Source organism: Nitrosospira sp. Nl5 (genome assembly GCF_900102495.1).
Classification (GTDB): domain Bacteria; phylum Pseudomonadota; class Gammaproteobacteria; order Burkholderiales; family Nitrosomonadaceae; genus Nitrosospira.
Genome location: NZ_FMVQ01000002.1, coordinates 172,582 through 229,218, shown reverse-complemented (window position 1 = coordinate 229,218; position 56,637 = coordinate 172,582). Strand labels below are relative to the sequence as shown.

The 56,637-nt window shown below is 57.4% G+C and carries 59 protein-coding genes (1 of these 59 only partly in view); 12 read left to right on the top strand and 47 right to left on the bottom strand.

Annotation, left to right across the window (positions count from 1 at the left end; genetic code table 11):
- Nucleotides 1–652: 652 nt before the first annotated feature.
- A complete protein-coding gene (locus BLP45_RS03440; RefSeq protein WP_090369793.1) occupies nt 653–1,135 on the top strand; it encodes an outer membrane protein assembly factor BamD in 483 nt (160 codons plus the stop codon).
- Between the two features lie 23 nt (nt 1,136–1,158).
- On the opposite strand, the gene BLP45_RS03435 is transcribed toward BLP45_RS03440, so the two are convergent.
- Complete coding sequence (locus tag BLP45_RS03435) at nt 1,159–1,383, bottom strand: hypothetical protein (protein ID WP_143002380.1); 225 nt, start codon at nt 1,381–1,383, stop codon at nt 1,159–1,161.
- Between the two features lie 173 nt (nt 1,384–1,556).
- On the opposite strand from BLP45_RS03435, the gene BLP45_RS03430 reads away from it, so the two are divergent.
- Complete coding sequence (locus BLP45_RS03430) at nt 1,557–1,904, top strand: NrfJ-related protein (protein WP_256327657.1); 348 nt, start codon at nt 1,557–1,559, stop codon at nt 1,902–1,904.
- A gap of 55 nt (nt 1,905–1,959) precedes the next feature.
- Here the strand turns inward: BLP45_RS03430 and uvrB are convergent, their stop codons facing one another.
- On the bottom strand, nt 1,960–4,038 hold the full coding sequence (gene uvrB, locus BLP45_RS03425; RefSeq protein WP_090369788.1) for an excinuclease ABC subunit UvrB: 2,079 nt from the start codon (nt 4,036–4,038) through the stop codon (nt 1,960–1,962).
- A gap of 124 nt (nt 4,039–4,162) precedes the next feature.
- Here uvrB and BLP45_RS03420 point away from each other — a divergent pair, with 124 nt between their 5' ends.
- The gene (locus BLP45_RS03420) at nt 4,163–5,356 is read left to right on the top strand and encodes a pyridoxal phosphate-dependent aminotransferase (protein ID WP_090369786.1); all 1,194 of its coding nucleotides are present in this window, start codon (nt 4,163–4,165) and stop codon (nt 5,354–5,356) included.
- A 34-nt stretch (nt 5,357–5,390) separates the two neighbouring features.
- Here the strand turns inward: BLP45_RS03420 and BLP45_RS03415 are convergent, their stop codons facing one another.
- Nucleotides 5,391–6,479, bottom strand: a complete 1,089-nt coding sequence (locus BLP45_RS03415) for a hypothetical protein (RefSeq protein WP_090369784.1) — start codon at nt 6,477–6,479, stop codon at nt 5,391–5,393.
- 494 nt (nt 6,480–6,973) lie between these two features.
- Between BLP45_RS03415 and BLP45_RS03410 the strand changes: the two genes are divergently transcribed.
- Nucleotides 6,974–7,768, top strand: coding sequence for a PEP-CTERM sorting domain-containing protein (locus tag BLP45_RS03410; protein WP_218117936.1), 795 nt, complete (start codon nt 6,974–6,976; stop codon nt 7,766–7,768).
- Between the two features lie 165 nt (nt 7,769–7,933).
- On the opposite strand, the gene fliR is transcribed toward BLP45_RS03410, so the two are convergent.
- The 13 genes from fliR to fliF form a co-directional block, all read right to left on the bottom strand.
- Nucleotides 7,934–8,749, bottom strand: coding sequence for a flagellar biosynthetic protein FliR (fliR, locus tag BLP45_RS03405; RefSeq protein WP_090369779.1), 816 nt, complete (start codon nt 8,747–8,749; stop codon nt 7,934–7,936).
- A gap of 26 nt (nt 8,750–8,775) precedes the next feature.
- Nucleotides 8,776–9,045 carry a flagellar biosynthesis protein FliQ gene (gene fliQ, locus BLP45_RS03400; protein WP_090369778.1) on the bottom strand — a complete coding sequence of 90 codons (270 nt, stop codon included), beginning with the start codon at nt 9,043–9,045 and terminating at the stop codon, nt 8,776–8,778.
- Between the two features lie 70 nt (nt 9,046–9,115).
- Nucleotides 9,116–9,910, bottom strand: a complete 795-nt coding sequence (gene fliP, locus BLP45_RS03395; RefSeq protein ID WP_090369776.1) for a flagellar type III secretion system pore protein FliP — start codon at nt 9,908–9,910, stop codon at nt 9,116–9,118.
- Nucleotides 9,900–10,412 (bottom strand): flagellar biosynthetic protein FliO, encoded by a 513-nt coding sequence (fliO, locus tag BLP45_RS14870; RefSeq protein ID WP_256327656.1) that lies wholly within the window; start codon nt 10,410–10,412, stop codon nt 9,900–9,902. Before fliO ends, fliP begins: the two co-directional genes overlap by 11 nt.
- 62 nt (nt 10,413–10,474) lie before the next feature.
- Nucleotides 10,475–10,870 (bottom strand): flagellar motor switch protein FliN, encoded by a 396-nt coding sequence (fliN, locus tag BLP45_RS03385; protein ID WP_090370044.1) that lies wholly within the window; start codon nt 10,868–10,870, stop codon nt 10,475–10,477.
- Nucleotides 10,871–11,053: 183 nt separating this feature from the next.
- The gene (gene fliM, locus BLP45_RS03380; RefSeq protein ID WP_090369774.1) at nt 11,054–12,028 is read right to left on the bottom strand and encodes a flagellar motor switch protein FliM; all 975 of its coding nucleotides are present in this window, start codon (nt 12,026–12,028) and stop codon (nt 11,054–11,056) included.
- Between the two features lie 4 nt (nt 12,029–12,032).
- The gene (gene fliL / locus BLP45_RS03375) at nt 12,033–12,536 is read right to left on the bottom strand and encodes a flagellar basal body-associated protein FliL (protein WP_090369772.1); all 504 of its coding nucleotides are present in this window, start codon (nt 12,534–12,536) and stop codon (nt 12,033–12,035) included.
- 284 nt (nt 12,537–12,820) lie between these two features.
- Nucleotides 12,821–14,392 carry a flagellar hook-length control protein FliK gene (locus tag BLP45_RS03370; protein WP_090369770.1) on the bottom strand — a complete coding sequence of 524 codons (1,572 nt, stop codon included), beginning with the start codon at nt 14,390–14,392 and terminating at the stop codon, nt 12,821–12,823.
- Nucleotides 14,393–14,474: 82 nt separating this feature from the next.
- Entirely contained in the window at nt 14,475–14,924 is a 450-nt protein-coding gene (fliJ, locus tag BLP45_RS03365; RefSeq protein WP_090369768.1) for a flagellar export protein FliJ, read from the bottom strand.
- Between the two features lie 25 nt (nt 14,925–14,949).
- Complete coding sequence (gene fliI, locus BLP45_RS03360; RefSeq protein ID WP_090369766.1) at nt 14,950–16,380, bottom strand: flagellar protein export ATPase FliI; 1,431 nt, start codon at nt 16,378–16,380, stop codon at nt 14,950–14,952.
- A gap of 35 nt (nt 16,381–16,415) precedes the next feature.
- Nucleotides 16,416–17,138 carry a flagellar assembly protein FliH gene (locus BLP45_RS03355; RefSeq protein WP_090370042.1) on the bottom strand — a complete coding sequence of 241 codons (723 nt, stop codon included), beginning with the start codon at nt 17,136–17,138 and terminating at the stop codon, nt 16,416–16,418.
- 54 nt (nt 17,139–17,192) lie between these two features.
- Nucleotides 17,193–18,191 (bottom strand): flagellar motor switch protein FliG, encoded by a 999-nt coding sequence (gene fliG, locus BLP45_RS03350; RefSeq protein WP_090369764.1) that lies wholly within the window; start codon nt 18,189–18,191, stop codon nt 17,193–17,195.
- Nucleotides 18,184–19,899, bottom strand: a complete 1,716-nt coding sequence (gene fliF / locus BLP45_RS03345) for a flagellar basal-body MS-ring/collar protein FliF (RefSeq protein ID WP_090369762.1) — start codon at nt 19,897–19,899, stop codon at nt 18,184–18,186. Before fliF ends, fliG begins: the two co-directional genes overlap by 8 nt.
- A 221-nt stretch (nt 19,900–20,120) precedes the next feature.
- Here fliF and fliE point away from each other — a divergent pair, with 221 nt between their 5' ends.
- Complete coding sequence (gene fliE, locus BLP45_RS03340) at nt 20,121–20,465, top strand: flagellar hook-basal body complex protein FliE (RefSeq protein WP_090369760.1); 345 nt, start codon at nt 20,121–20,123, stop codon at nt 20,463–20,465.
- A gap of 276 nt (nt 20,466–20,741) precedes the next feature.
- On the opposite strand, the gene BLP45_RS15060 is transcribed toward fliE, so the two are convergent.
- The 15 genes from BLP45_RS15060 to BLP45_RS03265 form a co-directional block, all read right to left on the bottom strand.
- Nucleotides 20,742–21,149, bottom strand: a complete 408-nt coding sequence (locus BLP45_RS15060; protein ID WP_090369758.1) for an EscU/YscU/HrcU family type III secretion system export apparatus switch protein — start codon at nt 21,147–21,149, stop codon at nt 20,742–20,744.
- A complete protein-coding gene (locus BLP45_RS03330; protein ID WP_090369754.1) occupies nt 21,136–22,206 on the bottom strand; it encodes a flagellar hook-length control protein FliK in 1,071 nt (356 codons plus the stop codon). The genes BLP45_RS15060 and BLP45_RS03330 overlap by 14 nt, the downstream gene beginning before the upstream one ends.
- A 168-nt stretch (nt 22,207–22,374) precedes the next feature.
- On the bottom strand, nt 22,375–22,725 hold the full coding sequence (locus BLP45_RS03325) for a flagellar protein FliT (protein WP_090369752.1): 351 nt from the start codon (nt 22,723–22,725) through the stop codon (nt 22,375–22,377).
- A gap of 4 nt (nt 22,726–22,729) precedes the next feature.
- The gene (gene fliS, locus BLP45_RS03320) at nt 22,730–23,191 is read right to left on the bottom strand and encodes a flagellar export chaperone FliS (RefSeq protein ID WP_090369750.1); all 462 of its coding nucleotides are present in this window, start codon (nt 23,189–23,191) and stop codon (nt 22,730–22,732) included.
- Nucleotides 23,192–23,201: 10 nt separating this feature from the next.
- Nucleotides 23,202–25,214, bottom strand: a complete 2,013-nt coding sequence (gene fliD, locus BLP45_RS03315; protein WP_090369748.1) for a flagellar filament capping protein FliD — start codon at nt 25,212–25,214, stop codon at nt 23,202–23,204.
- Between the two features lie 120 nt (nt 25,215–25,334).
- On the bottom strand, nt 25,335–25,661 hold the full coding sequence (locus tag BLP45_RS03310) for a flagellar protein FlaG (protein WP_090369746.1): 327 nt from the start codon (nt 25,659–25,661) through the stop codon (nt 25,335–25,337).
- 116 nt (nt 25,662–25,777) lie between these two features.
- On the bottom strand, nt 25,778–26,950 hold the full coding sequence (locus tag BLP45_RS03305) for a flagellin (protein ID WP_090369744.1): 1,173 nt from the start codon (nt 26,948–26,950) through the stop codon (nt 25,778–25,780).
- A 370-nt stretch (nt 26,951–27,320) separates the two neighbouring features.
- Nucleotides 27,321–28,445, bottom strand: coding sequence for a protein-glutamate methylesterase/protein-glutamine glutaminase (locus tag BLP45_RS03300; protein WP_090369743.1), 1,125 nt, complete (start codon nt 28,443–28,445; stop codon nt 27,321–27,323).
- Nucleotides 28,446–28,454: 9 nt separating this feature from the next.
- Nucleotides 28,455–29,066, bottom strand: a complete 612-nt coding sequence (gene cheD / locus BLP45_RS03295) for a chemoreceptor glutamine deamidase CheD (RefSeq protein WP_090369741.1) — start codon at nt 29,064–29,066, stop codon at nt 28,455–28,457.
- Nucleotides 29,059–29,931: a CheR family methyltransferase gene (locus BLP45_RS03290; protein ID WP_090369739.1), complete on the bottom strand. Its 873-nt coding sequence runs from the start codon at nt 29,929–29,931 to the stop codon at nt 29,059–29,061. The genes cheD and BLP45_RS03290 overlap by 8 nt, the downstream gene beginning before the upstream one ends.
- 32 nt (nt 29,932–29,963) lie before the next feature.
- Nucleotides 29,964–32,219 (bottom strand): methyl-accepting chemotaxis protein, encoded by a 2,256-nt coding sequence (locus BLP45_RS03285; RefSeq protein WP_090369738.1) that lies wholly within the window; start codon nt 32,217–32,219, stop codon nt 29,964–29,966.
- A gap of 33 nt (nt 32,220–32,252) precedes the next feature.
- Nucleotides 32,253–32,762, bottom strand: coding sequence for a chemotaxis protein CheW (locus BLP45_RS03280; RefSeq protein WP_090369736.1), 510 nt, complete (start codon nt 32,760–32,762; stop codon nt 32,253–32,255).
- Between the two features lie 69 nt (nt 32,763–32,831).
- Nucleotides 32,832–34,817 carry a chemotaxis protein CheW gene (locus BLP45_RS03275; RefSeq protein WP_256327655.1) on the bottom strand — a complete coding sequence of 662 codons (1,986 nt, stop codon included), beginning with the start codon at nt 34,815–34,817 and terminating at the stop codon, nt 32,832–32,834.
- A gap of 5 nt (nt 34,818–34,822) precedes the next feature.
- Entirely contained in the window at nt 34,823–35,188 is a 366-nt protein-coding gene (locus BLP45_RS03270; protein WP_090369732.1) for a response regulator, read from the bottom strand.
- Between the two features lie 19 nt (nt 35,189–35,207).
- A complete protein-coding gene (locus BLP45_RS03265; RefSeq protein WP_090369731.1) occupies nt 35,208–35,744 on the bottom strand; it encodes a hypothetical protein in 537 nt (178 codons plus the stop codon).
- A 512-nt stretch (nt 35,745–36,256) separates the two neighbouring features.
- Here BLP45_RS03265 and BLP45_RS03260 point away from each other — a divergent pair.
- The 4 genes from BLP45_RS03260 (at nt 36,257) to BLP45_RS03250 (ending at nt 38,870) form a co-directional block, all read left to right on the top strand.
- Complete coding sequence (locus BLP45_RS03260) at nt 36,257–36,619, top strand: response regulator (RefSeq protein ID WP_090369729.1); 363 nt, start codon at nt 36,257–36,259, stop codon at nt 36,617–36,619.
- A 55-nt stretch (nt 36,620–36,674) separates the two neighbouring features.
- Nucleotides 36,675–37,181, top strand: a complete 507-nt coding sequence (locus BLP45_RS03255; RefSeq protein WP_090369727.1) for a hypothetical protein — start codon at nt 36,675–36,677, stop codon at nt 37,179–37,181.
- Nucleotides 37,182–37,324: 143 nt separating this feature from the next.
- On the top strand, nt 37,325–37,495 hold the full coding sequence (locus BLP45_RS14540) for a hypothetical protein (RefSeq protein ID WP_176754641.1): 171 nt from the start codon (nt 37,325–37,327) through the stop codon (nt 37,493–37,495).
- Between the two features lie 223 nt (nt 37,496–37,718).
- Complete coding sequence (locus tag BLP45_RS03250; protein ID WP_090369725.1) at nt 37,719–38,870, top strand: HAF repeat-containing PEP-CTERM protein; 1,152 nt, start codon at nt 37,719–37,721, stop codon at nt 38,868–38,870.
- A gap of 128 nt (nt 38,871–38,998) precedes the next feature.
- Here the strand turns inward: BLP45_RS03250 and BLP45_RS03245 are convergent, their stop codons facing one another.
- From BLP45_RS03245 to flgB, 13 genes are all read right to left on the bottom strand, one after another.
- On the bottom strand, nt 38,999–39,625 hold the full coding sequence (locus BLP45_RS03245; RefSeq protein ID WP_090369724.1) for a response regulator: 627 nt from the start codon (nt 39,623–39,625) through the stop codon (nt 38,999–39,001).
- Nucleotides 39,622–41,169, bottom strand: a complete 1,548-nt coding sequence (locus BLP45_RS03240) for a PAS domain-containing sensor histidine kinase (protein ID WP_090369722.1) — start codon at nt 41,167–41,169, stop codon at nt 39,622–39,624. The genes BLP45_RS03245 and BLP45_RS03240 overlap by 4 nt, the downstream gene beginning before the upstream one ends.
- A gap of 423 nt (nt 41,170–41,592) precedes the next feature.
- Nucleotides 41,593–42,528, bottom strand: coding sequence for a flagellar hook-associated protein FlgL (flgL, locus tag BLP45_RS03235; RefSeq protein WP_090369721.1), 936 nt, complete (start codon nt 42,526–42,528; stop codon nt 41,593–41,595).
- A gap of 175 nt (nt 42,529–42,703) precedes the next feature.
- Complete coding sequence (gene flgK, locus BLP45_RS03230) at nt 42,704–44,614, bottom strand: flagellar hook-associated protein FlgK (protein ID WP_090369719.1); 1,911 nt, start codon at nt 44,612–44,614, stop codon at nt 42,704–42,706.
- 146 nt (nt 44,615–44,760) lie between these two features.
- Entirely contained in the window at nt 44,761–45,756 is a 996-nt protein-coding gene (gene flgJ, locus BLP45_RS03225; protein ID WP_090369717.1) for a flagellar assembly peptidoglycan hydrolase FlgJ, read from the bottom strand.
- 118 nt (nt 45,757–45,874) lie between these two features.
- A complete protein-coding gene (locus BLP45_RS03220) occupies nt 45,875–46,999 on the bottom strand; it encodes a flagellar basal body P-ring protein FlgI (RefSeq protein ID WP_090369715.1) in 1,125 nt (374 codons plus the stop codon).
- A 20-nt stretch (nt 47,000–47,019) separates the two neighbouring features.
- Complete coding sequence (locus BLP45_RS03215) at nt 47,020–47,700, bottom strand: flagellar basal body L-ring protein FlgH (RefSeq protein WP_090369713.1); 681 nt, start codon at nt 47,698–47,700, stop codon at nt 47,020–47,022.
- Between the two features lie 99 nt (nt 47,701–47,799).
- Nucleotides 47,800–48,582 (bottom strand): flagellar basal-body rod protein FlgG, encoded by a 783-nt coding sequence (gene flgG / locus BLP45_RS03210; RefSeq protein WP_090369711.1) that lies wholly within the window; start codon nt 48,580–48,582, stop codon nt 47,800–47,802.
- A gap of 192 nt (nt 48,583–48,774) precedes the next feature.
- A complete protein-coding gene (flgF, locus tag BLP45_RS03205; RefSeq protein ID WP_090369709.1) occupies nt 48,775–49,524 on the bottom strand; it encodes a flagellar basal-body rod protein FlgF in 750 nt (249 codons plus the stop codon).
- 70 nt (nt 49,525–49,594) lie between these two features.
- On the bottom strand, nt 49,595–50,818 hold the full coding sequence (gene flgE, locus BLP45_RS03200; RefSeq protein WP_090369707.1) for a flagellar hook protein FlgE: 1,224 nt from the start codon (nt 50,816–50,818) through the stop codon (nt 49,595–49,597).
- A 71-nt stretch (nt 50,819–50,889) separates the two neighbouring features.
- A complete protein-coding gene (gene flgD / locus BLP45_RS03195) occupies nt 50,890–51,558 on the bottom strand; it encodes a flagellar hook assembly protein FlgD (RefSeq protein WP_090369704.1) in 669 nt (222 codons plus the stop codon).
- A 10-nt stretch (nt 51,559–51,568) separates the two neighbouring features.
- A complete protein-coding gene (gene flgC / locus BLP45_RS03190) occupies nt 51,569–51,994 on the bottom strand; it encodes a flagellar basal body rod protein FlgC (protein WP_090369702.1) in 426 nt (141 codons plus the stop codon).
- A gap of 13 nt (nt 51,995–52,007) precedes the next feature.
- Complete coding sequence (gene flgB / locus BLP45_RS03185; protein WP_090369700.1) at nt 52,008–52,406, bottom strand: flagellar basal body rod protein FlgB; 399 nt, start codon at nt 52,404–52,406, stop codon at nt 52,008–52,010.
- 345 nt (nt 52,407–52,751) lie between these two features.
- Here flgB and flgA point away from each other — a divergent pair, with 345 nt between their 5' ends.
- The 3 genes from flgA to BLP45_RS03170 all read left to right on the top strand — a co-directional run bounded on the left by flgA (nt 52,752) and on the right by BLP45_RS03170 (nt 54,484).
- The gene (gene flgA, locus BLP45_RS03180; RefSeq protein ID WP_090369698.1) at nt 52,752–53,474 is read left to right on the top strand and encodes a flagellar basal body P-ring formation chaperone FlgA; all 723 of its coding nucleotides are present in this window, start codon (nt 52,752–52,754) and stop codon (nt 53,472–53,474) included.
- 220 nt (nt 53,475–53,694) lie between these two features.
- Nucleotides 53,695–53,997, top strand: a complete 303-nt coding sequence (gene flgM / locus BLP45_RS03175; protein ID WP_143002379.1) for a flagellar biosynthesis anti-sigma factor FlgM — start codon at nt 53,695–53,697, stop codon at nt 53,995–53,997.
- Nucleotides 53,990–54,484 carry a flagella synthesis protein FlgN gene (locus tag BLP45_RS03170; protein WP_256327654.1) on the top strand — a complete coding sequence of 165 codons (495 nt, stop codon included), beginning with the start codon at nt 53,990–53,992 and terminating at the stop codon, nt 54,482–54,484. The genes flgM and BLP45_RS03170 overlap by 8 nt, the downstream gene beginning before the upstream one ends.
- 187 nt (nt 54,485–54,671) lie before the next feature.
- On the opposite strand, the gene motD is transcribed toward BLP45_RS03170, so the two are convergent.
- From motD to BLP45_RS03160, 3 genes are all read right to left on the bottom strand, one after another.
- A complete protein-coding gene (gene motD, locus BLP45_RS03165) occupies nt 54,672–55,601 on the bottom strand; it encodes a flagellar motor protein MotD (protein WP_256327653.1) in 930 nt (309 codons plus the stop codon).
- Nucleotides 55,602–55,641: 40 nt separating this feature from the next.
- The gene (locus BLP45_RS14300) at nt 55,642–55,872 is read right to left on the bottom strand and encodes a hypothetical protein (RefSeq protein ID WP_143002378.1); all 231 of its coding nucleotides are present in this window, start codon (nt 55,870–55,872) and stop codon (nt 55,642–55,644) included.
- A gap of 116 nt (nt 55,873–55,988) precedes the next feature.
- A protein-coding gene (locus BLP45_RS03160) for a flagellar motor protein (RefSeq protein WP_090369696.1) crosses the window boundary here: on the bottom strand, nt 55,989–56,637 show its 3' portion. Its footprint extends 92 nt past the window's final position; only the last 649 of its 741 coding nucleotides appear in the window; the start codon falls outside the window, past its right edge; it ends in the stop codon at nt 55,989–55,991.

Sequence of the window (56,637 nt, the reverse complement as noted above, 5' to 3'; positions counted from 1 at the left end):
GGGTTATCGCATTTGCAAAGTGGCCGGCATTCGCGCCAGAGAAGACAGAATATGTGCAAAAAGAGGAATGACTCAAATTTCGTTTGCTTTACCAATCCATCTGATTCTATTCCAAGCATCTTACGGGTTATGGCTTTTATTCAGACACGCCGGTTTCTTCACGATTTAACATAATATACATTATGAGCAATAAAAGAGCCTGTACTATTCGGGATCATTCCAATTCCGGGACGGGTAAGACTTTTGTCTTTTCCTGCGAAGCTGGCTTCCACTTCAAATTACATTAAGGAATTAAATCTGATTCTATGTGCGGACGCGTACAGAGATTTGAAATCGGCTCGAAGATAATATGTTCTGGTGTCTACTTTTTCTCCCTCTTGTAGTAGATGCCACTGGCCCGGCACTGGCCGACTACTCCTTGCCGGGCCTTTTTACGCCCAGGCTCAAGAGTTGTTCAGGAACATTTAATGTTTCAAGGCCTCCAACAGCGGTATTTGTGCAATGCCCAACCTAGCACGCGTAGAATACCTTTTGGTATCACAAACGCCTGCAAGTGGAAAATAATAGATACTCGATATTTGGGGAATAGCGCCTACTCGATAGAAATGAACAGCGCTATGCGATTTCTAAAACTGAATAGAAAGGAGAAGACGTGAAATTCATCATTCCGGCTATCTTCGCAATACTGTTTGCGACCGTCGCACCAGCCGAAGAAACCAATCCGATTTATCGGACCCCGGATGCAGAAAGCAAATTCAAGGAGGCACAACTGCGCGTGAGGGAGTTAATGAAAGCGGGTCAATACGAGGAAGCGGCCAAGTTCATGCCCGTCTATCAAACACTGGCGTGCGAAGCTGCGGAGCAAAAAGCAGGAACAAGCGCAGAACAAGGAGCTGCCATCTGCGCGGGTAAAAACAATCAGGCCGGTATCAGCACCGGCGTCCTCAAACAGCAACCGGCGCACTCTGCGGCGGAATCGCCGCTGGTTCCAGGCGTCACCGTACTGCAACCTACGATACCGGGCTCGTCCACGCTGCTTGATGGCTCGGCACCGTCCATTTTCGTTTTTGATCCCCGGACTGCTCCTGCTCCCCGTACTGATTCCCGGGGTGATCCCTGGACTGGAAACCCTTAATTCTTTTCCCTCGTAAGCAAGCGCTACGGCCGGTTTTTTTCTTCCGCTCCCAGGCTTAGCACAGCCGCCTCCACGGCTTTCTTCGCTTCTTCCACGCTCTTTACGCGCGAAAGATCCACGGCCGGGTTGGGATAGCTATGCCAAAACGAGAAACCAGCCGCCGTAATCCATAGCAGGCCTCTAACGTGCTTATCTATAAATAACTCGTGATGATGCTCGTCGATCACTTTCCATTCAAAATCCATCATTCGCCTCCATGGCTATTACATTAATTTATCAATACCGAATGGTAGCAGCCTGCGGGACGTAAAGGGAAACCAGCTGTACGGCGCCTGTCCGAGGCGGTAGCTCAGGTTGGAACTTCAAGGAATTGAGGTGTATCATGCCCGTTTTGCAAATATACCCAATATCGGAGGCAGTTTTGAAAATATCTTATTTAGCGGCAGTTTTCTCGGTCGGCCTTGCGCTATTAAGCCCATTGCATGCGGTTGCCGCGGAAAACAAGGGTGCGAATACCGCCACCGCGGCAGCGGGAATGCCAGCCAATGAAGGCAAGGTACTTTCCACCCTGGATGCACCCGGCTACACCTACATGGAATTGGCGAATACTGAAAAGCGCTTCTGGATTGCGGCCCCCACTACCCGGGTAAAGGTGGGCGACCGTGTCCGTTTTGAGCAAAGTATGGTAATGAAAAATTTCAATAGTAAAACATTGAATCGCACCTTCGACCAGGTCATTTTTGTCAACTCCGCGACGGTGCTAAATTAAATGTTGCATTACTTTAACTATATTCCGTAATTACCTGATCTAATTGATGTTTAATCTATTTTCTTAATTGTTTTGGCTGAATGCCATTCTCATGATTTATCCCATATTCAGGTTCAACAAAACCTACAAAGAGCTTGTTTTTTAATTTTTTTAGCTCATCCCTGTGTTGTGCCGCCTGTTCGAATTCCAGATTTTTTGCGGCATCCAGCATTTTCTTTTCCAGCAGCTTGATTTCTTTCGCCAACTGTATCTCGCTCATGGAATCATAACGCGCCTGCACCTGCGCAGCCTTTAGGTGCTGCTGAGCGGTTTCGATGTTGTACACGCCGTCAATCAAGTCCTTCACGCGTTTGTGCACGCTTCGCGGGGTAATACCATGTTCCTGGTTAAACAGGATTTGCTTATTACGCCGGCGCTCGGTTTCATCCATTGCCCGACGCATGGAATCGGTAATTCTGTCGGCGTAAAGGAGCGCGGTGCCGTTTATATGGCGCGCCGCGCGGCCTATCGTCTGGATCAGTGAGCGCTCCGATCGCAGGAAACCTTCCTTGTCGGCGTCCAGTATCGCAACCAGCGATACTTCCGGAATATCCAGGCCTTCCCGCAGTAGATTGATCCCTACCAGCACGTCGAATTTACCCAGTCGCAGGTCCCGGATAATTTCCACGCGCTCCACCGTATCGATGTCGGAATGGAGATAGCGCACCTTGATGCCGTGATCGGAGAAGTAGTCGGTCAAATCCTCGGCCATGCGCTTGGTCAGCGTGGTGACGAGCACCCGCTCTCCCTTGCGGGTACGCAGGCTGACTTCCGACATCAGGTTGTCAACCTGGGTGCTTGCGGGACGGATCTCGATTTGCGGGTCCACCAGGCCGGTGGGACGTACCACCTGCTCCACCACCTGACCGCTGTGGACACGCTCGAACTCCGCCGGGGTGGCGGAAACAAACACCGTTTGCGGCATCATTTTCCTGAATTCATCGAACCTGAGCGGGCGATTGTCCAAGGCGGAAGGCAGACGAAAACCAAAATCCACCAGGTTTTCCTTGCGAGAACGATCTCCCTTGTACATTCCGCCCACCTGCGGGATGGTGACATGGCTCTCATCGATCACCATCAGCGAATTAGGGCGCAGATAATCAATTAAGGTTGGCGGAGGCTGCCCCGGCATCTTCCCGGAAAGATGCCGGGAATAATTCTCGATGCCCTTGCAGAAACCGAGTTCATTAAGCATTTCGAGATCAAAACGGGTGCGCTGTTCAAGGCGCTGCAACTCCACCAGCTTGTTATTCTGCTGAAAAAAATTGATGCGCTCGACCAGCTCGGCCTTGATGGTATCGATTGCCCGAAGAGTGGTGCTTCTGGGGGTGACATAGTGACTGGACGGATAAACGGTGTAGCGCGACACCTTTTTCAAAGTGCGCCCGGTGAGCGGATCAAACAGCGTCATGCTTTCCACTTCATCGTCAAACAGCGATACGCGTACCGCGGTTTCGGAGCTCTCCGCCGGAAATATGTCAAGTACGTCTCCCCTCACCCTGAAGGTCCCACGGCTGAACTCGATTTCATTACGCTCGTATTGCATTTCAATCAGGCGCTGTATCGCCTCGCGCTGTGTGATTTTCTCGTTTTCGCGCAAATGCAAAATCATGCCGTGGTAATCCACGGGATCGCCGATCCCGTATATGCACGAGACGGTGGCAACGATGATGGCATCATCCCGCTCCAGCAGCGCCTTGGTCGCGGACAGGCGCATCTGTTCGATGTGCTCGTTAATGCTTGAGTCCTTTTCGATGAACAGGTCGCGCGAAGGAACGTAAGCTTCCGGCTGATAGTAGTCGTAATAGGAAACAAAGTACTCGATGGCGTTTTCCGGAAAGAATTCCCGCATCTCGGCATAGAGCTGGGCTGCCAGCGTTTTGTTTGGCGCCATGATTATCGCGGGGCGTCCAAGCCGCGCGATGACGTGAGCCATGGTGAAAGTCTTGCCGGAACCGGTTACGCCCAGCAGTGTCTGGAATGCAAGGCCGTCCTCTATCCCTTCCACCAGCTTGTCGATGGCTTCCGGCTGGTCGCCGGCTGGCGTAAACGATTGATGCAGCTTGTAAGGACTATTGGGGAAGGTAGCGATCACAGGTATAATTTCCAGCTTGCTCAGCTTGGTTAGGGGCCTAATTTATTTCCTGATTATTTCTTAACTGTTTCATCTGGCTAATTTTATCATACGGGCGCAACCCCATCAGCGTAAGGACATTATCGTGGAACTCTCAAAGCGCGTTCAGGCCATCAAGCCCTCCCCTACCCTTGCCGTCACCGCCCGCGCGGCCCAACTCAAGGCGGAAGGAAAGGACATCATCGGACTTGGCGCCGGCGAGCCGGACTTCGATACCCCGCAGCATATCAAGGATGCGGCGATTATCGCCATCAACAAGGGTTTCACCAAATACACGGCGGTGGGCGGTACCCCCGGCCTGAAAAACGCGATCATCGCCAAATTCAAACGCGACAATGGTTTCGACTATACCGCGAAGCAAATCCTGGTTTCGTGCGGGGGCAAGCAAAGCTTTTTCAATCTGACACTCTCCGTCATCAACCCCGGCGACGAGGTCATCATTCCTGCCCCATACTGGGTTTCCTATCCCGATATCGTTCTCATCGCCGAAGGAAAGCCGGTCATCGTTGAAGCCGGCATCGAACAGGATTTCAAAATAACCGCGGCGCAGCTGGAACAGGCGATTACACCCAAAACCAGGATGTTTGTCATCAACAGCCCCAGCAACCCTTCAGGGGGAGTCTACACGGTGGAAGAGCTGAAAGCCCTGGGCGAGGTCCTGCGCAAGCATCCGGATATCCTGATCGCCACCGATGACATGTACGAGCATATCCTGCTTTCCGACAGCAAATTCGTGAATATCGTCAATGCCTGTCCTGACCTGTATGCGCGTACCGTCGTGCTCAACGGCGTATCCAAGGCCTACGCCATGACCGGCTGGCGCATCGGCTATTGCGGCGGGCCGGCACATATCATTACCGCCATGGAAAACATCCAGTCCCAGAGCACCTCAAACCCAACTTCCATTTCGCAAGTCGCCGCGGAAACCGCGCTGAATGGCGATCAGTCCTGCATTGTACCCATGGTGATGGCATTCAAGGAACGCAACCAGTTTGTGACGGATGCACTCAACGCCATGCCGGGCGTCAAGTGCCTGCTGTCGGGAGGAGCGTTCTATGCCTTCGCCGACACGCGCGAGGCAATCGGGCGATTGCATGCCAAAGGGGTACTGGAAGACAGCAGCGATATCGCCTTTAGCGAATATCTGCTGGAACATGGCGGCGTAGCGGTGGTGCCTGGCTCGGCGTTCGGGAGCGAAGGGTATATTCGTCTTTCCTTCGCCACTACGATGACCAACCTGGAAAATGCACTGCAGCGCATTGCGAAGGCTTTGGTTTAAGCGCGCAAGCTGAACGCCCGCCCCCAGGGAATTTTTACCAGTACCCCGGCGGCACCATGTAAAGCCCCGTGTCCCATTTCCATTCACGGACTGGATTTTCAGTCATGGCGTTCTTGTCGTCCGGCTGCGCGGTCCAGTGAAAATCGCAGACGTTTCCGTTGTGCCCCACAAAAGTGTGTATCCCGCCGTTGGCAACACCGACAAAAAATGGTGCGTTTTCCAGCTTCTCCAGCAGGGCTTCGGTATTGCTGTCCGGCGTCACATCGCGGTAACCGCTGATGAGTGCGTCGCAGCGCACACCGCTCGAATCAGGAACCGGCGACTTCCACACGCGTGAACCGGCCTTCGCCATGTTCAGGGCGCCCAGTTTCTCGCGCTCACCCGAATTGGCAAGGTCCTCAGCGGTTCGCGGCGAATAAAACACCGCCGCCCATCCGTCCTTCTGCAATTCTTCGCACAGAACGGTTCCGCGCAGATCGGCGTCCTTCACCTTGCGGTTGATTTCGGTAAAACGCGCGCCATAGCCCGCGCCCTCATAGGCCGCCTTGACATTCTGCATTACCCACCCGATGCATGAACTTTCCTGAAGACGAGCAGCCTGACCTGACGTGTTTTTGATCGCGACGGACCCAGGCTCAACTGCCACCATCCGCCAATTTCCCGCGCTCATGGCATCCAGCTGCGTTTGCAGGGCCGGAAGATTTCCCCTGAGAATATCGTCATGGAAAGGCGAGTGGTCGCCGTAATAGAGGCCCACCCCGGTATTGTCGATTGCGGACTTATGCGCGTTACTATTATCGGTAATGCTCTTGTCACCGAGCTCCGCGACTTTCTTCCAATTCACCGCGCCGCCCGCTGCAGGCGCAGGACTAACCGCCTTGGCGAACAGCCACTCCGCAATGGATAAGGCGGGGGAATCGGATATGGTGTTGACGTTGCCGTCATGGTCATAACTATCGATGGTTTCCCACAATTTCTCAAGATTTTGTGTGGTGCCTTCGATAACATCGTGATCGGCAACATTCGCCACGTTCAAGTCGGGATAAACACTCCTCAATTGGGCGACGTCGATGGATTTTCCCTTGAGGCGGTCAATGAAGGTAGCGTGGTCGAGTTTGGGCATCCTGCGGTTCCCTTGCGGTTACGATAAAGAAAAGCGATGTGGCAACAGAGGCCGTGCGCGTTTGCTTGCATCTCCCCTCGCCTGTTGCCGATCGCATATTAACTTTAGCATCAATTTGGGAAAGTTCAACGTCAACATACGAGATACGAGGCGATCTATCCCGTCCCGAGAGAGCCGGTCATTGCATTCAAGACCTGGCGGATAAGATATTCCTGCGCTTTATTCAGGTCAAAATGGTGAAACTGGAGAACTGCCGCTATGCTGTAATACACGTACTTCCCTAGGAAAACCGCATTCAAGGGGGTGCGAAAAGCCGTGGTGCACCCTCGCAAAAAGTAGCGTTATTTGTTGATATATTTATTATTATTCAGTTGACGCAGACGCGTTCGCCAGTATAAGATTTGCGCGGGCGAGTCGACATCTTTCCGGAAGACTCCCAAAGCGGAACATATCGAGTAATTGACATTGCCATCATGCTTTATGGGGGAATTAACATGAAAATAGCGGGTTTGAATTTCGTGAAGCATAACGTGGCCTCTGTCCTGCTGACTGCGTCAGCTATCGTGTCGGTCACCGCCGCAACGGAGGCGATGAGCGTCCCCTTCACAGTCAATGCAATCATCCATGAGGAAACGGGTCCGGGGAGACCGGGTTGCAGCACGCCGTTCGGATTTGGAGGTACGATTACCGGCACTGGAACAAGCTCTCTGTTTGGAAGGGTATCGGTTGAAGGTAATGATTGCATTACTCCCCAGGAAAAGGGCTTTTCGTTTGAAGGAAAGATGACATTTACCGTGTTAGGCGGAGATCAGATCTTTGCCGACTATGAAGGCATGTTCACGCCGACAGGCATTCAATCCATATTCGCATTTACGGGTTCCACTTTCGATATCACCGGCGGCACGGGAAATTTCCTGCACGCGGACGGTTACGGAAGATTACAGGGAGGTGAAGACATTTCCACCGGGTGGGGAGTGTTGCGGGCAACGGGCACGATAACCGATTTCATAAGAGACCAGGATCACAAGGGAAAGAACAAGGACCACAAGGACAATGACCGCAAGGACAGCGGCCCCGGGCGTAACAATGTCTCTGTGACTGACGGCCTCGATAGCAGCCTGTTCCCCAGCGGGCAGCAAACTCTTGGTGACTATTTTTATCAGGATCAAAATGGACGGCTGCTCGCGATAAATGCGCTGCCGGAATCCGGCTCCCTCGCCTTGCTGGGAATCGGATTGGCCGGTCTAATGGCGATACGCCGGCGCAAGCCGGCCAACTCAGCCTACTGAAAAATACGGATTGCGGTAGAAGGGTCTACTTCCGCTCGGGATGATTCAAGCCTCGCATGCAGATTGTAGTCAAGTTCAACCCGAAAATAGAGGCCGTGGTCTGCCCGACTTAAAGAAAGCGGGATCCAAAAATTCCCATTCTTCAAGCCCACCGTACTATCAGCGTCATGGCGAGGCGCCAGAAGAGCTGGACAAGCTCCTGTTAGCGCCGCGGGCGACATCCATCATGATCTGTAGCGTGTCCGCAACCAGTTGCTCGACCACCGGAACAAAGTAAGGAAGTGACAGCATCAACGCGACCATCCCCACCATTAGCGTGATCGGGAAGCCCACCGCGAAAATATTCAGCTGAGGGGCAGCCCGGGTTAAAATGCCGAGCGCCAGGTTTACGATCAATAGTGCCGTTACCACCGGCAACGCAAGTCCCAAGCCGGCTTCAAAGATTTTGCCGCCCCAATCCGCGAGTATCCTCCAGCCGCCGGCCGAGAATGGCTCGGCGGAAATCGGAAATACGGTGAAGCTTTCCGCCAGCACCGACAGCATCAGCAGATGGCCGTTAACGGAAAGAAATACGAGCGTCGCCAGCAGGCCGAGGAATTTGCCCACCACCAGCGTACTGCCCTCGCTCTGGGGACTGAAAAAGGTGGCGAATCCCAGCCCCATTTGCAGGCCGGCTATTTCGCCTGCCATCTCCACCGCACTGAACACGATGCGCATCGCAAAGCCCATCGCCAGGCCGATGATGATCTGTTGGCCGAGAATCAGGAGCCCTTCGGGAGAAACCGGTTCGACCCCCGGCAATGGGCCGAGAGCGGGTGCGACGACCAGCGTGATGAACACCCCCAGCCCGATCTTCACGCGTTTTGGAATTGCCGTATTTCCAAGCACCGGCGCCGCCGCAAGAAGCGCCAGGATACGCGCCAGCGGCCACAGGAAGGAGACCAGCCAGGCGTTGAGCTCAGCGGAGCTGAGGGTAATCATGGACGGCGGCTTCTATGACAGGATTGCTATCCCACCATCGCCGGAATTTCCTCCAGTATCTGCCGCATGTAATCGACCATGACAGAGAGCATCCAGGGTCCGGCCACCACCAGGGTCGCGAACAGGGCCACCAGCTTGGGGATGAATGATAAAGTCATTTCATTGATCTGTGTGGCGGCCTGAAAAATGCTTACCAGCAAGCCGGTCGCCAGCGCTACCAGCAACAGGGGTGCCGAAACCATCAGGGTCACTTCCATGGCCTTCTGGCCCAGAGTCATTACGCTTTCAGGGGTCATCGTTTCCTCCTCGGTCAATCTATGAAGGATGGCTTGAGTAAAGGTTTTTCACCCTCGCCATGCTACCAAGCTAGTAAAAACTCTCCGCCAGCGAACCAATCAGCATATGCCACCCGTCCACCAGTACGAACAGCATGATCTTGAACGGTAGCGCCACCAGGGCGGGTGATACCATCATCATACCCATCGACATAAGCACCGAAGCCACCACCATGTCAATGATTAGAAATGGAATGAACACTGCGAAGCCAATCTGGAATGCGGTTTTCAGTTCGCTGGTGGCAAAGGCGGGAACCAGTACCCGCAACGGCACGTCCTCCGGGCCAGTCAGTTGCGGACCGCCGGAGAGCTTGACGAATAACGCCAGATCAGCTTCGCGGGTCTGCTTCATCATGAAAGCCTTGAGCGGAGCCGCGCTTCTCTCCAATGCCTGGGCCTGGGTTATCTTGTTATGGGTAAAGGGCTCGTAGGCGTCGGTATAGATCCTGTCGAACACAGGGCCCATGACGAAAAAGGTAAGAAACAGCGCAAGCCCGACGAGTACCTGGTTGGGCGGTGAGGACTGGGTTCCCAGTGCCATGCGCAGCAGCGAAAACACGATGATGATGCGGGTAAAGCCAGTCATCATCAGCAGCGCTGCAGGCAGGAATGAGAGCGCCGTCAATAGCAGCAGCGTTTGCAGGCTCAGCGTATAATTCTGTCCGCCGCCGGGAAGTGGGGTGCTGGTGAACGCGGGTAAGCCGGGAGCCTGGGCCTGGGCTAGCGCCAGCAACGGCGTGGCAAGCAGTGCGATGGCCAGTGCAGCCCGCGATGCCACGGGTACCGTGGGCGGAAGGCTGTCATTTCCCAGGCCGTTATTTTTCATTCCGCCTCTCCATCACCCGCCTGAACCATGCGGAAAAGCCCGCGTCACCAACCTTATCGGCGACCTGTTCGCCGAGAGCCGCGTTCCCCCCCTCCCCCTTGGCCATGGTATGCAACGCGGTTATGTGACCAGGCGCGACGCCGATGACCAGCCAGGTGTCGGCAATTTCCACCAGCACCACCCGCTCACGCTGACCGACAGCCGACCCGCCAATAACTTTGATCGCGCTGGCAGGACTTCGCGATATGCCGCCGAAACGCCTGAGTAGCCATGCGGAGCAGGCGATCACCGCGAGCACCAGCCCCAGGCCAAGCATGACCTGGAACAGGCCTCCATCGGAAACCGGGGAACTGGCTGCTGGCGCCGCAGTTGCGGCATTGGCCGGCAATACTGAACAACCCAATAATACGATGGTGAAAAAAGGCCACAGTCCCGCAAAGTTCTTCCGTTGCAGGGCGCTAGCGCGACGAAATGAATCCCTGGCGATTGCATTCTTACTCAAGATGGCCGCCAGGAATGCGTTGATGTACCGTGATTCATCTATTTTATGCCCGGGGATTCAACTTACCGGTTTAATTTACGGATTCGCTCGCTGGGCGTGATGATATCGGTCAGACGAATGCCAAATTTTTCGTTGACCACCACAACTTCCCCCTGGGCAATCAAACAACCATTGACCAGCACGTCCATCGGTTCGCCAGCCAGGCCATCCAGTTCCACCACCGAGCCTTGCGCCAATTGCAGCAGATTCTTGATGGCAATTTTGGTGCGTCCCAACTGCACGGTAAGCTGGACCGGTATGTCCATTATCATTTCGATGTCGTTATGGATTTCGGCCTTCGGCGTACCGGCGAATTGCTCGAAAATCTGTGCGGGGGCGACATCCGCCGCTGCGGCGGGCTTGGCCATGGTCGCTTCCTGCTCTGTTATACGGGCGGAATTGGCTTTCTTAGCGGGCATGTTCGGTTCCTCTGGTTGATTCGTAAAGGGTCGGGCGGAAAGATTGCGGCGTTCGACGGGCATTATTCACAATCCGCTAGTTGTAGCGAACCCGCGATAAGGTGAGGCAAATAATATTTGTGCATCATGGCGCCGAACTGAGAAGTGAGTAAAAAATGAGCAGCCAATTATCGGAGTTGGAATTTATTCGTTGCTGATGGAACCAAGCATTTTTTCCATGCGTAAAGCATACTGGCCATTGGATATGCCGTAGCGGCATTCCATCACCGGCACCCCATCCACGCTGGCAGTCACAAATTCAGGGATATCCAGGGAAATGACGTCACCCACCTGCATATTGAGTATCTGATCGAGAGTGACCTGCGCATAGGCCAGGTCGACCAGCATGATTACCTCGGCCGCCTGCACCTGTTTCGACAACCGGCCGACCCATCGTTTGTCCACCTCCAGCGACTCACCCTGCATGCTGCTGGAAAGCAGATCGCGGATCGGTTCGAGAATGGAGTACGGAATGCAGATGTGCATTTCTCCCACTGCCGAACCGAAGCTGACCTCGAAAGTGGTGGCGATCACCACTTCATTGGGCGTCGCCACGTTGGCGAACTGAGTGTTCGTTTCCGCCCGCACATACTCGAATTCGATGGGATAGACCGGCTGCCAGGACTTGCCGTAGCTGTCAAACACCAGGTTGAGCAAGCGCTGGATAATGCGCTGCTCGGTCTGGGTGAAATCCCGGCTTTCTGCCTGGGGTTGACACCGCCCGTCTCCACCGAACAGATTGTCCACCACCAGGAACACCAGCGTCGGATCGAACACGAACAGGGACGTACCACGCAACGGCTTGACGTGCACCAGGTTCAGATTGCTCGGCACTACCAGGGTACGCACGAACTCGCTGAATTTGATTGCTCGTACCGGGCCGACCGTGACGTTTGCGCTACGGCGCATGAAATTGAACAAACCCAAGCGCAAAAGCCGCGCGAAACGCTCATTGATGATTTCAAGCGTCGGCATGCGCCCGCGCACGATGCGCTCCTGCGTCGCAAGATTGTAGGGCCGAAAGCCGGAGCGTGGATTGACGTTCCTGCCTGACTCGGTCTCGGCAACCCCCTTAAGCAGGGCGTCCACTTCTTCCTGTGAAAGAAAATCGTTGCTCATGTCTCTACTGGATCACGAATGAAGTAAAAAGTACACTTTGCACCGCATGCTCCGGGGCGTTCTCGCTAAATGGCTGCCTTATCTCCGCGAGCAGCTCGGAAGCAAGTTTCTTCTTGCCGTCAACGGCAGCGACCTGTGAAGCCGCCTTACTGGAAAGCAGCAACAGGACGCGGTTCCGCACTTCCGGCATATGCAATTTGATCAGCTCCGCCGCTTCGGCGTCCGCCATCTTCAAGGTCAGGTTGGTCTGTAAATGCTGGTCGCCGTGTTCCGATTGAAGGTTCACGGTGAACGTCTCCAAGCTCAAAAAAGCCGGTGACTTCTGTTTTACCCCATCCTGCGTCTGGCCCAGATACCAGGCCGTACCCCCGCCTCCGGCCCCGAGCAACAGCATGGCGGAAATGATTATCAGCGTCAGCTTCCCGCCCCGCGATTTCTGATCGGCTGCCCCTGCAATATTGGATACCTTATTTTCCCTATTACCTTGCATATTTGCCTTGCTTGCCATGACGTATCCTGTTAGGAAGTATTGATGCGAATTATCAAGCCGATTGGAAGCTGATGATGCCGCAAACAGAGGGGGAAAAAGTGGCTATCTCGGAACTTGAGCCGGGGCATGACGCCATCCGTGCGAAAGGAATTGGAGAGCAGGCGAAACGCCGCAAACGATCGCAATTGACCCATCGTTGCCTATTGCGGATAAAAACTGATTTTGCCTGTTGCCGGTCGGCGGGCTGGTTGCCCGGCAATGGCCGCTACTTTTCAGGTGAATTGAACGGGCTGGGTGACCGCTCAGGCAAATGTATCCACCAGCCTGCTTCTGCCGGTATCGATATAACCCATGCCGATAGTGGTGCTTTTGGTACTTTTGATCTCTGACGCCCCGATTGCGTCTCCGCCGCTGCGCCGGGGCGTGTCCGCATGGTGTTGCCGCTCGAACCCCCCCTGCTGTTGAGGCGTATCGGCGCTGACAGTCGTGTTGCCCAAACTGATTCCACTCTCCGCCATCATTTCCTTGAGCCGCGGCAGCGCAGCTTCCAATGCCTGACGCACGTCGGCATGCTGCGACACAAATGTCGCGCTGGCCTGATCATCCGTGATGGACAGAATCACTTGCAAGGGCCCCAGATCAGGCGGGTCGAGGTTCAGCTCGGCCACCTGCTGCTGATTGGAAACCATCCACAGGATTTTCTGACCCAGGGCATTATCCCACCCGGCAGCGCCGATACGGGGCTCCAGCCATAGCGCGGTATGGACGGGTGCGCCGGCGGCGGCAGGTACGGCACCTTGCTCCGGTGCGAAAACTGCCAGAGCTGCGGACACATTGACGAGACCCGGGATGTGTACCTCCTTGGGCGTCGCCAGTTCCAGCAAGGATTTTTCGCATTTCTCGCCTTGTCCCGGCACGCTGAAATCCGGCGAACTGAATTCCACCTGTCGCGCCGCGCTCTGCGTGGCACTCAACGTCAGCTTGGTCGCTGTCTCATCCTGGATATCCTTGGTAACGGCAGCGTGCTTCCCTCGCATTGGCGCAACCGCGGCAGCTGCCAAAGTGGCCGCAGTCCGGGACTTCAGATCGCCGGCTAACGCGGGTGTTATCGCCCCCTGAGCGCCAGTTCCGGCTTTGCCTGCGAGTGCACTAACCAGGCCGGACTGTATGACCGCGATGGCGGCTTGCTGGCCAGCGGCAGTGGCCGATTCCGCCTGTGGCACATCTGCTCTGGCATCTACTCCGGCATCAGCCAGGGCATTGCGAGAGACATCCACTCCGGCAGCGGCAGGAATATTCCTTCCGACATCAATACGGGCCTCGGCTCCGGGCTCGGGCGGGACTCCAATCCGCTCTTCCGCCGAGGTCTCCGTTGGGTTCCCGGCTGCGATCCTGATTGAGGGATGATGCGCCACGCTCAGCCCGGGGAGCATGCCCGTAAGTTCCGTGAGCTGGGGCGTAGTGGCAATTATGGTAATGGTGGCGATATCGGATTTCGTTTCCGCTTTTTCCTGCGTCTCCGTGCCCTTCACATCCACCAAATTCTCCAGCTCCTCTAATCCCGCCAAATCCATATCCTTCAAATCTATGGAATCTTTCAAGCCTCCCGAATCTTTCAAATCCTTCAGATCCTCGACGGTAGCTCCCGTATTTTCCGGGAGTTTACTTGGCGCTGTATTTGACGTAGCGCCCGTATTCGCCGGTGTGGCCTCGGCCGCCTCGTACCTGCCATTCATTTCGTCCGCCAACACTTTGTCGAAGCTGGCATTGCCGCGTTGTACGTCTCCGTCGGCATCACCGCTGGATATGGTGTGTTTGATTGGGGAGGGCGAAAAATTGTTTGACGGATTTTGTAACAAGGGGATATTTTGCATGATTGTCTCAGTGCTCGGCTTGGTGTTCAGCGGTGGTCAGCTTAGTGATCAGTTGTGCCAGGTTTATGATGGATAGACACTCTTAGCGTGAGGGATCCTGGCGCGCGGCCGTATTCCCCACATGCTCGTCCGTTTCTTTCTGTTCGCGCCTTGCCAGGTGCAGCAAATCCGCACGCATGTGGCGTTGTGCCAAAGTATCATAGGACTTGAGGGTGCGTCTGGCCGACTGCCATGCAACCTGGCCAGCTTCGACACGACGCCGTGTGGAAGCCAAGACCTCGCGTTGCTGGACGATGGCTGCATCGAGCTTATTGAGGAATTCCTGATAATTACGCCAGTCGGACGCAGTCAGCCCACGCTGCATCGAGGCCTGGAAGCGATCGCAATACTCGTGCCAATACTGGACCAGCAAGGCGAGCCTGGCTTCCATATCCAGGCCTTGCGCATTCAGCGCGCCCAGGCGTTTTGCCGCATCGTCGGTTCGCGTTTGCGCCACTTCGAGCAGCGTGTCCAGAGCAGAGTTTTTTGTCATTTTTTTAGGTCTCGTCAGATTCCAGCTATATCGTGAGAGCCAGCAGCGCACCCAACTTCGCGGCGCTGTCCGCATGGCCGGCGCGCTCGAACATCCCCTGCTGGAGAAACTCCTCCAATCGGGGGTGCAACACGATCGCCCGATCCAGCAGCGGATCGCTCCCGTGCGAGTAGGCGCCGACGCTGATCAGATCGCGCGAGCGCTGATAGCGTGAATAGAGCTGCTTGAAGCCGCGCACCTGCTCAAAGTATTCAGGCGAGATCAGGCCGGACATGGCACGGCTGATGGATGCTTCAATGTCGATAGCCGGGTAATGGCCGCTTTCCGCGAGCTGGCGCGACAACACGACGTGGCCATCAAGGATGGCGCGCGCCGAGTCCGCGATCGGGTCCTGCTGGTCGTCCCCTTCGGTCAGGACCGTGTAGAACGCGGTGATCGAGCCGCCGCCCTTGACGCCATTTCCGGCGCGCTCCACCAGCTGCGGCAGCTTGGCGAACACCGAGGGCGGATACCCCTTGGTGGCGGGCGGCTCTCCGATAGCCAGTGCGATTTCTCGCTGCGCCATGGCGTAGCGCGTCAGCGAATCCATGATCAGCAAAACGTTTTTTCCCCGGTCGCGAAAATACTCGGCGATGGAAGTAGCGTAGGAAGCGCCCTGCAATCGCATCAGGGGCCATGTATCGGCTGGGGCGGCGACCACCACCGAGCGCGCCATTCCTTCCGGGCCCAGGATCTGTTCGATGAATTCCTTGACCTCGCGGCCCCGCTCGCCAATTAGTCCGACCACGATCACATCGGCGCTGGTATAGCGCGCCATCATGCCGAGCAGGACGCTCTTCCCTACCCCGGAGCCGGCAAACAGGCCCATGCGTTGACCACGTCCTACAGTCAGCAGCGCATTGATGGCGCGAACTCCGACATCCAGTATCTGATTGATTGGTTCCCGATCGAGCGGATTGAATGACTGGTTCACAAGTGGCGCGTCGCGCTCGACATTCAGCGGCCCGAGCCCGTCCAGCGGGCGGCCCACACCGTCAAGCACCCGCCCCAGCAGCTCCTCTCCCACCGGAAAATGCCTGACCCGGTCCGACGCGCGGCGGCGGCGCGAGCCTTTGCCGGATACAACCGGCGCGGAGTTGGCGGTGTGCTCCCATGGAATCACCTTGGCACCCGGAGTCAGGCCAAATACGTCATTGGTTGGCATCAGGTAAAGCCGGTCCCCGTGAAAACCCACCACCTCTGCCTCCACCCTGTTGCCATTGGGCATCAGCACGGTGCAGCCGCTGCCTACCGCAAGCTTGAGCCCCACGGCTTCCATCACCAGTCCCGTAACGCGAGTAAGGCTTCCCGAATGCTGAAAAGGATCACCCGCAGCGGCCACAGCGCCACAATCTTTGAGAAAACCCCGCCACTGGCCCAAATGGGAGTTGGTATCGGTATGAGCAGGAGCCTGCATCGTGTTCATCCTGAAATGTGCTGAAAGATAAGTGGTCAGCTGCCGGGTTCGGAATCGTCCAGCCAGCGGCTATTCTGCCCGAACGCCTGGCCGATGCGCTGCCAGCGCGTCGCGAGGCTGGCATCGACCTGGCTGCTGCCTACCTTGACGCGGCAGCCGCCGCGCTCCAGGTGGGGATCAGTACGAATCGTGCAGTCGTTGAGTTCGTGGTTCAAATGTTCTCGTACCAGGGCAGCATCTTCCGGGTGCAGGGTCAATTGTGGCGGCTGGCTGAATGTGGACTCGCACCGGATACTTTCGCGCACCACCGCGAGCACGAGTTCTGGCTTCACGCGTAACGCCTCGCGTACCATTTGCCTGGCGAGATCAAGAGCCAGGGCAAGCAGATCGTTACCGATCGCCTGGTCCGCGTCTGCCAGGGCCCGCTGAAAACCGCTGACCAAGTCTTGCAATTTCGCGGAGGCTGCCGCGCCGCGTTCCTGGCCGGCCTTGCAGCCAGCCTCCTGCCCAGCCGCATGCCCAGCCTCGTAGCCGGCTGCGTATCCGGCCTCGTATCCCGCGGCTTGGCCCTCCTGGTGGGCCTCCTGATGTATTCGCTCGATTTGCTCGACGGTCGGTAGAATGACGGCGGTGGCGGCCTCATCCTCATCGCCCTTGCGCGGCTTGGACCCATGCATCTTGCCGGCTTGTTCGAAAGCACCCATCTCCCAACGGTGATAGGTGGCGAGACGCGCTCTGGGAATAATCTGACTAGTCATGTTTTCCTGTGTCATTTCGCATCCCGGAGGGAGCGAAAGGTTGGGGGATCGTCGTTAAACGTAACTTTCTTCGCCTTTGCCGCGGAACGCGATGGCACCCTCGTCGGAGAGCCGCCGGACGACCTGCAATATCTGCTTCTGCTGGACCTCCACCTCGCTCACCCTCACTGGGCCCATCGCCTCCAGATCTTCGCGCAACATTTCCGACGCCCGGCTCGACATGTTTTTGAATATTTTTTCTCGTACTTCTTCCGCAGCCCCTTTCAATGCCACGATAAGCGAATCCGACTGGACTTCGCGCAGCACCAGCTGAATGCCGCGGTCGTCGATATCCATCAGGTTTTCGAATACGATCATCTGGTCCATTATTTTCTGTGCAAGCTCCGGATCGAATTCGCGCAAGTTGTCAAGTACGGAAGTTTCGGCCGAGCTGCCCATGAAATTAATGATTTCCGCCGCCGTCCGGATACCGCCCACCGGGCTTTTGTTGATATTTTCGCTACCCGACAACAGGTCGGTCAGCACATCGTTGAGTTCCCGCAAGGCCGAGGGCTGGATCCCCTCAAGCGTGGCAATACGCAGCAGTACGTCGTTGCGCAGTTGCTCGGGGAGCTGTCCGAGAATGTCGCTTGCCTGATCGCGGTCAAGATAAACCAGGATGGTGGCGATGATCTGCGGATGCTCACTTTTGATCAGCTCCGCCACCGAGGGCGAATCGATCCATTTGAGTCCCTCGATGCCGCTGGTGTCGCTGCCTTCCAGAATACGGCTGATAATATCTGCGGACTTGTCCTCGCCCAGGGCTTTATGCAGCACCGAACGCGCATAACTCTCCGCATCAATGGCAAGGGCGGTAGTCTTGTCTTTGGGCTGGCTCCAGAACTCGCTGATTACGCTATTGACCTGCTCCTGGCTCAGGTTCTTGAGCTTTGCCATGGCTGTGCCGATCTTCTGCACTTCTCGGGGGGTGAGATGCCTGAGCACCCGCACCGCCTCATCCTCACCCAACGACAGGAGCAGAATTGCACTCTTGTTGATGCCTAGTTCATTCATGGCTGACCCATTGCTTGATCACGCTTGCCACCATTTTGGGATCGTCCCGTGCCAATTGCCGGGCCAGCGCAAGCCTCTGATCATAATTATGATCATGCTCGGGAAGCTGCGGCGTTTGCTGCGGTGCGGGTATTGGCTGCAAGGATTGATCCTCGCTGTTTCCCGCCAGCAACGATGAACTCTCGGGCGGCTGATTCATGCGCTTCAGCATTGGGCGCAGGACGCCCAACACCAGGTACAGAATCAGGGCGCCGACCAGCAATGTTTTTGCAATCTGCTTGGCAAGCTCGATCACTTCCGGTTGCCGCCACAGGGGCAGATCCGGCACGGCTTCTCTCTCCATATCCGTGAACGGGCTGTTGACCACGTTCAATGAATCGCCGCGCTCCCGATTGAAACCCATGGCCTCTTTTACCAGGTCCGTGATCTGGGCTCTTTCCGTTTCGCCCAGCGGCTGAGTGCTGACCACCCCATTCGCATCGGTTACCTTGCGGTGGTTGACCACTACCGCCACCGACAGCCGCTTGACTCCACCCACCGGCCTGCGCACATGTTGAATGGTTTTGTCGACCTCATAGTTGATGGTAGCGTCCTTGCGCGTATTGGTGGGCGGCTTCGCCGGTATGGCAGGCTCCGCGCCGGCCGGGTCAGGTGTACCAGGCACGCCGGGTGCGGGAGGCTGACTGGGAGGCGCGGTCGTGATGGGGGCCGTTGCCGGCAGCGGGGGCTGATTGGAAAGCGCTCCCGGCACGCCGCCCTCGCCATAGCCGGCTACAGTGCTCGATTCAGACGTCTGCTGGCTGCGCACCGCGGAATTTTCCGGATTCTGGTTCGGCTTGTAGAGCTCGTCCATCTGCTCCGAATGCGCGAAGTCCACGTCCGCCGCGACCTGCGCGCGCACGTTCTCCGGTCCGACAATAGGGATCAGGATCGCCTCGATACGTTTCACATAACTCTGCTCCAGCGCCTGCAAGTACTTCAACTGGTTGGGGTCCAGGCCGGCGCTGGGGTTGGATTCATCGGTCTTGCTTAAAAGATTGCCGCTCTGGTCCACCACCGTGACGTTTTTGATGGGCAGATTCGGGACGCTGCTGGAAACCAGATGTACGATCCCGTTCACCTGCTGCGGATCGAGTGAGCGGCCGGGGTAGAGATTTACCAGCACCGAGGCGCTAGGCTTCTGTTGTTCGCGCATGAACACGGATTGCTTGGCCATGGCCAGGTGGACCCTGGCGCCGCTCACTGCCGCCAGTGCCTGCACCGAGCGGGCAAGTTCGCCTTCCAGCGCGCGCTGGAAATTCACCTGTTCCAAAAACTGGCTGGTACCGAACTTCTGGTTTTCCATCAACTCGAAGCCCACCAGGCCGCCCTTCGGCAATCCCTGCGAAGCGAGCTTGAGACGCGCATCGTGCACCTCGCTGGCAGGTACGAGGATTGCCCCACCGCCTTCGGCAAACTTGTACGGCACGTTCATTTGTTGCAGGGATGCGACGATCGCGCCTCCATCGCGGTCCGACACATTGCTGAACAGTACCCTGTAATCAGGAGCCTGGCTCCACATCCAGCCACCCGCAAGCAAGGCAATGATGGCGGACGCAGCCAGCATCAGGCCCATCTTTGGCTGGCCGGATATCCGGCTCAGCAAACCCTGCGGATCGATTAGATTCTGCGGTCCGCTTACCGCAACCGCTTCCGCGCCTGCCGGCATTAATGCCTCCCTAGTGATTCACCATGCATCGATAAAGTACTTTTTGCGATTGTCACCGGATACCTGCGTTTTCATATTTTTGATGAATGACAGCATTATCAATATCCGCGGGAGATTCAAAGCAGCGAAAAGAGGCAAGTTTTCCGCTCATTTCAGGACACGGACTGAAACTCGACGGTGCTATCTTGCGCATACCCAGAAGACATCGCAGCGGAGATAGCATGGATGTATCGAAAATAGATGGAATGCTTGCCCAATTGAGAGCAGGAGCGGCGATCGCCGCCGGCAAGGGCGGGCCCGTCGCGACACCATCGAATGCCGGGGAGAATTATGGAAGCGAAGGTGTCGATTTCACCACCGTGCTCAAGAATTCCCTGAATCAGGTTGACAACTCCCAGCAGCACGCCGCCAAGCTTATGCGGGATTTCGAAATCGGCGCGCCGGGCGCAAACCTGACCGAGACAATGATCTCGATGCAGAAGGCGACTATCTCACTCCAGTACACCGTGCAGGTGCGCAACAAACTTGTCATGGCATATCAGGACATCATGAACATGCCGGTGTAAGGGGTTCTCGGTAGATACTCTGTTCGCTGTCAACAACGATATTTTTGATTTTTTTTATGCAGGCACATTCCCTACACCTACTTCCCCTTTACCCTGTCATTCCCGCGAAAGCGGAAATCCATGGGTTCTCGGTTGCCCCGAATTCACCCACTACAGAATGACGGCTTGTTCCAGCCAGGGTCTGGTTCCCGCTTTCGCGGGAATGATGAAGCTTTGTAGATACTCTATTCACAATCAACAATATTTCGGTTCGGGGCGAATCGTCCACAGCGGCGGCTATATGGAGTTATCATCATCTGGCGCCACCATCGTTTTTCCGTTCGCCGATTTTGTCGGTGACACACCGAATTGCGTAAGCAGCGCGGGCATGCCCTGCTCCCTTGACTGCGTGGGATTCGCCGAAGCCGGGAGCGGAAGTGCCGCGCCTGCTTCCAGCTTGTAGAGCCAGGCAAGCACCTCTGCGACCGCCCGGTAAAGTTGTGGCGGAATATGTTGATCCAGATCCACCTGCATCAGCAGCGAAACAAGCTCCGCCGATTTGTGCACGTAAATGCCGTGGGCCCTTGCCTCGCTGATAATGGTCTCGGCGATCAGGCCGCGGCCCTTGGCGACGACTTGCGGAGCCGCCTGCGCTGCACGGTAGGCCAGCGCCACGGCAACCTCGCGCGGATCAGGCTTTCTCATCAAGTTCCACTCCTATGCCCAGCAATCTGATTCCGGCCGACTCCATCCCATTCGCCAGAGGGATGGCGCTGGCGCGCAGGACGGCCGCGGCCGCCGGCTCCGCCACGGTGACGCGTACCTCCACGCCGCCCGCGCCCAGCCGCAGCCTGGCGGCAACTTGCCCCAGGTTCGGCAAGGTCAGGCTCAAGCAGGTCCGCCAGATACCGCATGGCTGCCCGGCCGCTTCCTGCTCTTTCGCCAGTTGCGGCGCTTCTTCGTCTACCTCCCACACGATGGGCTGCCCCGGCCATGCCATACCCTGCCAGGCCAAATGCCTTGTCTCAAGGACTTCCAGCTGTTGCCGCACCAAAGGCAGGGCATCGGGATGAACCGGCGCATAGGCCCCAGTGCCGGCATTGTTTGCCGGCACTGTCGCGCCCGGCTCGGCGCCAAAATCCGCGAGCACGGCCGAAGCCGGAACAGGGAGCCCGGACAGGCGCGCCTGTGGCTCCAGCAGCAATTCTATTACCGGTTTGGCGCCGGAAATCCACTGCGCCTGGTGGGCTTCGTAAAACAGGCCGCTTCGGCCAAATGCGCGCCCCAGGCTCTGTGCCAGTTCGACGCCATCGACAGGTGGAGCGGCAAGCAAAGGAAAATGGGAGGGAATCGCGCCCTGTAACATAGCGGAGCCACCTTGAAACACCGGCCGCCGCAGCAGACTGTCGAGGAAGCGGCCCGTCTCGCTTAACAACGGGGAAGCCTCTGCTGGTGGTGCGCCGGCCATGAGCGCGAAGGTCGGCCTCGGTTCCCGGGAAATAAAAACCAGGTTCAACAGGTCGCCTGCACGGACGCTTGCGGGCAGCTTCATGTGCAGCATCTGCCCATTTTCCTTCCCCGTTTGCGGCAGATGCAGGGACACCATAAATTCATCACCGGCCAGATTGGCCTGCACCGTTGCTCGCAGGTGCTGCCCCGGTTCCAGCCCCGCCAGGAATTGCGCTTCACCTGGTCGGCGATGGGTCAGCGCCAGGCTCGGGTAGACGCGGGCTAATGCATTTAACGCGTTGAGCCCAAACATTGAGTTCCTCCATCCCTCACCCGCTCCGCCGCCTTCCCCCGACAGCCCTCCTCAACCCTTTAACCTGGCAGCCTGCCGGGTTTAAAGGAAATCGGCTGCAGAAGAGACAGGAGATAGCGTGATTTGAAACGATTCATTCACTGGACGGTCTGGTGGCTGGTCAGGCAGTCATGCGCTGGCGCCGCCCCCGGCGTCTGGGTCATACGCCCGGCGCAGGCGGCGCTCCATGCCCGCATTGCCAAGCAACGTTTGCACACGTTCCATCCAGGGCTCGGCGTGGCGGCGTATTTCCGCATCGTCGGCCAGAATCTTGTGAATCAGTTCGACTTTCTGCCGTAGCACATCGCTTGTCAGCGTCAGCCGCACGGGTTCCACCGCCTCGAATTGCGCCACCAGAGCGGCGCAATGCCGCTCAAGTGCAGTCAGCTTTTCCCACTCGCCGGCTCGGGCCGCTCCGGCCATTTCTCCTGTGATGTTGGAAATGGATCGATATACGGCGAGAGTTTCCATGCTGTTCATCGGCTCACGCTCTTCCGTAGCCGGAGGCCATTGCAGAGTCCGATGGGCCGGAGCGACCATCGCCGGGCGGAGTGGAAGACCCGATCGCTTCCCATGCTTCGCTCAATTCGCCAAGCAGGCGCGCCACTTCCTCGATGTATTCGGGTTTGCCATGCAGGTTGGCCAGCAGCAGGCGGCGGCTCATATACTCGTAGAGCGCGCTCAACTGCTGTGCCAGCTCACCCCCGGCCTCAACGTCGAGGCTGGCCCGCAGACCGGAGCTGATAATCGTAATCGCCTTGGAAATGGCCTGTCCCTTGGCGGTGATCTCACCATTTTTCATATGGATGAGAGCCAGCGACAATGCGACCTTCGCACCCTCGAACAGCATCAGGATAAGCTTGTGCGGGTTGGCTGCAACGACGCCGGTTTCGAGGCCGACGCGGGCGTAGGCGTTTGCGCCGTAATGGGGGGATGCGGTATACATATCACGTCCTTTAAGAATTATTCTTCTGCAGAGCATCCAATTGCTGCTGGAAAAACTCACTGGTCTGGGTCAGGCTGCTGAGCATCACGTCCAAAGCGGTAAACTGCGCCCGATAGCGGGCCTCGATGGCGGTCAGGCGCCGGCTGAAATCTTCCTGGCGGCGGTCGATATCCTCGATACTGGCGGTGATGCCGTCGGTGCGGCCGGCGATAATGCCATCGCTCGTCAGTAAATCTTCCATCAGCTTGTCCAGGCGGTCGGCGTAACCACGCGAGAAGGCCACCGTGCCGCGAGCGCCAGGCAGGCCGCCATTGACGGCGAGACTCAAACCTTCAGCCGCATCGCCGACGGCGGCGGTAAGCACCTGGCCTACTCCGGTGGCTGCCACGCCATTGATGGTGCCGGCCACATCCACTCCGGTCGTCGATACCGGACTCGCTCCCATCAGATCGCTGGCTCCGTTGCCGCCGATGATGGCGACGCCGGAGGTTGGGCCGTACGTCGCGGATGTAATGCTGAGCACGCCGGCAGCCTGTGAAACCAGGACCGAGATACCTGCGTCCGCCAGGCTGGCAGCACCGTTCAGCTTGCTTTGCACCTCCGCAGCCAGCGCATCGGCCGATGCATAAGTTCCGGCGGCAAGTGTGACGCTAGCCACCACCCCATCCGCACTGATATTCAATTGATCGTTGACGCCGGCGGTAATGGTCAGTCCCGCTGCCTGACTGCCAGTGAGGCTGGCCTGCGTTGCCAGTTGCGTTACCGTGACTGCATAGCTTCCAACTGCCGTTTTATCCGTCGAGCCACTATAGGCGATCAGGCCATCTGTTGGCTTGCCGCGCACGGCGAACAGGCCGGCAATATCGTCAAAATTATTATCTAGCGCCGTTTGCAGCTTGACGGAATCCAGCGCCAGTGTGCCATCCTTCTGAAAGGCGACGCCGATTTGCGACAATGAAGTGATGCTGCTGGCGCTATCGGAAATGCCGCTCACGGAAGCCGAAAGTGTACTGCGGATCCAGGACTGGATAGACATGGTCGCCGAATCGCCCTGCAGTATCGCGCCTTGGCCGGTTGCCGCGTTATAGGCACTGAGACTCGTAAGCGTCTGATTGACGCTATTGAATGACTTGACGAAGGCCTCTACCGAAGCCTTGACCCCGGCGCTGTCGCGCGCCACGTTAAGCATGGTCGGGCTGCCGGTATTGGTCTTGAGCAGATTGAGCGTGACTCCCTCGATCGCATCGGTAATCGTGTTCGAGAGCTTGCTGATGGCAATCCCATCGATCTCGAGCTTGGCATCCTGTGCCGTCTGCACTTGGGTGAGGTTCTTGCCGGAACCCACGGCTGCTGTCGGATCGAAGGCGATGCGCGACAGCCCGGCTGTATCCAGGTTGGCGCCATCGTCGTCGCTGGCGGTAATTCTGAAGCTGTTGGCAGCGCCGGTATCCTTGCCGGTGACAACCAGCCGATCGCTGGTGCCGTCATTGATGATCGTCGCGCTAATGCCGATATTCGCCGCATTGATCGCGTCGCGCACGCCGGAAAGCGTATTGCTCGACGGATCAATGGTCACGGTCTGCGCGGATTTTTCACTGTTCAGGGTAAAGGTGTTGGCGCCGCTATCGTAAGTGCCATACTGAATTGTCAGGGTACCGCTGCCGACCGCGCTGGAGGTGCTGGCGAAACCGTCGGAATGGATTTTCTGCTGTTGCGCCAGTTGCTGCACTTCCACCGAGTAGCTGCCCGGCACCACCTTGCCGCTGGCGGCTGCGGTCAATACGGATACGTCCGCCGCACTGGCCGTACCAGCCTGAAACTTTGTCCCATCGGCCAGCCCCTGCATTGCTGTCTGGAACGCCGACAGGGCGCCCTTCAACGTCCCGAAAGCGGAGAGCTTCGCCTGGAAATCCGCTTCACGCTGCGCCAGTAGTGTAAGCGGCCGGCGTTCCACTGCCATCAACTGGCTAACGATGCCATTCACATCGAGATTCGAACCGACGCCCGGCGCGGATATACCCATGTCTTTCTCCCTTATCTTCCTGATATTTCCTGTACTTCCTGTATTCCGCCTGATGCCCTGTATGCGTTGATACCTGTAGGACTGTTGGCGATGTTCCACCGGACCCTTGCTCCATGCCGGTCAAGCTTTTGTATGCAGCAGCAAACCTTTTAACTGGTCGAGCGATTTGGCCAGGACCAGCATCTCTTCCATGGGAATCTGCCGCACCAGGTCGCGAGTCGCGCTGTCGATGATCTTCACCACGGCTCTCCCGGTATCGGGGTCGATGCTGAACTCCAGCGTCGACCTGATCGGCTGGCTGATTTGTTGCGCCGCCGGCGTGCGCGGTACCGATTCCGGCTTTGGGACAATTAGTGCGCCATCCGCTACCGGGGTAACCCTCGGCGCTGGCGTGCTTTGGCCTGTGGCCGCCGCCTGGTTGCCGTTGCCAGGCTGTTCAATTCGCATCGCAGACTCCCTTCAACGGTTAAAATCCAGATAATCCGGGTTAAACTGCAAAATTTGAACCCGGGGGATCGCCCCGGGTTCGTCCATGGCAGCTGGCTCCTGGCCAGTTACCCTGATTAACCTCTCAGCAAGGCCAGCACCGATTGCGGCATTGCATTGGCCTGGGCCAGCATCGCCGTACCCGCCTGTTGCAATACCTGGTTCCGGGACAGCGTAGCCGTTTCGGCCGCGAAATCGGCATCCACGATACGGCTGCGGGATGCTGTCAGATTCTCGGCGGTGGTTTGCAGGTTCGAGACGGCTGACGAAAAACGGTTCTGATACGCGCCCAGGTCAGCCCGGCCCGCGTTGAGCGCGCTCAATGCCGCGTCCATCGAGGCGATGGCGGTATCGGCGCCTGCGGTAGTATCTATCGCCAACGAGGTGAAGCCGGCGACAACGGTGGCTGTTGCGGCGGTCGTGGCGTCGGTCAGCCCGGTTCGCGCCGTGGTGGCGGAGGCGCCGACAAACTCCACGTCGATGCCGGCACTTGACGTGCTGGTCAGCGTCAGCGCACCGGTGCCGCCCACTGTGGCGGTAACGCCGGTGCTGCCGGTTATCGCGTTGATGGCTGCCGCGACGGCGGTTCCTTGAGGAACAGCGCCGGCAACGGCGGTAATGGCGCCCACGGCAACACCATTGATTTCCAGAGCACCCGCGGCGATATCATCCGCCGGCGAGGCGAGCGCCGCGCCGGGGGCGACGCCGACCACGCTGGTTGCATAGGTGGTGGTGGTGCCCAAGGATGTGGTCTGTGCATTGACCAGGCTGCTGATACTGATGGTTTCGCCGACGTTGGCGCCGATCTGGAATGCCTGGTTGGTAAAACTGCCATCGAGCAGATTGATGCCATTGAATGCGGTCGTTGAAGCGACCCGGTCGATTTCATCCTTGAGCTGCTGGACTTCGTTGTTGAGCGCGGTACGGTCGCTTGCGCTGTTGCTCGCATTGCGCGATTGCACCGCCAATTCGCGGATACGTTGCAGATTGTTGCCGACTTCTCCCAGCGCGCCCTCGGCGGTTTGCGACATCGAGATGCCGTCGTTCGCGTTGCGAACCGCCTGGTTGAGGCCGCGGATCTGGGAAGACATACGCTCGGAAATCGCCAGTCCCGCGGCGTCATCCTTGGCGCTGTTGATGCGCAGCCCCGAGGACAGGCGTTGCAGGCTGGTCGCAAGCGCGCCCTGCGAACTGTTAAGATTGCGTTGCGCATTGAGCGAAACGACGTTGGTATTAATTACTGCAGCCATTTGAATCTCCTTGATTAAATTTGATGGAATGACACCCTACAGCTGTCAACTTTGATCAACCTGTTTTGTTTGTAGCCGATCAACCGCTGTTATGATGATTAACGGCGGCCCAGGAGATAAATTTAATCGGTTCGCCGGGATTTTTGCGCAGCTCGAATTGGATAGTATTTCCATCTTCTGTCGCCCCCGTAGGGCTGGACAAATGGCCGGACTGTTATGATAAGCGGGGAGCAGGACATGTTATCCGCCGATTAACGGGGAATCCACACGGTATATCCGGGCTTAGATTGCTGATAGGGGGACTTGATGAGGGCTTGTTCCAGCAATTCAAATGTCATTTACAATAGTAACAACACCGGAGGGATGGAATTTACGAAACCGCGTTACTGCGCCGTCGCGCAGCCGCCATGCCAGCGTTGAGCAGGGCGAGGACACGACCCGCAATGGCGCCTAGCGGCAACTCCTCGTGAACTCCACCAGCGGCAATTGCTTCCTTTGGCATGCCGAATACCACACACGTCGCTTCGTCCTGTGCAATGTTCCGGGCACCCGCATGTTTCATGTCAAGCATTGCTGTCGCGCCATCCTTGCCCATGCCGGTCAGCATGATACCAATTGCATTGGCGCCCACGTGTTGGGCGGCCGAGCGAAACAGCACCTCGACCGAAGGACGGTGATGGTGCACCGGCGGGTCGTCGGAGAGCGTGACGACATAGTTCGCGGCGCTCTTGCGCACTGAAAGGTGCCGGCCGCCGGGCGCAATGTAGGCATGGCCCGGGACTGCCCGCTCGCCGTGCTCGGCTTCTTTGACGCGGATCCGGCACAGGCTGTCCAGCCGTGCTGCGAACAATTTGGTAAATCCCTCAGGCATGTGCTGGGTGATCAGAATCGCAGGACAGTCGGGCGGCATCTGCATCAATACGTCCTTGATTGCTTCGGTGCCGCCTGTCGATGCGCCAATGACGATCAGCTTCTCCGTCAACGCCATGTGATTGGCCAGCTTCGGCAGCAGCGCTTCGATTTTTTGCTTCGGCCCGATTGCGGCTGCCGGGCGCTTCCGGATACGGGCAGTCGACGCGGCGCGAATTTTGCCGGTAATCTCAAGCGCATAATCCTGTAGCCCGGTAACGATATCAAGCTGGGGCTTGGAGACGAAATCGACCGCCCCGAGCTCGAGCGCATGCAATGCCACCTCCGAACCACGTTGCGTCAATGTCGATACCATGATGACCGGTATTGGCCGCAGACGCATCAGTCGCTCGAGAAAATCGAGACCATCCATTTTTGGCATCTCAACATCGAGCGTCAGTACGTCGGGTTCGAGATTGCGGATCATTTCGCGCGCGGCAATGGGGTCGCCGGCGGTTCCCACCACCCGCATATCCGGCTGGGCGTCAATAATCTTGCTCAGCATTTTACGAATCAACGCCGAATCGTCTATGATCAAAACTTTAATTGGCTTGATGGGAATATTGGCGTCTGTTGGAGTTGGCATACCGGTGCCTCAACTGAACAGCTCAATATCCCCGCTGACGCGGGCTTTTGACAGGTTCGAGCCAAAGTCTTTTTCACGCTCGACGATCGCGCTGTTGGGGAGATCGCGCAGTTTTTTTACTAACGCCTTGCCGGTGCTGGGAAAGTAATAGACCTTGCGCGGATAGATATCCACCAGATCGTGGGCAACAACGGGAATGCTTTCGGTTTCCAGAAAATTTAATACGAACTCGGCATTGCGTTCGCCGACGTTCACTTCGACCAACCCGGGCAGCACGTTGCCTCCGCCAAAGACTTTAGCCTCGAGATTGGCGCGCCGCGCACCTATCTTGATGACCTGGTTGATCAATATTTCCATCGCATAGATTCCATAACGCGCCGGCATGCTTGACGGATCGTTTTCGTCTATGCAGCCACGGGGCAGCATAAAGTGGTTCATGCCCCCGATACCGTTTTGCTTGTCGCGTATGCAGGCGGTCACACACGAACCAAGCACTGTTGCCAGCAGCATGTCGCGGCTCGTCGCGTAGTATTCACCGGGTAACACCCTGACCGCTTCCGTCTTGTATTTGCGGTCAAAATACAGATGGGTGGCCAGCGGCCCGTCGCCGCGTTCAGCCATGCCGCACCTGCGCCTTTGCCGCCAGCCCGTATACCGTCTTACCGCGCAGCTTGAACAGGTCGGCGCTCTGAAGGAAACTTTCCGAATGTCCGGCAAACAGCAAGCCATCACTTCTCAATAGCGGCGCGAATTTCTCGAGTATCCGGCGCTGCGTGTCCTTATCGAAGTAGATCATTACGTTACGGCACATGATGACGTCGAATGGCCCCCGCACCGGCCATTGCGTATCTAGCAGATTGAGGCGTCCGAACGTGATCAACTTGCGTAGCTCGGGACGTACCTTAACGTTGCCGGCGCGGCTGCCATCGCCGCGCAGAAAAAAGCGCCGCGCACGCTCCGGCGCGAGCGACTCGATCCGTTCGATGTCGTAGATACCCGCATCGGCCTTCGCCAGCACGTTGGTATCCACGTCAGTGGCGAGGATACGCACCGGCGGCGCGCTGTCGTTCAACGCCTCAATGGCGGCCATCGCGATCGTGTAGGGTTCTTCACCCGTTGACGCGGCACAGCACCAGACCGTAAACGGGCCGCCGCCTGCGCGCCGTCGACGCATCAGATGTTCAGCAAGTATCGGGAAATGATGCGCTTCCCGGTAGAAGGAGGTAAGGTTGGTGGTCAGGGCATTGGTGAATGCCTGCCACTCGTTCGTATCGCCCGCTTCCAACTGCCGCAGGTAATCAGCAAACCTCGTCAGGCCCTTTTCTCGCAGGCGCCGCGCAAGCCGGCTGTAGACCATGTCCTGCTTGCTGGCGGATAGCGAGATGCCGGCGTGCTCGTAAATCAGCTTTCTAACACGCTCGAAATCCTCATTAGTAAAATCATATTCGCGCGTCTTGCGTTCTGCGGCTTCCATTAGGTTGGCCATATTTCCAGTCCCGCGCCCCTTTATCAAGCGCGTCAAAACTCGGACCAATCCTCATCTGTCCCGGTCCTGGCCTTGCGCATCACAGAGGGCTTGGCGAGCGCGGGCCGCGCCCCGGCTTTGCCGGGTGTGCCGCCTCTCACCAAACGTTCGACGTTATCGGGCCGGTTTGGTCCACGCCGCTCTACCGCAGCCGTTAATTGCGTTTGCTCCAACCGGAAGGCTCCTACGGCGCCGCTGAGAGCCTCCGCCTGCTCCTGCAGCGATTCGGCCGCGGCCGCCGCTTCTTCGACCAGCGCCGCGTTCTGCTGCGTCACCTGGTCCATCTGCCCGATTGCCTGGTTCACTTGCTCGATTCCCGCGCTCTGCTCATGGCTCGCCGCCGTGATCTCGGCCATGATGTCGGTCACACGCTTGATCGAGCCGACGATTTCCTCCATCGTCTTGCCTGCCTGGTCAACGAGCTTGGTGCCGGAATCGACTTGCTCGACTGAATTGCCGATCAACGTCTTGATCTCCTTGGCCGCTTCCGCGCTCCTTTGCGCCAGGTTTCTCACTTCCGACGCCACCACCGCAAAGCCGCGGCCCTGCTCCCCGGCACGCGCAGCCTCGACTGCTGCATTCAACGCCAGGATATTGGTCTGGAACGCAATGCCGTCGATGACGCTGATGATGTCGACGATCTTCTTCGAGGCCTCGTTGATCGCGCCCATGGTGTCCACCACCTGATCCACCACCTGGCCTCCCTTGACCGCCACTTCGGAGGCCGACGCCGCGAGCTGGTTGGCTTGCTTTGCGTTCTCCGCGTTTTGCTGTACCGTGCTGGTCAGCTCTTCCATGGAACTTGCCGTCTCTTGCAGGCTGGCCGCCTGTTCTTCCGTGCGCTGCGACAGGTCGGTGTTGCCCTGTGCGATTTCCTTCGACGCGGTAGCGATCGACTCGGTTGCTTCGTTGATCTGGGCCATGATCTGGTTGAGTTGCGTGACCGTCGTGTTCGCGTCGTCTTTCAGCTTCCCAAACATGCCTTGATAGCCGTTGATAATTTTTTCTGTCAGGTCTCCTTTCGCTAATGCGCCCAGCACCCGAACAACCTCACTGAGGCTGGTTTCGTTGACCTGCATCAATTGATTCAGTCCATCAACCATTTGCTTGAATTCATACTGATACTTTGTTGCATCGCAACGTCGGCTGAAATCGCCGGCCACCGCCCCTTCCACCTGGATTCTGATTTCACTGCTGATCGCCTGCAAGCTGGCCTTGAGCCCGTCCATGGCCTCGGTGATCCTGGCTTTCTCGCCCGGAAGGCGCTCCATGTCCACCGACAAGTCGCCACGGCCATAGCGTGCAACCACATCCACTACCTGCATCTTGACAGCAATATGCGCAGCAACGAGATCATTGGTCGCTTTGGCCACTTCCGCGTAACTTCCTGAAAATTTATCAGCTGGAATACGGTGGCTGATCAGGCCGGCATCATGCTGCTTCCGCATTTGGTGCTGTTCAGCAAGAAAATCTTTCAACGTTGTCACCATTTTTTGCATCGAGCGGGACAATTCCGACAACTCGTTCCTGCTTGTGGTGTCGATTTTAGTATCCAGGTGGCCGACGGCAACTTCTTCCATTGTTTTCACAGCGGAGCGTATTGACTGCATGACGCTTTTGATCAATAGCGTACTCAAGACAATCACCAGCAGAACACCCAGTGCAATCACGGTAACCATGACAGTGGAAATGGTGATGGAATCGCTTTGTGCCTGTGCATATTCTTCCGCGGCAACCCGTGCCTGCAATTCGACCAGCTTGAAGATGGTTTCGTGTACGGCATCAAACTTTGGGGTGCCGTCTTTCACCATGAGTTCTTTTGCAGCCACGAAATTTCCCTGGACGGCCTGGGTGAGGACGACATCCCGTATCGCTTGATATGCCTTCCATTGCTCCTCGAATCGATCAATCAATGCCTTCTCTTCAGGTGTCAGCGTCGTCGTCAGATATTTTTTCATACTCTCGCCGATTTCCGAATCCCGCTGTACAGTCATCGAAGCCCGCTTTTTCGCTTCCTCGATATCCGTGTAACTGGAAGCAATCACGGCATTGAGGCGCGAACGCTGGGCACGATCCAGAATTAACGCGATATCCGACAGGGGTACAGTACGATCCACATAAACGGATTGCAGTTTGCTGTTCGATTGCTTCACTCCATAAAAACCGTAGCTACCAATTGCGATGAGTAGCAACGATGACACGCTGGAGATAACAATCAGTTGCGATTTAATGGTCAGATTTTTGAACATTGGATTCTCCCGGAAAAATTTGAATGAGATCTGTTAATGAATATCAGGGCCGGTCAGGCCGATTTCAGCACTGCACATAAGCGCCTCGATATCCATCAGGATAAGCATGCGTTCATCGACTGTTCCCAAGCCGATGATGTATTCGGTGTCGAGATCGGCGGCAAAGTCCGGCGCAGGTCTGACCTGCTCGGCGGCGAGCGTAATCACGTCGGAAACGCCGTCGACCACGATTCCCATCACGCGTCCCGATACGTTCAGGATAATCACCACCGTGAACTGGTTGTATTCGACCGTGCCGAGATTGAATTTAATGCGCAGGTCGATAATCGGCACGATAATGCCCCGCAGGTTGACGACCCCCTTGATGAACTCGGGCACGTTGGCAATGCGGGTAATGGCATCGTAGCCGCGGATTTCCTGCACCTTCAGTATCTCGATACCGTATTCTTCCTTGCCCAGCCGAAAGGTGAGAAATTCATTGGCTATCCGGCCGGCGTGTGCGGCGGATGGGTTGACGGGGATTGGGTTTAGCGGTTGCGACATTTCTCATACTCCAGTCGTTGGTAATAGTCTTACGGTTAAATTGACAAGCGTTCAGGAACCCTTGGCGTATTATTTCGCCGTTGCGCCTGCGGTGGTGCCCACGAGCTCCGCGACGTCAAGTATCAGCGCCACCCTGCCATCGCCCATGATGGTGGCTCCCGATACGCTTTGTGCCCTCCGAAAGTTGCGCTCCAGACTTTTGATGACGACTTGATGCTGGCCCACCAGCGCATCGACGAACATCGCCGTCTTGCGCCCCTCGCTTTCGAGAATTACCACCATGCCCTCGTGCACCTCAGGCGCGTCGGGCCGCAGGTTGAATACTTCATGCAGCGAGATCAACGGCAGGTATTCGCCGCGCACCCGGACCACCTTGCCTTTACCGCTAACGGCCTTGACATCGGCAGCCGTTGGCCGCAACGATTCGATGATATAAGTCAGGGGAATGATGAACACTTCCTTGCCCACTGCCACCGACATGCCGTCGAGAATGGCGAGTGTCAGCGGCAAGCGGATTGAAATGCAGGTTCCCGCGCCCAGGTTCGAGCTGATCTCGACATTGCCGCCCATCTCGCGGATATTACGGCGCACGACATCCATGCCGACGCCGCGTCCGGAGACGTCGGTGATTTTCTCCGCGGTCGAGAAGCCTGCCTCGAAAATCAGCTGGAAAACTTCCTGGTCGCTCATCGAATCGGATACGCTTGCGCCACGCTCGCGAGCCCTCGAAAGCAAGCGCTCCCGGTTGAGCCCTGCACCATCGTCACTGACTTCGACCATGACATTTCCGCCACGATGAAATGCGCGCAGCGTGATCGTTCCCTTTGCCGGTTTGCCCGCGGCCTGCCGTACCGCGGGCAGTTCGATGCCGTGGTCGAGGCTATTGCGCACAAGGTGCGTAAGCGGATCCACGATGCGTTCGATCAAGCCCTTGTCGAGCTCGGTCCCCTCGCCCTCGGTTTTCAATTCCACCTGTTTGTTGAGCTTGTCGGCAAGATCGCGAACCACGCGCGGAAAGCGCCCGAATACGAACGACATCGGCAGCATCCGGATCGACATCGCGGATTCCTGCAAATCGCGGGTATTGCGCTCAAGCTGGGACAACGCCTGGTAGAGCTTCGGATCGGCCCGGGACGCCGCCTCCGCGAGAATCGCCTGGGTAATGACGAGTTCTCCGACCAGGTTGATCAGTTGGTCCACCTTCTGCACGCTGACGCGAATGGACGAAGCATCGGTGGCGCTGTGGGTTGCTTCGGCCTTGGTCACGCCCTTCAATTCGTCGATCTTTATGTCGCCCGGTCTCATTGCGGCAGCTTCGGGCAGGTTTGCCGGAAGCGTCGCGGGATCAACGAAAAGGCCGAAATCATTTTTCTCCTCTACCGCGGACGGTGAAGTCAATGACGACGGTACGGCTTCATTGCCGCTCACCTTGACCTGATCGGCGGGTGCGATGGTGGAAATCTCAGCGGCAACGGCTGATAAACTTTTCTCGACGCCCTTTTTTGTTTTACGTCGCTTGACCGTTGCTTCCGGCACTGCGGCGCTGCTCTTCCCCTTCGCTAAAGACGACGGCGGGGGCGCTGCCGATGCTGCCTGGACGGCATCACTGCTGCTGACCTTGACCTGATGCGCGGCCACCGTCACGGAAATCTCATCGGCAACGGCCTCCGGTTCCAGGAACAGCCGCAGCCTCACGCAAAGGGCAGTGACATCTTCTTGAGGCACTTCGTCACCATCATCCTTGCGCACTGCCAACATCGCCCTCAGCAAATCTCCGGAAATGAGGAAGACATCCACCAGATCTTTGGACAGCGGCATCTGTCCTTTACGCACCCGGTCAAATACCGTTTCCATCTCGTGTGTCAGCTCGGTGATGTCCTGGAAGCCGAACATCGCCGCTCCTCCCTTGATCGAATGGGCAGCGCGAAAGATGGGATTCAGTTGCTCCGTGTCGGGTGCGTTCACATCGATGCTGAGCAGCAACGACTCCATGCCATCGAGGTGTTCGGTAGCCTCGTCGAAGAACACATCATGAAATTCGGAGAGATCGTCCACGGCGGCTATCCAATTACCTTTCGTACCACGTCGAGCAGCCGGCTCGGGTCGAAGGGCTTCACCAGCCATCCGGTTGCGCCGACGGCACGCCCCTTCGACTTCATTTCGTCGCTCGACTCGGTGGTGAGCATGAGGATGGGCACCGCGTGATAATTCGTCAACTCGCGCAGCGAATGGATAAGCGTGAGTCCGTCCATGCGGGGCATGTTCTGATCGGTGAGCACGAGGTTCACCTGGTATTTGAGCGCTTTCTCCAACCCGTCCTGACCGTCCACGGCTTCGACTACGTCGTAGCCGCCGCGTCTTAGCGTGAACAGGACCATTTTCCGGATCGAAACTGAGTCGTCCACGGCAAGTATCGTCTTTGCCATTCTTTTTACTCCTTGGGCGTCAGAAAAACTCCATTGCGCCGACTGACATAAAAGTCTGCCCGGCCGGGTTATGGCCCCGGGCGGCACAGGCGTTCCTTAGTACATGATCCAGTTCCTCGACCGTGGTGTCGGGTAATTGCCCGAGCTGCCCGGCCATTCGCTCGAGAAGTTCGATTCGCCTTCCCGCGTGCGCGAGAATCTGAGACGCAATATCGTAAAACTGTAGCGCTGTTATCGCCTCGTTGACGCTGCTTTCGATACCCCCGGTAAGCATGGCTGGATCCCGCTGATTCGCGCCAATAGCGCTAAGCGCGGCGACAGGAATGGTCTCTCCATCGTCAACGCAGTCGTTCACCGTCCGCCGCGTGGCGCGGGTTGAATAGGCGCCGATTGTCTCGAAGCTTGATGTCAGGCGAACCACCGCCTCGCCCAGTATTGTTTGGAGCTGATCGAGTTCGATACGCACGCATTGCGTCTCCGCGCCATGCGCTTCCATATATCGCAACACGAATGACCGCACGTTGGCCGCGGCGGCGGCGTCGTAGTCTTTCCCCACTTAAAACTCCTATAGCACGGTGGTCCGGCAGCGATTCCAATACCATCGTTTGCTTTACGGCTAATTCCCGGGGAACTTGAAGACGGGTCCGATTGTGCAGTGCAGTCTCTCCAGCCACCGACAGATCCGCCGAAATACCGATACCGCCCATTACCACCCCGTTGTAGCGGCTGTATGACACGTAACACGTATTGATATGCTCGAACCGTATGCGCTATCACCCAATGACAGCGATAGTGCCACGATGTGTCGGCCGCCAATCTGGAAATAAGAATCGGTTTCCTCGCGTATTTCGGGGTCTTAGCGCCATTCAGTCCGAGTATCCGTACGGGCTTCCAGTCGTCTCGGTTCGGGTGCCTGGAATACCCGATTTAGGACATTGCACTCAAGTTGCGCCACTGCCCGCCGTTAAGGTATCCAATTGAAGCGAGCCGGCCTCTTATGCGGACCATTTGGGCACGCGGTATGAATGCGCAGGATGATCAACACAGGCCTTGGAAGAGGGAGATATTATGCAAATTATGGTTGTGGACGACAGCAAGGCGATGCGAATGATCGTGATACGAACTCTCCGGCTCGCCGGTTTCCGCGATCACACGTTCCTGGAAGCGGGCGATGGCGAGGAAGCGCTCGCAGCCATTACAGCCAATCCGCCGGACCTTGTGCTTTCCGACTGGAACATGCCGAAGCTTTCGGGCATTGATCTTCTCAAGGGAATCAGGGCCGCAGGCTGCAAGGTGAAATTCGGCTTCGTCACGTCGGAATCCACTCGGGAGATGCGCATGCTATCCAACGTGGAAGGCGCCCTGTTTTTGATCGCCAAGCCGTTTAACCAGGATACGTTCAGAGAGACCCTCGACCCATTCATTGATTGACTAGACACAACTAACCTCGGTGGCGAGTATCGCCACCATCAAACGAGGAATTGAAATGCTAGCATCACCAATTTCCGCAAACTTGTCAGTACGGCTACCTCCCGCAAACGCCGTGGCCAGCATGCTCGGCGAATTGATTGGACGAGCGGTGACGGCGAAGGTCGTGCCAGCCAAGCCCATGGTGCCCGGCACCCAGGCTGTTGGAGCGTATTTCGGGGAATGTGAAAGCCTGCGGGTAGTGGTCTGCTGCGATCTGGCGGTAGGCGGAAGCCTGGGAGCGGCACTTGTGATGGTGCCGGCAGCGCGGGTGGACGAATGCGTCAAGGAAAAATGCCTCGATGAAATACTGACCGAGAACCTGTACGAGGTATTCAATGTACTGGCGGCCGTATTTCCGCAGAACGGCGCGCCCAGAGTCATTTTTCGCAGTTTGTATTGCGCCAATGTTCCTGGGGAGGTAAAAGCTGTGCTCGCCAAACCTCTCGGGCGGCTCGATTTGGAGATCGACATCGCCGGATATCGTTCCGGCAGGCTCGCGATCCTGGCAGCTGGCCGGACTTGAAGAATTGAGCTTTTGCAGCTGATTGCCTTTAAATCCGGCAGGCTGCCAGCTTTGCGGACAGTAGGCTGGACTTTCGTTTTCAACCCAGATAATCCATTAGCACGTGAGATGATGGCAAGGCAGTTGCAAGACAGCTTTGCCGATTGAGAGAAGCCCATAGCCTGGTTTATGGACGCCGGGCAAGCGGCGAAAATGGCCGCAAACTGACCGCCAGCACTCGCGTAGGCGCGGAGAGCTGCCTGATGGATTATCTGGGTTCAATGCAATCACTGCCGGTACGCAAAGTCAGCAACGAAGCTGCGGTTGCTCGATAAGTATAGATCTTGGATATCCGGCTTTCCGTATAACGTTTCTTCATCGCAACATACCTGCACGGCGCTTACCCCCGGTAATGTTTACGTGCTTGGTCCGCAAAACCAGAGCGAATCACAATTCTGCCAACGCCGATAAATCAGAAGTAGAAGTACTATTTACTTTTACCGTGACCAGGTATAGGTTGATCAGACGATCCTTAATCTCTTACAGGAGCGCTCTCCCATGAAAGTAATCCGCACCTTTGGAACCCGCGGCTTAATCCTTGCGACAGCCCTTGGCGTGAGTATTGGCATTGCGTCTCCGGCCTTCGCCCAAGCCGGTCCAGACCCAGTCATCGTGAATCCTGGCGGCGAGGTGACATATCTTGGCTCGCTGGGCGGGCCTTCCGGCGAAGCTCGCGGCATCAACGATTCCGGACAGGTGGTAGGATGGGGTCACACCGCATATGGATATAATTCCTCCGTTCACGCCTTCATTACCGGCCCCGATGGCATGGGAATGACCGATCTTGGCACGCTAGGCGGGTCTGACAGCTACAGCGACGCTTTTGGCGTCAACGATTCCGGACAGGTGGTGGGATATTCCGAGACCGGAGATTTTTCTCAGCACACCTTCGTCACCGGTCCCGATGGCATGGGAATGACCGATCTTGGCACACCGGGCGGGCCTTTCAGCATCGCTCACAGCATTAACGACTCTGGACAGGTAGCGGGATCTTACGAGAACGTAGATTTTTCTCAGCACGCCTTCATCACTGATCCCGACGGCATGGGGATGACTGAGCTCGGCACGCTGGGCGGGCGTAGCAGCACCGCTCGCGGCATCAACGATTCCGGACAGGTGGTGGGACAAAGTAGTACCGGAGATGGTTCTTCCCACGCCTTCATCACCGGTCCCAACGGCATGGGGATGACCGATCTTGGCACGCTGGGCGGGTCTGACAGCGTCGCCATCGGCATTAATGATTCCGGACAGGTGGTGGGATATTCCGAGACCGCAGATGGTTCCCGTCACGCCTTCATCACCGGTCCCGACGGCATGGGGATGACGGACCTCGGTACGCTGGGCGGGTCTGACAGCATCGCTTACGGCATCAACGATGCCGGATGGGTGGTGGGAGATTCCGAGACCGCCGATTTTTCTGAGCACGCCTTCATCACCGGTCCCAACGGCATGGGGATGATCGATCTTAATTCGATTGTGGATTTCCCAAATGGGCGCTATCTACACAATGCTCAGGGGATCAATAATGAGGGACAGGTAATCGCTACCGCTAGCGTTTCCACTATCCCCGAACCCGCGTCCTACGCCCTGATGTTGGCCGGCTTGGGTCTGGTCGGTTTCATGGCGCGCAGCAAAAAGCAAGTCGCGTAAGTTTCTTGTACGCCAGCGCCGATTTGATTCCATCATTCCGCATTACGATGCCCATTGACGCGCTACGAGGACCCCTGCTGCGCAGTAATGCTCCGATTCAGCTTCATTGAACGCAGGAATGCTCCCGCTCAGACCAGGCCATTTTTAATGGCGTAGTGAGTCAATTCAGCATTGTTCTTGAGCTTCATCTTTTCCAGGAGCCGTCCACGATAGACACTGACGGTCTTTACGGATAGACACATTTCCTCCGCCACATCGGTGAGACTTTTGCCCGAAGCGATCAAGCACAGGGTCTGGTACTCCCGGTCGGACAAGGTCTCGTGAAGCGGCTGCTCATAATTGGTGCCAAGGCTATCCGCCATCGCCTCGGCCAGTGTCGCGGTGAGATACTTTCGTCCCCTGGCCACCTGATGAATCGCGGCCATTAGCTCTCCCGGCGCACTCTGCTTCGTAATATAGCCGGACGCACCGGCCTTGAGCGCCCGGATCGCGTATAAACCTTCTTCGTGCATGCTGAGCATGAGTACAGGAATTTTTGGATACTCTTTCTTGATCTGCTTCAGAGTATCGATGCCGTTCCTGTCGGGTAGCGATATATCCAGCACTACCACATCCCACACGCCCTCGCGTATCTGACGGATGGCTTCCGCGCCGCAATCCGCTTCCTTGATCACAATGGCCCCATCGCTTTCCGTCAGGATCTGCCTCAAGCCCTGGCGGACAATGGCGTGGTCGTCGACGATCAGAATTCTCATGACCGCTGCGCGGCCGATTGGGCATCAGCCGGATCTGCCGCCCCTCCCGCGAGTGGAATCGACAAGTGCACCGTGGTTCCCCTTTTTCCCTGCCTGTCCTCTTTTCGCTCACCGCTGATGGTCAGCTTGCCGTCGAGGAGACCCGCGCGTTCGACCATGCCGCGAATGCCGAAAGAACCGCGCTTCGCGGTGTCTCCCGCCATGATACCGCCGCCGTCATCGCGCACTTCCAGCTCCAGCCGCCCCTGCACTTCCTCCAGCCGGACCCACACGCGCGAGGCACGGGCATGCTTGGCAATATTGGTCAAGGCTTCCAGAAAAATCCGGAATACGGCAACCGCCACATCCTGCTTCAGGTCGATATCCTGCTGGGCACATGCAATCTCGCAGGGAATGCCGAGACGCTTGCTGAATTCCTTCGCCTCCCATTCGATTGCCGCAACAATGCCGAAATCCATGATGCCGGGGCGCAGATCGCGGGACATCCGCCGTATCGAATCGATGGTACGGTCGACCACCTGGTCGATAGTATGGACCTTCGCCAGCAACATCGCATTGCCGGTAGTATCACGGCCATCACCACCCCCGCCGCCATCAATATGGCGCGCCAGCCAGTCGAGGTCGATCTTGATCGCTGTCAGGTTGCCGCCGAGATCATCGTGGATCTCCTGGGCGATCCGGATACGCTCGTGCTCTCTTGCCGCCATGACGTGCGATGATACTTCCCTCAATCGCTCATGGGATTCCAGGAGTTCAGTCTCCCTGCGCCTGCTTTGGGTAATGTTGAGCATGATGCCTTCCCATATCACGCCAACATCCTTCTCACGGCGGGGACTGGCCCGCAGGCTCACCCACTTTACATCGCGGTATGCCTCGATCCACAGGCGGCCTTCCCAGTTCCATTTGCTCAGACTCTCTGCTGACAGGGCCCTGGATTGGCGCAGGCTCTCCCGGTCTTCCGCCAGAACAAGATCCAGGAGCAAGCCGGGATTCGCCTGCAACGTCTCAACCGCAATGCCGAGCACGTTGACGCACTGATCACCGACAAACGGCATGCTGTAGCGGCCATCGTCACACTGCACGTACTGGAATACCATGCCGGCGGGATTGGAGACGATGGCATGCGAGAAAATTTCCCCCTCCCCCGCCTGCGCTGGTTTCTCTCCTGCGTCCTCTCGCTTCTCCTCTCGTTCCGCCGATGCGCTGATGTCGTTGGCAACAATAATAAGAACCGATTTTCCCGCGCCTCGCCACAAATGTAGGCGCACCGCCACCGGGAAGACAGAGCCATCCTTGCGCCTGAAGCATGTTTTACCCTCCACTTCCTGCCTTTCGCCCGCGCGCAGCGATCCCAGCAGAGGCGCGAAATCCTCCGCGGAGAAGCCTGGCTCGCCGTCAAACGGCATGAGGTCGCACAATTCGGCCATCGAGTATTGGAGATCGCGCTGGGCCGCTACATTGGCATATTCGCACCTGAGCGTCTCGGCATCGAGCAGGTACAGCGCGGCATCGACGTTAAAAAAGGCGTAAGCGCTAGCGTTCATTTTTTGATTCTCGGTTTCGATGCATACAAGGTAATCGAGACTTCGCCGATGTCAACAACAAACTTGAGAGTCGTGTTCAACTGGTAAGCAAACAACACAGCTTCCGAATCCCTGTTATCTATTGATCCAGCGAGAAAATAGTAGGAATTTCGTCATTCCGGACTCGATCCGGAATTCAGTCTGACCAAACAATGGCGTGCTTTACCGAGTTTTAAACAGCATGACAACTTCGTGGGGTGCTGCTGTAGAGACGGAGGGAATCGAACTTTCGATTTTATCGTTATGGAATCCTATCATATCCGCCAAAAAATTCTAACGGAATGAAATAGAATCCTGTCCCAACGCTATTACTTATATATCGCTCAATTCATGGCGCCTGGAAACAACGGAGAATTCGACACTGAAGATTAAATCAGCAAATCCTCACCGAATATAATCAAACAGCGACAACCCCTGTACCTTCAGAAACGCCTTCTGCGTCGCCTCCAGGTAGGCTTGCTGTTGCGTCAGGTCACTGATGGCCTTGGCATAATCGACATCCCGCAAATCGGAAAGCTGCTGCTTGTACTGAATGGTTAAGTCATCGCCGGCGTCGTTGAGCGTATCCACTTCATTCATGCGCGTGCCCACTGCTGAGCGAACTTGCAGCACGTTGTCCAGCGAGTTGGATAAATTACTCTGCGCGGCGCTCAGGCTGCTGGCAAGCGCGGCCTTGTCGGCGTCGGTTGTCACCGGCGTTTCGAGAACGTCAATCAGGTCGGAAAGCGTCTTGAACAGGCTCTGGTAACCGCCTCCGGAAGCCGGAATACGCTCGAATACGTTCCGTCCCGATTCGTTCACCGCGAGCTGGCGCGACGCGCTGGCCTGCACCAGCCGCTGCCCATCGTCGCCAAAATACTGCACGCCGGTACCCGTATCCACGAAAGGCCTGGTCGATCCCTGGAAACCGGAAAACAGGTATTGCCCGTTGGCGTCGGTACGATTGGCAAGCGCCACCAGTTCCTCCAGGTTGCCGCGCAATTCGGTGGCAATAGCGTCGCGGCCGCTGTCGGTAAGCGTGCCGTTACCCGCGTACACGGCAAGTTCCTGCGCATTCTGCACCAGGTTCGTTACGTTCCCGAGAGTTCCTTCCAGCATTCCGAGGTTGCTCATGGCAGTCTGCCGGTTTAGAGCATACTGCGTATTGCCAGCATCGGCCTGGGAGACTTCAAGTGCCCGGACGTACGCTGCGGGATTCTCCGAGGGCGTGAGCATGCGCTGGCCGGTGCTCATCTGTTCCAGGGTCTTGATCTGCGCGGCCTGCTGGCGATGGAGGGCGGCGATGCCTAATTCATAGCTGGTATTACTGCTGATGCGCATGATTACTCCTCCTTGTACGATTTTCGTAGGATGGGTGGAGCACAGCGCAACCCATCATCTGGTTATTTCCATCTCACCGGCCGCAAATCGTGCCAGGAGTTTGATGGGTTACGCTTCGCTGCACCCATCCTACGCGAGCTGTCGCGTAGCTGCTCCTTTCTATTTATCCTGCTACCTATCTGCCCAATTCAAGCAGTGTGTCGAACATCAGGCTGGCCGTCTGTATGATCTTGCTGGCTGCCTGGTAGGCCTGCTGGTAGCGCAGCAAATTCGCCGCTTCCTCATCCAGGTTGACGCCTGACTCGGATTGCTGCAAGGCCTGTGTCTGGCTCAGCAGATTAGCCTGGGCCGCGCTGGTCACTTCCAGTTCGCGGGTTTTATTTCCCATGAGGCTGACCACCTTGCCATAAGCGTCTTGGTAACTTGCCGTGCCACCGGCCAGGGTCTTGCTGCTCTGCATGGCTCCCAGCAGCAAAGCGTTGCGGTTATCGCCCACGCCATTGGTATTGGGACCGATACTGAACGTATCCCCCGGTTGGGGCGACCCGGTGATTTGCACGGTCCATCCGTTGTAGCTGATTGCGCCCCCGGGCGTGAATGTAACACCGGACGGATTGCCAGTCCCGATGCCGCTCACATCGAAAGTGGTGGCGCTGGTGAAGGTAAGGGTTACCGGCTCTTTCAGGTCAGGATCCGGGGGGGGCGGTGCGTTGACCGACCCGGCGCTGATGCGGCCGGTACCGGTATTGGCGAGGGGCGCATCAGTACGGATCGGCGCGGCGGCTGCAACCAGGCTGGTATCCTGAATGGCGACTGCGATTTGAGCGGCGCCATTCAGGGTGGGACGAACCAGGAATTCGTCTCCCATGGCAATGGTGCCGGATGCCAAGCTCAAGCTGACGCCATCCACAGTTTGCGGAAATGACGCGAAGGTCTGCGCGACTCCGTCGGATAGCCGGGTGAAGGTGTAATTGGCGCCATCGTAGCGCAGGCTATAGTCACTGGCGGTGAGGGAACTGAAGCCGGTAATATCGGCGGCGATGACCGCGCTGCCGATATTTCGCGTGGAAGCCGTCACCGATGGTTCCGGGACGGTAAAAAAATCGCCGCCCGGATTACCCAGCATATCCTGCCCCAGCCGGTGTTGTTCATTGAAAGTGCCGGCCAGCCCGATGGCGACGCGTCCCAGGCCGTTGCGGGCTGCGTCGAGCGATTCGCTGCGGAATTGCAGCAGCCCGCCCAGTTTTCCGCCATCGAGACTCGACTCCCTCATCGGCACATTAACGCCGTCGGTAACAAATGTTACCTCGATGCGTTGCGCATCGGTCGGCGATGCGGTGGCGGCGAGCTGAAAAACCTGTGTGCCGACCACCAGAGGCTGGCCGGAGCCAATGAAGATGCTGTATGCGCCATCGCTCTGCTCGACGACATTGGCACGGACCTCATGGCTAAGCTGCGCCACCAATTCGTCGCGCTGGTCCCGAAGATCATTCGCCGGCTGGCCCCGGGCAACGCTCTCGGCTAGGCTGATGGTTTCGTTCAGCTTGCCGATCTGCGACGCGAGGGTATTAATCAGCGAAATACTGTTCGTAATCTGGGTATTCACCCCTTCCTGAATCTCATCGAGACGGCCGTCCAGCGACTGGAAACGCCGTACCAGCACTTCCGCGCCGGACAGCATTGATTGGCGGGAGGTAACTTCCGATGGGTTGGTGGCGACGTCTTGCAGCCCCCCGAAAAAGTCCTGTAGCGCGGGCGCGAGGCCAAGACGGCCGCTCGGGTCTGTCAGCAGCCGGTCGATCTGCTGCATCTGGGAAAAATACGTATCGAGCTGGCTTGATTCGGTTTTCGCCTGCGTCACCTGGCTGACCAGGAACTGGTTGTACGCGCGGCTCACCGTATCCAGCTGGACACCCTGGCCAATGAACCCATTGCCCGTGGCCTGCGCCGGGTTGGTCGACTGAATTGTTTGCTGGCGGGTATAGCCGGGGGTGGCTGCGTTACTGACATTATGGCCGGTAACAAGCAATCCCCTCTGTGCCGCGCCGAGCGCGCTGAGTCCGATACCAAAAATACCGCTACCCATGTAATGTTCCCCTAACCAAACTCATCGCCATACCCAGTGTAACGGCTGCGAGCAGAAAATATTTAGCGCCACACGGGAAGCGCAAACAAGCAATTCGCGGGCGCCGCAATACGGCGTTGGGCAGCGGCATTTTTCAACCACTGCGATCAGGACCACTGTGTGGTCTTGATGATCCGGCTCAACTTATCCGCATAGTTGGGATCGGTGGCGTAGCCTGCCCGCTGCAAGCCATGTGCGAAGCCGTCCGCATTCAGACCGTGTGCCACCTGTGCCATCACGCCGGCGTAGCGGGGGTTGCCGCGCAACAGATTGGCGTAATCGCGGAAAGCATCCGCATAGGAGTCATAAGCACGGAATCTTTCAACGCTCTTTTGGGCGACGCCATTAACATACTCGGTCGTCACCGTTTCCACTACCGGCCCCTTCCAGTTGCTGCCGGCCTTCACGCCGAACAGGTTATGACTGGGCGTGCCGTCCGCCCCCCGGATCTCGCGTTTGCCCCATCCACTCTCCAGCGCCGCCTGCCCAAGCATGAACTGGGCCGGTATGCCCGTCGCCTGGCTGGCCTCACGTGCGTGCGGCATTAACCTGGCCTGAAACTCGGCTACCTGCGATTGCGGCCTGGATAGAGATGCGCCCGTTTGCGGCGCTTGCGGCGGCGCGACGGGGCTCGCCTGCGGCGGCTGTTGCCGTGGCGGATTCATGGGGGCGCTCGGTTGTACCGGCTCCGGCTGGCATGCGCCGGCCTGCGGTGGCGCCGGCGGCAAAACTTCGGCTGAGGATTGCGCGGGAAGCGGGAGTGGATCTGAAGCGGTGGCTTCCTGGGGCAAGTCCGCGGATAATCCGTGGCTCAGTTGCCGCACCATCACATCCGCCAAGCCGATCCCCCGGGAGGCCATGCTCTGCGACAATTGCTGATCGAGCATCGAAATGTAAAGGCGGCTCTGGTCGCTGTCCAGCAGGCTGTCCTGGGACGTGGCCTCGCGCATCCTCTTCAGCATCATGTTCATGAACAGCGCCTCGAACTGCTTGGCGGCGGCTTCAAGTCCGGCCCGGCCGTTTTTTTTTGCCTCGGTCCGCAAGCCATTGACTGCCTGCACATCAAGAGCAAATTGACCGGAAAGATCAGCCGACGTCACCATTATCCTAAGTCCGGAAGTTGTGGCGAACTAGCTGGGAAGATAGCAAGTAAATACGTAGAAACCATATGATAGATCATTCTCGTAAACTAAAACATGAGGTATGGTTGCCGCATCAGGATCAGATGACCTCCAGCTCCGCCCGCAGCGCCCCGGCCGACTTCATCGCCTGCAGAATCGCCAGCAAATCTTGCGGTGTCGCACCGATCGCATTTAATGCCTTCACCACTTCGGCCAGCGAAGCGCCTTCGACCATTGTAAGCATGCCGGACTCCTGCTTGATCTCGATGGTGGAACGTTGTGCCTGCACCGTCTGCCCGGTGGAAAACGGTCCGGGCTGGCTGATTACCGGTTCGGTGCTGATGACGACCGAGAGGTTGCCGTGGGCAACCGCGCAGGCATCAACCGTTGCGGCCTGATTCATGACCACCGAACCTGTACGGCTGTTGACAATCACCTTGGCGTTGGCCGGCACCGGTTTGATGTTCAGGCTTTCCACTTCCGCGAGAAATGCGACGCGCTGGTTGCCGCCCTCCGGCGTGCGCACCTGGATCGCCCGGCCATCCAAGGCTGCGGCGGTGCCCTCGCCGAACTGTCCGTTGATTGCGTCCACGATCCGCTTGGTGTTGGAAAAGTCGGTGTTGTTGAGCTCGAGCCGAACAGTGTTGTCCTGACCCAGAGCGACGGGCACGGCGCGCTCGATGGTCCCGCCACCGGTAATGCGGCCGACGTTCATATGGTTGACCTGCACCTGGCTGCCGCTGGCGGCGGCGCCGAAACCGCCCACCAGCAAATTGCCCTGGGCCATCCCGTAGACCTGTCCGTCGGCTCCCTTGAGCGGTGTCATCAGTAAAGTGCCGCCGCGCAGGCTTCTGGCGTTGCCCATGCTGGATACGGTGACATCGATGATCTGGCCTGGCTGGGCGAAGGAAGGCAGTGTGGCGGTGACCATTACCGCGGCCACATTCCTCAGCCGCGGGTTGGTGCCCGGCGGCAGATTGATGCCCAGTTGCATCAGCATGCTGGTCAACGTTTGTATGGTGAACGGTGTCTGGATGGTCTGGTCGCCGGTGCCATCCAGCCCCACTACCAAGCCGTATCCAATCAACTGATTGGCCCGCACTCCCTGGATCGAAGCGAGGTCCTTGATGCGTTCGGCTTGCGCGGGAGCGGCGATGGTGCAGAATCCCAGCCATAGCGCGGAAAGCGCCAGGCAGACATGCTTAAGAATTGCGATGCAAGGCATTTTCGGCATCTCCCAGACTCTTAGAACGGCGAGACCGTTAGAAAAAAGCGCGAGAGCCAACCCATCGTCTGCGCCTCGTCAATGTAGCCATTGGCCTTGTACTCAATGCGCGCATCCGCCACCTGGATCGATGATACCGTGTTGTTGATCACGGTTTCAGGCCGAACCACGCCTGAGAAACGGATGTACTCGGTACCCTGAGTCATGGCCAGCTGTTTTTCGCCGCTCACTACCAGGTTGCCATTGGGCAGGACTTCAAGCACGGTGACGGTGATCGTTCCGGTAAAATTGTTGTTGGAAGCCGCCTCGCCTTTGCCCTCGAATTCATTGGAAGATGATGCCCCCAGATCCACATTCTTCGTGATGGGCACGCCAAATATCGCCGGAGGAACAGCAAAATTCACGCCGCCGTTCTTGTTGGCGCTACTGTTTGACTTCTTGCTTGCGTTGGTTCTCTCGTTGAGGAAGATCACCAGCGTGTCACCTACCTGACGCGCGCGGCGATCCTCGAATAGCGGCCGGTGGTAAGTTGTCGCCTGGTAGATGGCGCCATTGGCGGGTGGCACCCCCTCCCGCGTGGTGCGGGCCGACATCGGCTGCAGCACGATCGGCGCCGGGGCCGGCAGGCTGACACAGCCGGAGAGCGTGAGCAGCATGGCTGCCATAAACATCATGAATGCCGCCGGCCGCCCGCTTCGCATCGGTGAAAGGTCCGGTGTCCTCAGGCTGCCTTTCGCCCCCTGATACCCGACGTACTTCCGGTGCATTGCTTGTCTCACTGTCATTCTCATCTTTGCTTGTTACATTTGCGACAGGCGCTGAAGCATCTGATCGGACGTCTGGATGGACTTGCTGTTGATCTCATAAGCGCGCTGGGTCTGGATCATGTTGACCAGCTCCTCCACCACGTTAACGTTGGAGGTTTCCACATATCCCTGATTGAGCAGGCCGGCGCCATCGACACCGGGAGTATTGAAGTTGGGGGGGCCGCTGGAGGCGGTTTCCACAAAAAGGTTTTCCCCGACGCTTTGCAAGCCCACGGGGTTGATGAACGTGGCCAGTTGCAGCGAGCCCACTTCAACCGGGACGGCAGTACCGGGCTGCGTAACGGAAACGGTGCCGTCGCGGCCTATGGTGATGCTTAGCGCATCAACGGGAATGGTAATGTTCGGCTGAATCTGATAACCGCTGGACGTTACCATCTGCCCCTGGGCATCGGACTGAAACGAGCCATCCCGGGTGTAGGCGGTGGTGCCATCCGGCATCAGCACCTGGAAGAATCCCCGGCCCTGAATCGCCACATCCTTTGAATTCCCGGTCTGCTGCAAATTGCCCTGGGTAAATACGCGCTCGGTGGCAACGGGCCTTACACCGGTACCGATCTGCAGACCGGACGGCAATTGCGTCTGCTGGGAGGACTGGGCCCCAGGCTGGCGCAAGGTCTGATACAGCAGATCCTCGAACACAGCGCGCGAGCGCTTGAATCCGTTGGTGCTGACATTTGCCAGGTTGTTGGCAATCACGTCCATCTGGGTCTGCTGCGCGTCCAGACCGGTCTTGGAAATCCAAAGCGAGCGGATCATATAAATCTCCTGAAAATAAATCTGTGCTGGTTAATCTTTACTAGCCTTGGGTAGAACGGGGTGGAGCAAAGCGCAACCCATCATTCATCATATCTCGGGTGACCGAAATCAACGCTTGGAATAGAGGGGCCAATTCCTCGTTCTTTCCGCCTTTCTCCGGGTTCGGCATTCTTACGGCGCGTGGCTTATCCATCAGCTCATACTAAGCAGGGCGCTCGCGCGTTGCGCGTTGCCTTTGGCGTTTTCCAGCAGCTTCATGTGCATTTCGTACTGGCGGGAGAGGGAGATCATGTCGACCAGCGCCTCGACTACATTGACATTACTGCCTTCCAAGGCGCTGCCGATGAGCGTGACATTTGCATCCGCATCCGCCGCCTTGCCGTTGGCGAGCCGAAACAGGCCGTCCGGACCGCGCGTGAGCTGCGCTTCGGGCGGATCGACCAGTTTGATGCGGCCGGCAACCAGCGTGACATTCGATTCATTCGAACCCGGCCGAACGGGAACGGTGGAAACGGTACCATCCTTTGCAATTGTGATGGTCGAGTTCGGGGGGATCGTGATCAGCCCCTCTTCACCCTGGATGTTCATGCCATTACGCGTCTGCAAGATGCCATTGGCGCTGACGTGCAGGTCGCCATTGCGGGTATACGCTTCGCTGCCATCTTCCAGCCGCACGGCGATCCAGCCCGGTCCGCGCACTGCCACATCGAGATCGCGCCCGGTTTGCTGGGTGGTGCCTGGACGAAAATCGGCGCCGGCACTCGAATCCACCACGAACGCCCGCGTCGCCATTGCCTCGCTGAACACCGGCACCGCGCGCAGAGCACTGGTTTCGGCACGATAACCGGTCGTGTTCGCATTCGCCAGGTTGTTCGCCATTGCGGCTTGCTGCCCCATCGTATGCTTGGCGCCGGTCATGGCGGTGTAGATCATGCGGTCCATTTTTAACTCCTGTACTCGATTGATAGCGGAAATGGGAGTGGATTATCTATCAGCCATTTCCGTTATTTCATCACCTCAGATTCACTAATGTCTGTAACAACTGGTCCTGCGTCTTGATGGTCTGGGCGTTAGCCTGGTAAACCCGCTGGGCTGTAATCATATTGACCAGCTCGGAGGTCAGCTCCACGTTCGAGTCTTCAACCGCGCCGGATTGCAATATGCCAAGGCCGCCGCTTTGCGGTGCGCCGACGAGGGGAGCGCCGGAAGTCGTGCTCTCCGCCCAGGTGTTATTGCCGCGTAACTGGAGACCCTGTGGATTGGCGAAATTGGCCAAAACGACCTGGCCCAGGGTTAAAAACTTGCCGCTCGAGTAGCTGCCCTGTAGCATGCCATCGGGGCCGATGTCAAAACCGATAAGCCGGCCGGACGCATAGCCATCCTCAGTCAGCGTGTTGACGCCGAAGCTGGAGCCGAACTGTGTAGTGCCCGTAAAATCCAGATCGAAGACCATAGGGTCCGTCGCGCCGGTAGTCACGGTTTTCGTCACAGGGAATGTTGAAATGCCTGCCGGATCAAGACTGCCGTTGGACAGAAACGTCAGCGGGCCAAACGCCGCCCCGCCGTTGAGCAGAACGCCTTCACTGGAGGCGAACACATCCCAGGTATTCGCCGCCGTCTTGACGAAATAGGTCGACACGGTACTCGAGTTGCCCAGGCTGTCGTGGATCGGCATGGAGGCAAAACTGTGATAAGTGGTTGGGTCGGTGAAATCGAAAGGGGCCGGAAGCGGAGCCGTCTCACGCGAGTCCAGGTTAAGCACAGTACTCACCAGGGTCGTTGCCTGCGGCGGCAGATCAGCCGAGGAAATCCGCAGATCGGTTGGTGAGCCCGCGGTAATCTGGCCGGTGGCGTTCGCCGAATAGCCGGTGAGGCGCAAGCCGGTACTGGAGACAATGTACCCGTCCTTGTCCGGATGGAATTGGCCGTTGCGCGAGTAACTGATGACGCCCTGATCGCTGAGGCGATAAAAGCCGCTGCCATTGATCGCAACGTCGAGCGAGTTGTTGGAGGCCGTAATGCTGCCCTGGCTGAACTGCTGAGCAATATCGGCCACTTTCACGCCGATGCCGGCCTGATTGCCACCGCTGCCCGAAAGCGAGTTGGCGAACACATCGGCAAATTGCGCCTGCGACTGCTTGAAACCCACTGTATTGGTATTGGCAACGTTGTTGCCGATTACATCCAGGTTCTTGGATGCCGCATTCAGACCGCTTAAGCCTTGCTGGAAACTCATCATGCACTCCTTGGGTAAGCGTCTCTCTCGGTAAAAATGGATTGGAGACGAAAATATTTGATAACTTCTACTTAAAAAATCTGCCTGACGTCCGCAATTCCCACCGATCCCAGGGTACCGACGTTCAGCTGAACGCCCTGGCTACCTTGGGAGACCCCATGGACGGTGCCAAAAGCAAGCGTTTGCGCGTCAACCTTCTGGTCGCCGCGCAGGGCGCTGACACTCACGGTATAGCCGCCTTCAGCCGCCTGGGCTCCATCGTTGGTCCTGCCGTCCCACTCCAGGGTCAGGGAGCCGGCCGCCTGCGCCCCCAGATCCATGACCTGAACCGCGCGGCCCGAAGTGTCGTGGATTGTCACCTTCACCTGATCCGCAGGCTTCGCCAGATCAATTCCGAACACACCGCTGCCACCGGCCAGGTGCAACGTCGAACCGGGTATCAATACGCTGTGCCCGATCATGCCAGCCGCCTGCATAGACTGTCCGGCGTTAAAGCCGCTCGACATGGCTTCCATGGTGGCGTTCAGTTTCTCGATGCCGTTTACGGTACTGATTTGCGCGAGCTGTGAAGTCACCTGGGCGTTATCCAGGGGGTTAAGGGGATCCTGATTCTTCATCTGCGTGACCAGCAGCGTGAGGAACCGGTCCTGGGGATCGTCCGCGCCCGGCTTGGCGGCAGTTTTGGCGTTATACGCTGCAAACAGGTTTGAAGCAGGTCCGGCTTCCCGAATAGAGCTCATTGCAATTTCCTTATTGTCCGATGGTTAAAGTCTTCAGCAGCAGAGTCTTCGCTGTGTTCATCATATCCACGTTGTTCTGATACGAACGTGAGGCGGAAATCATATCGACCATCTCTTCCACGACATTCACATTGGGCATGGTCAAAAAACCTTCCTTGTTTGCCATTGGGTGGCTGGGCTCGTAGACCATCTTCATCGGGGACTGGTCCTCGATCACCGAGGCCACCTTCACCCCGTGAGTACCGTTGGCACCACTGGCGTGGATACCGGCTTCCGGCTGGGTGCTCATGAATATGACCTGCTTGGCCTTGTAAGGCTCGCCGTTGGAGCTCATCGCACTGTCAGCATTGGCCAGGTTGCTCGCGACCACGTTGAGACGCTGATTCTGGGCCGTCATGGCGGATCCGGCGACAGTGAATATACTGAAAAGTGACATAGTGCGTTTCTCCTTAACCCTGAATAGCGGCCAGCATCATCCTGATCTGGTTGCTGACAAATGTGAGGTTGGCTTCGTAATGGATTGCGTTATCGGCAAACTGGCTGCGCTCGATGTCCATATCGACCGTGTTGCCGTCAACACTTCCCTGTACGGCGGTGCGGTACAGTAATGGCGCGGCAGGCGTCGTGCTGGCGGGCGGAGCAATGTGATTCGGCACGCTGGTGGCCAGCGTGACGGCCCCGCTGCCGGCCAATGCGCCCTCTAGCGCGCTGCTGAAGTTAATGTCGCGCGCCTTGTACTTCGGCGTATCCGCGTTGGCGATATTGGAGGCGATCAATTGCTGCCGATGGGCCCGCAAATTGGCGGCGTCCTGGTAAAAACGGAACGTTGAATCAAGTTTGTCGATCATGATTGCTCCTCAAGCAATGGTATTTCTTGCCGTTAGTACACGTATGAGCCATCGTATTACATGACGGCGACACCCAAAACACAGAGTAGCGGGATAAAATCCCTTCATTTCGGGCTTTGAAGTTCCTGCCCTGTCCCGCTCCCTGGACAAGGCGCATTGGCTTGCCGCATCTTCTCCAATCATCAGGGTGACAACAGCATGATAACGGGGCTGCATGAGGGCAATTCCATGAATAACGGACAAAACCTGCCTCATTTCTCGCGGTTGCCAAAGGCGCCGCCGGACTAGAATTGCCGTCACCCTCGGCTCATCCCGATCCGGGAGACATCGTTAGAGGAATTCGTCATGTCCATTTCGTATCTGCGGCTGCTGTCATTCGGCATGAGCCTGATTGCGCTTTTTTCCGGTCCCGCATTTGCGTCGGCGTTGGCGACGGCAAACGGAAAACAGGACCCACGTCTTATCCAGGAAGCTGTCACGAACTTTTTACATACGCAGTCGGCTGGCCTGCCCGGCCAGGCCGAGATCACGCTTGGCGAAATCGATGGACGGCTCAATCTCCCTTCCTGCGCTGCACTTGAGCCGACGCTGCCGCCCGGCAGCCGCGCATGGGGCAACACAACCGTGATGGTGCGTTGTGCGGTTCCGCACCCATGGACTGTTTACGTACGCGCAAGCGTGAAGGTGGTAGCGGATTATGTCGTCAGCGCCAGGCCGCTGGTTCAGGGCCAGGTACTCACCGCCGCGGACTTGGCTGCTCGTCGGGGAGACCTGACCCAACTCCCGCCCGGAATCGTCACTGATCCCCGCGAGGCTGTCGGCAGGGCAATGGCCGGCAGCATTCCTTTCGGCAGCCCATTGCGCCAGGATATGCTGCGCACACGGGCTGCGGTGATACAGAACCAGAACGTGAAGCTTGTTTCGAGCGGACGCGGATTCAGCATCAGCGCGGAAGGCAAAGCGCTCGCCAATGCGGCCGAGGGGCAAACGGTACAGGTTCGCAGTGTGTCGGGGCTGGTCGTGAGCGGGACCGCTCGCGCTGGCGCAATAGTGGAAGTGAGTTATTGATAATCTGCACGTCTTTCCCGCGAAAGCGGGAATCCAGAGCGTGCTTCTCTAAACTATTTGATGGCCGGTTCGACAGTGCCAGGCAAGGCGCGCGGGTGCATAATATAAATGTTTGACGGCGAGCAATACAGGGACAGCGGCCCACGATTTTTTTGTGGATTGACCTAAAGTTTCCCCGGAGATTGCCGTTAAGCTGTTTACGGTCAATAGGAGGTACATTGTGAAAATAGATAATTCCATCAAGACTGCTGTTGTCTCACCCATGGGGGAAGCACTGGCGCGTCCTGACAAAGCCGGCCAAAAAACCGAGGGGGCCACGGCATCAAACGATGACAACGTTCAGCTGAGTGCGCAACTGCGAAACATCGAGAAAAATTTCGCCAGCGGCGAAGTGTTCAATGCCGCGCGGGTTGAAGAAATCAAGAAGGCGATCAGCGAGGGCCATTTTGTCGTGAATCCCGACAAAGTGGCGGATCGTTTGCTGGAGACTGTGCGGGATCTGATCCAGACCAGGCATGGCTGATTCTGACGTAAAAGCACCTTTGGCCGAAATGGCTTTCGATCCGGCCGCGTGCATCACTCGTGAACGCGATGCGGCGCGGGACTTTGTTGACGTCCTGAAACGGGAGCAACACGCGTTGCAGCAGGCGGATGTATCCCTGCTGCCGCTGCTGGAAAAAGAAAAAGCGCAACAGGCCCAACAGCTCGCCCAACTGGCTGACGCACGCAATTACTGGCTTGCAAAGCTGGGCCACACACAGGATCGCCTGGGTATCGAGCGTGGACTGGAAACTTGTCCAGCTGCCGCGGATGCCTGGCGGGAATTGCTTCAACTCGCGGAGACCGCCAGTCAGCTCAACAAAATCAATGGGATTCTGGTCAACCAGCGGCTGCGCTACAACCAGCAGGCGCTCTCGGTACTGCAAGCCGCAACCCACGGTACCGGGTTATATGGCGCGGATGGCCAGCCAAGGCTTTTTTCCGCCGGGCGGCAGCTTGGCGAAGGCTGATCCACCGCACCGATCCTGCCTCCATCCGCAGCTGTATCCACAATCCTGAATCCGGCAGTTGAGCACCATGACAAGCAGGAGCCTTGCGCCTTCCAGCGTGCATCGTTTTGCTAAATTCACCACAACTAAATTCACCACAATCGGGGAGCTGGAACAAGGGTCTTCCCTACTCCGCTCATGGGTTTCTTCAAGCCGAAAATTCGTTGGGGGAGTCTAGTAAGACGTCGGTGGATGCATCCCCCGGTATCTCCGGGGTCCCGGGTAACGTCTCCGGGAAGACGTCGGGCACGGTGGATAAGATCATCAGCGTAACCCGCCGGTTGCGTGCGCGGCCTTCCTCGCTATCATTCGATTCCACCGGCCGGTTTTCACCATAGCCCAGCGCCGTAAGCCGGGTAGCCTGCACTCCGTTGTCGATCAGCAATCGCACCACGCTGCTGGCGCGTACCGCCGACAGCTCCCAGTTGGAGGGGAATCTTGCGGTGGTGATCGGGATGTCATCGGTATGGCCTTCCACGTGAATCGCATAGTCTCCGTTCTTCAATATCTCTCCCACCGCCCTGAGCGCCCTGCTGGAGTCCTCCTGCAACGCCGCTTCGCCGGGCGCGAATAGTACGCTGGCATCGATCTCGACCCGTACGCCGCGCTCGCTTTGTGTCACGCGCACCTGCCCTTTTTCCACAAGAGGAGCGAACGCGGTCATGATGTCGCGTGCGATGCGCTGCATCCGTTCCTGCTTGCGAAGCTGCGCCTCCGCAAAATGGCTCGCTTTTTGTGCCGCCAAGTCGAGCGCAGACGGCGGAGATGCCATCGGTAACGGTTGGGGATCAGGAGCCACGATCACCGCATCGCTCACGGGATCGCGGCGGGCCAATTCCTTGCCGGCCGTATTGATGGATGAACGCGCCAACGCCCGATATTTGCCCTCATTTACCTGGGACACCGCGTACATTACGGCGAACACCGCCAGTAGCAGCGTGATGAAGTCCGCGTAGGATACCAGCCAGCGGTCGGAATTTTCATGCTCGTCCAGCCTGGATTTGCGCCGCATTTTGAGCTTGGGGTTTTTACCATACAGGGGTGGTGACAGGACAGGCAGCGGGTATCTAAGACGCATATATCCGCCGCTTATTCTTTGTCACCGCTTCTTCTGTCGCTCATACGTCACTCCGGTCCGGATTTCTCCTGTCAGGATTACCTGCTCTTACACTATGGGGATCACGACGTTCCGTACGGGAACGTGTTGCGCCTTGCCGCCTTTCGCCAGGCTCCATATCTTGCCTTTCGCCAGGTTCCATATCTTTCACCGACGCTTCCTTGCCGTCCGGATCCGGGCTAGCTGTATCCGAGACGCTGCCTCTTGTCGCTACGCGGTCATTGCCTTTCATTATTATGCCCCTGTGTTTTTCGGTAAGGATGAATGGAGCAAAGCGCAGCGCAACGGCTTAGCCCAGCCTTTGGGATGAATATCGCCCGACCTCATGTAACGCTCGCCGGTTACTTGTCATACCATATACCCTTTCAACCGTCCGGCGATGAGCCTCGGGTTTTCACCATTGGCGATTCCTACCAGTCCATCCACCAGCATTTCACGCATCAACACCTGGCGGGCAATCAGGGTCTTCAGTTTGTTGGCGATCGGCAGAAAGGCAAGGTTGGCCAGTCCGACACCGTAAATGGTGGCAACGAAGGCGACCGCGATGCCGGCCCCCAGGTGAGCGGGATCCGATAAATTTTCCATCACCTGGATAAGCCCGATCACCGCCCCCAGGATGCCGATGGTCGGGGCGTATCCCCCAGCCGCTTCCCATACCTTGGCGCCTTGGTGATGCAAGTCCTCGAAAGTCTCGATCTCCACTTCCAGTACCCGTTTCAATACCAGCGGCTCGGTGCCGTCCACTACCAGTTGCAGCCCTTTCTTCACGAACGGGTCATCGATGCCGTCAATATGCGGATCAAGCGCCAGCAAGCCCTCTTTGCGCGCAGCGGCGCTCCAGGTTGCGATATGCTCCACCAGCGCGGTGGCGTCGAGCAGCGGCGGAACGAACACCCAGCGGCCCATTTTCATGCCGAGCAGGAACTGGCGCACAGGGCTTTGCAACAGCACCGCGCCGAGTGTACCCCCGAGCACGATAGCGAAGGCGGTAAGCTGG

Bases quoted from the DNA above. Each gene is read 5' to 3' on its own strand.
- flgE (WP_090369707.1), bottom strand. From the start codon at position 50,818: ATGAGTTTCCAGCAAGGCTTAAGCGGTCTGAATGCGGCATCCAAGAAC.
- BLP45_RS03250 (WP_090369725.1), top strand. From the start codon at position 37,719: ATGAAAGTAATCCGCACCTTTGGAACCCGCGGCTTAATCCTTGCGACA.
- BLP45_RS03220 (WP_090369715.1), bottom strand. From the start codon at position 46,999: ATGCCTTGCATCGCAATTCTTAAGCATGTCTGCCTGGCGCTTTCCGCG.
- BLP45_RS03270 (WP_090369732.1), bottom strand. From the start codon at position 35,188: ATGGCAAAGACGATACTTGCCGTGGACGACTCAGTTTCGATCCGGAAA.
- flgC (WP_090369702.1), bottom strand. From the start codon at position 51,994: ATGTCACTTTTCAGTATATTCACTGTCGCCGGATCCGCCATGACGGCC.
- fliP (WP_090369776.1), bottom strand. From the start codon at position 9,910: ATGAAAAATAACGGCCTGGGAAATGACAGCCTTCCGCCCACGGTACCC.
- motD (WP_256327653.1), bottom strand. From the start codon at position 55,601: ATGCGTCTTAGATACCCGCTGCCTGTCCTGTCACCACCCCTGTATGGT.
- fliJ (WP_090369768.1), bottom strand. From the start codon at position 14,924: ATGACAAAAAACTCTGCTCTGGACACGCTGCTCGAAGTGGCGCAAACG.
- BLP45_RS03260 (WP_090369729.1), top strand. From the start codon at position 36,257: ATGCAAATTATGGTTGTGGACGACAGCAAGGCGATGCGAATGATCGTG.
- cheD (WP_090369741.1), bottom strand. From the start codon at position 29,066: ATGGCTGAACGCGGCGACGGGCCGCTGGCCACCCATCTGTATTTTGAC.
- fliE (WP_090369760.1), top strand. From the start codon at position 20,121: ATGGATGTATCGAAAATAGATGGAATGCTTGCCCAATTGAGAGCAGGA.
- fliG (WP_090369764.1), bottom strand. From the start codon at position 18,191: ATGAATGAACTAGGCATCAACAAGAGTGCAATTCTGCTCCTGTCGTTG.
- BLP45_RS03290 (WP_090369739.1), bottom strand. From the start codon at position 29,931: ATGGCCAACCTAATGGAAGCCGCAGAACGCAAGACGCGCGAATATGAT.
- flgD (WP_090369704.1), bottom strand. From the start codon at position 51,558: ATGAGCTCTATTCGGGAAGCCGGACCTGCTTCAAACCTGTTTGCAGCG.
- flgL (WP_090369721.1), bottom strand. From the start codon at position 42,528: ATGCGCATCAGCAGTAATACCAGCTATGAATTAGGCATCGCCGCCCTC.
- BLP45_RS03370 (WP_090369770.1), bottom strand. From the start codon at position 14,392: ATGCAAAATATCCCCTTGTTACAAAATCCGTCAAACAATTTTTCGCCC.
- flgB (WP_090369700.1), bottom strand. From the start codon at position 52,406: ATGATCGACAAACTTGATTCAACGTTCCGTTTTTACCAGGACGCCGCC.
- BLP45_RS03255 (WP_090369727.1), top strand. From the start codon at position 36,675: ATGCTAGCATCACCAATTTCCGCAAACTTGTCAGTACGGCTACCTCCC.
- BLP45_RS03240 (WP_090369722.1), bottom strand. From the start codon at position 41,169: ATGAACGCTAGCGCTTACGCCTTTTTTAACGTCGATGCCGCGCTGTAC.
- fliI (WP_090369766.1), bottom strand. From the start codon at position 16,380: ATGCAGGCTCCTGCTCATACCGATACCAACTCCCATTTGGGCCAGTGG.
- fliR (WP_090369779.1), bottom strand. From the start codon at position 8,749: ATGATTACCCTCAGCTCCGCTGAGCTCAACGCCTGGCTGGTCTCCTTC.
- BLP45_RS03285 (WP_090369738.1), bottom strand. From the start codon at position 32,219: ATGTTCAAAAATCTGACCATTAAATCGCAACTGATTGTTATCTCCAGC.
- BLP45_RS03325 (WP_090369752.1), bottom strand. From the start codon at position 22,725: ATGAACAGCATGGAAACTCTCGCCGTATATCGATCCATTTCCAACATC.
- BLP45_RS15060 (WP_090369758.1), bottom strand. From the start codon at position 21,149: ATGAGAAAGCCTGATCCGCGCGAGGTTGCCGTGGCGCTGGCCTACCGT.
- BLP45_RS03310 (WP_090369746.1), bottom strand. From the start codon at position 25,661: ATGCGAATTGAACAGCCTGGCAACGGCAACCAGGCGGCGGCCACAGGC.
- flgJ (WP_090369717.1), bottom strand. From the start codon at position 45,756: ATGGTGACGTCGGCTGATCTTTCCGGTCAATTTGCTCTTGATGTGCAG.
- BLP45_RS03300 (WP_090369743.1), bottom strand. From the start codon at position 28,445: ATGCCAACTCCAACAGACGCCAATATTCCCATCAAGCCAATTAAAGTT.
- flgF (WP_090369709.1), bottom strand. From the start codon at position 49,524: ATGGACCGCATGATCTACACCGCCATGACCGGCGCCAAGCATACGATG.
- flgA (WP_090369698.1), top strand. From the start codon at position 52,752: ATGTCCATTTCGTATCTGCGGCTGCTGTCATTCGGCATGAGCCTGATT.
- BLP45_RS03410 (WP_218117936.1), top strand. From the start codon at position 6,974: ATGAAAATAGCGGGTTTGAATTTCGTGAAGCATAACGTGGCCTCTGTC.
- BLP45_RS03305 (WP_090369744.1), bottom strand. From the start codon at position 26,950: ATGGCTGCAGTAATTAATACCAACGTCGTTTCGCTCAATGCGCAACGC.
- fliQ (WP_090369778.1), bottom strand. From the start codon at position 9,045: ATGACCCCTGAAAGCGTAATGACTCTGGGCCAGAAGGCCATGGAAGTG.
- BLP45_RS03245 (WP_090369724.1), bottom strand. From the start codon at position 39,625: ATGAGAATTCTGATCGTCGACGACCACGCCATTGTCCGCCAGGGCTTG.
- BLP45_RS03435 (WP_143002380.1), bottom strand. From the start codon at position 1,383: ATGATGGATTTTGAATGGAAAGTGATCGACGAGCATCATCACGAGTTA.
- BLP45_RS03330 (WP_090369754.1), bottom strand. From the start codon at position 22,206: ATGTTTGGGCTCAACGCGTTAAATGCATTAGCCCGCGTCTACCCGAGC.
- fliN (WP_090370044.1), bottom strand. From the start codon at position 10,870: ATGCCCGCTAAGAAAGCCAATTCCGCCCGTATAACAGAGCAGGAAGCG.
- fliD (WP_090369748.1), bottom strand. From the start codon at position 25,214: ATGGGTATATCCGCGCCGGGCGTCGGTTCGAATCTCGATGTGAATGGC.
- fliL (WP_090369772.1), bottom strand. From the start codon at position 12,536: ATGGCAAGCAAGGCAAATATGCAAGGTAATAGGGAAAATAAGGTATCC.
- fliS (WP_090369750.1), bottom strand. From the start codon at position 23,191: ATGTATACCGCATCCCCCCATTACGGCGCAAACGCCTACGCCCGCGTC.
- BLP45_RS03280 (WP_090369736.1), bottom strand. From the start codon at position 32,762: ATGTCGCAACCGCTAAACCCAATCCCCGTCAACCCATCCGCCGCACAC.
- BLP45_RS03355 (WP_090370042.1), bottom strand. From the start codon at position 17,138: ATGACTAGTCAGATTATTCCCAGAGCGCGTCTCGCCACCTATCACCGT.
- fliM (WP_090369774.1), bottom strand. From the start codon at position 12,028: ATGAGCAACGATTTTCTTTCACAGGAAGAAGTGGACGCCCTGCTTAAG.
- flgK (WP_090369719.1), bottom strand. From the start codon at position 44,614: ATGGGTAGCGGTATTTTTGGTATCGGACTCAGCGCGCTCGGCGCGGCA.
- BLP45_RS14300 (WP_143002378.1), bottom strand. From the start codon at position 55,872: ATGAAAGGCAATGACCGCGTAGCGACAAGAGGCAGCGTCTCGGATACA.
- BLP45_RS03415 (WP_090369784.1), bottom strand. From the start codon at position 6,479: ATGCCCAAACTCGACCACGCTACCTTCATTGACCGCCTCAAGGGAAAA.
- BLP45_RS03170 (WP_256327654.1), top strand. From the start codon at position 53,990: ATGGCTGATTCTGACGTAAAAGCACCTTTGGCCGAAATGGCTTTCGAT.
- flgG (WP_090369711.1), bottom strand. From the start codon at position 48,582: ATGATCCGCTCGCTTTGGATTTCCAAGACCGGTCTGGACGCGCAGCAG.
- fliF (WP_090369762.1), bottom strand. From the start codon at position 19,899: ATGCCGGCAGGCGCGGAAGCGGTTGCGGTAAGCGGACCGCAGAATCTA.
- BLP45_RS03215 (WP_090369713.1), bottom strand. From the start codon at position 47,700: ATGCGAAGCGGGCGGCCGGCGGCATTCATGATGTTTATGGCAGCCATG.